Source organism: Bradyrhizobium sp. Mp19 (genome assembly GCF_029952935.1).
GTDB classification, from domain to species: Bacteria; Pseudomonadota; Alphaproteobacteria; order Rhizobiales; family Xanthobacteraceae; genus Bradyrhizobium; species Bradyrhizobium elkanii.
Window position 1 is genome coordinate 1 of record NZ_JASAUT010000024.1, and the last position, 53,823, is coordinate 53,823.

The 53,823-nt window shown below is 65.0% G+C and carries 62 protein-coding genes, 1 tRNA gene and 1 pseudogene (1 of these 64 only partly in view); 32 read left to right on the forward strand and 32 right to left on the reverse strand.

Annotation, left to right across the window (positions count from 1 at the left end; genetic code table 11):
• Positions 1-104: 104 nt before the first annotated feature.
• Together glmM and QJT82_RS24365 are read right to left on the reverse strand one after the other, a co-directional pair.
• Positions 105-1,451 (reverse strand): phosphoglucosamine mutase, encoded by a 1,347-nt coding sequence (gene glmM, locus QJT82_RS24360; RefSeq protein WP_016846677.1) that lies wholly within the window; start codon positions 1,449-1,451, stop codon positions 105-107.
• Positions 1,452-1,667: 216 nt separating this feature from the next.
• Positions 1,668-1,841 carry a hypothetical protein gene (locus QJT82_RS24365; protein WP_196238153.1) on the reverse strand — a complete coding sequence of 58 codons (174 nt, stop codon included), beginning with the start codon at positions 1,839-1,841 and terminating at the stop codon, positions 1,668-1,670.
• Positions 1,842-1,983: 142 nt separating this feature from the next.
• Between QJT82_RS24365 and QJT82_RS24370 the strand changes: the two genes are divergently transcribed.
• Positions 1,984-3,120 (forward strand): alpha-hydroxy acid oxidase, encoded by a 1,137-nt coding sequence (locus QJT82_RS24370; protein ID WP_028340554.1) that lies wholly within the window; start codon positions 1,984-1,986, stop codon positions 3,118-3,120.
• A gap of 259 nt (positions 3,121-3,379) precedes the next feature.
• Here the strand turns inward: QJT82_RS24370 and QJT82_RS24375 are convergent, their stop codons facing one another.
• The 6 genes from QJT82_RS24375 to QJT82_RS24400 form a co-directional block, all read right to left on the reverse strand.
• Entirely contained in the window at positions 3,380-3,988 is a 609-nt protein-coding gene (locus QJT82_RS24375) for a hypothetical protein (protein ID WP_028340555.1), read from the reverse strand.
• Between the two features lie 292 nt (positions 3,989-4,280).
• The gene (locus tag QJT82_RS24380) at positions 4,281-4,859 is read right to left on the reverse strand and encodes a hypothetical protein (RefSeq protein ID WP_196238155.1); all 579 of its coding nucleotides are present in this window, start codon (positions 4,857-4,859) and stop codon (positions 4,281-4,283) included.
• A 117-nt stretch (positions 4,860-4,976) separates the two neighbouring features.
• Positions 4,977-5,819: a shikimate dehydrogenase gene (locus QJT82_RS24385; protein WP_035631542.1), complete on the reverse strand. Its 843-nt coding sequence runs from the start codon at positions 5,817-5,819 to the stop codon at positions 4,977-4,979.
• Between the two features lie 31 nt (positions 5,820-5,850).
• Positions 5,851-6,300: a DUF1275 family protein gene (locus QJT82_RS24390; protein WP_264641724.1), complete on the reverse strand. Its 450-nt coding sequence runs from the start codon at positions 6,298-6,300 to the stop codon at positions 5,851-5,853.
• Positions 6,301-6,499: 199 nt separating this feature from the next.
• Positions 6,500-8,548, reverse strand: a complete 2,049-nt coding sequence (locus tag QJT82_RS24395; protein ID WP_028340559.1) for an elongation factor G — start codon at positions 8,546-8,548, stop codon at positions 6,500-6,502.
• Between the two features lie 159 nt (positions 8,549-8,707).
• Positions 8,708-9,622 carry a LysR substrate-binding domain-containing protein gene (locus tag QJT82_RS24400; protein WP_028340560.1) on the reverse strand — a complete coding sequence of 305 codons (915 nt, stop codon included), beginning with the start codon at positions 9,620-9,622 and terminating at the stop codon, positions 8,708-8,710.
• A gap of 124 nt (positions 9,623-9,746) precedes the next feature.
• On the opposite strand from QJT82_RS24400, the gene QJT82_RS24405 reads away from it, so the two are divergent.
• Complete coding sequence (locus QJT82_RS24405; RefSeq protein ID WP_051447854.1) at positions 9,747-10,679, forward strand: alpha/beta hydrolase; 933 nt, start codon at positions 9,747-9,749, stop codon at positions 10,677-10,679.
• On the opposite strand, the gene QJT82_RS24410 is transcribed toward QJT82_RS24405, so the two are convergent.
• From QJT82_RS24410 to QJT82_RS24425, 4 genes are all read right to left on the reverse strand, one after another.
• On the reverse strand, positions 10,676-11,158 hold the full coding sequence (locus tag QJT82_RS24410) for a DUF992 domain-containing protein (protein ID WP_028336066.1): 483 nt from the start codon (positions 11,156-11,158) through the stop codon (positions 10,676-10,678). The genes QJT82_RS24405 and QJT82_RS24410 overlap by 4 nt on opposite strands.
• Positions 11,159-11,415: 257 nt before the next feature.
• A complete protein-coding gene (locus QJT82_RS24415; protein ID WP_028340562.1) occupies positions 11,416-11,937 on the reverse strand; it encodes a DUF992 domain-containing protein in 522 nt (173 codons plus the stop codon).
• 245 nt (positions 11,938-12,182) lie between these two features.
• Positions 12,183-13,385 carry a pyridoxal phosphate-dependent aminotransferase gene (locus tag QJT82_RS24420; RefSeq protein ID WP_028340563.1) on the reverse strand — a complete coding sequence of 401 codons (1,203 nt, stop codon included), beginning with the start codon at positions 13,383-13,385 and terminating at the stop codon, positions 12,183-12,185.
• A gap of 321 nt (positions 13,386-13,706) precedes the next feature.
• A complete protein-coding gene (locus QJT82_RS24425) occupies positions 13,707-13,898 on the reverse strand; it encodes a hypothetical protein (protein WP_155258481.1) in 192 nt (63 codons plus the stop codon).
• Positions 13,899-14,011: 113 nt separating this feature from the next.
• Between QJT82_RS24425 and QJT82_RS24430 the strand changes: the two genes are divergently transcribed.
• The 3 genes from QJT82_RS24430 to QJT82_RS24440 all read left to right on the forward strand — a co-directional run bounded on the left by QJT82_RS24430 (position 14,012) and on the right by QJT82_RS24440 (position 15,239).
• The gene (locus QJT82_RS24430) at positions 14,012-14,665 is read left to right on the forward strand and encodes a glutathione S-transferase family protein (protein WP_028336064.1); all 654 of its coding nucleotides are present in this window, start codon (positions 14,012-14,014) and stop codon (positions 14,663-14,665) included.
• Between the two features lie 180 nt (positions 14,666-14,845).
• Entirely contained in the window at positions 14,846-15,022 is a 177-nt protein-coding gene (locus QJT82_RS24435; RefSeq protein WP_168859259.1) for a hypothetical protein, read from the forward strand.
• Between the two features lie 61 nt (positions 15,023-15,083).
• Positions 15,084-15,239: a hypothetical protein gene (locus QJT82_RS24440; RefSeq protein WP_162832398.1), complete on the forward strand. Its 156-nt coding sequence runs from the start codon at positions 15,084-15,086 to the stop codon at positions 15,237-15,239.
• A 23-nt stretch (positions 15,240-15,262) separates the two neighbouring features.
• Here the strand turns inward: QJT82_RS24440 and QJT82_RS24445 are convergent, their stop codons facing one another.
• Positions 15,263-15,616 (reverse strand): DMT family protein, encoded by a 354-nt coding sequence (locus QJT82_RS24445; protein WP_028336063.1) that lies wholly within the window; start codon positions 15,614-15,616, stop codon positions 15,263-15,265.
• Between the two features lie 212 nt (positions 15,617-15,828).
• On the opposite strand from QJT82_RS24445, the gene QJT82_RS24450 reads away from it, so the two are divergent.
• The 3 genes from QJT82_RS24450 (at position 15,829) to QJT82_RS24460 (ending at position 18,436) form a co-directional block, all read left to right on the forward strand.
• Positions 15,829-16,644, forward strand: coding sequence for a PAS-domain containing protein (locus tag QJT82_RS24450; RefSeq protein ID WP_028340564.1), 816 nt, complete (start codon positions 15,829-15,831; stop codon positions 16,642-16,644).
• A 101-nt stretch (positions 16,645-16,745) separates the two neighbouring features.
• On the forward strand, positions 16,746-17,207 hold the full coding sequence (locus tag QJT82_RS24455) for a GNAT family N-acetyltransferase (protein WP_026193354.1): 462 nt from the start codon (positions 16,746-16,748) through the stop codon (positions 17,205-17,207).
• 287 nt (positions 17,208-17,494) lie between these two features.
• Positions 17,495-18,436, forward strand: a complete 942-nt coding sequence (locus QJT82_RS24460) for an aldo/keto reductase (protein ID WP_028340565.1) — start codon at positions 17,495-17,497, stop codon at positions 18,434-18,436.
• Positions 18,437-18,602: 166 nt separating this feature from the next.
• Here the strand turns inward: QJT82_RS24460 and QJT82_RS24465 are convergent, their stop codons facing one another.
• Together QJT82_RS24465 and QJT82_RS24470 are read right to left on the reverse strand one after the other, a co-directional pair.
• On the reverse strand, positions 18,603-19,832 hold the full coding sequence (locus QJT82_RS24465) for a DUF1501 domain-containing protein (protein WP_028340566.1): 1,230 nt from the start codon (positions 19,830-19,832) through the stop codon (positions 18,603-18,605).
• Positions 19,829-21,412 carry a DUF1800 family protein gene (locus QJT82_RS24470; RefSeq protein WP_028340567.1) on the reverse strand — a complete coding sequence of 528 codons (1,584 nt, stop codon included), beginning with the start codon at positions 21,410-21,412 and terminating at the stop codon, positions 19,829-19,831. The genes QJT82_RS24465 and QJT82_RS24470 overlap by 4 nt, the downstream gene beginning before the upstream one ends.
• 139 nt (positions 21,413-21,551) lie before the next feature.
• On the opposite strand from QJT82_RS24470, the gene QJT82_RS24475 reads away from it, so the two are divergent.
• Both QJT82_RS24475 and QJT82_RS24480 read left to right on the forward strand, forming a co-directional pair.
• Positions 21,552-21,767, forward strand: coding sequence for a cysteine-rich CWC family protein (locus tag QJT82_RS24475; protein WP_080686734.1), 216 nt, complete (start codon positions 21,552-21,554; stop codon positions 21,765-21,767).
• Positions 21,764-22,438 (forward strand): HAD family phosphatase, encoded by a 675-nt coding sequence (locus tag QJT82_RS24480; protein WP_028340568.1) that lies wholly within the window; start codon positions 21,764-21,766, stop codon positions 22,436-22,438. The genes QJT82_RS24475 and QJT82_RS24480 overlap by 4 nt, the downstream gene beginning before the upstream one ends.
• A gap of 156 nt (positions 22,439-22,594) precedes the next feature.
• Here QJT82_RS24480 and QJT82_RS24485 read toward each other — a convergent pair whose 3' ends face one another.
• Positions 22,595-23,686 (reverse strand): transporter, encoded by a 1,092-nt coding sequence (locus QJT82_RS24485; protein ID WP_245288708.1) that lies wholly within the window; start codon positions 23,684-23,686, stop codon positions 22,595-22,597.
• Between the two features lie 431 nt (positions 23,687-24,117).
• Here QJT82_RS24485 and QJT82_RS24490 point away from each other — a divergent pair.
• Both QJT82_RS24490 and QJT82_RS24495 read left to right on the forward strand, forming a co-directional pair.
• Positions 24,118-24,339: pseudogene (locus QJT82_RS24490) on the forward strand (SUMF1/EgtB/PvdO family nonheme iron enzyme); the annotation flags it as partial.
• A 29-nt stretch (positions 24,340-24,368) separates the two neighbouring features.
• Positions 24,369-26,051 (forward strand): arylsulfatase, encoded by a 1,683-nt coding sequence (locus QJT82_RS24495; protein ID WP_080686736.1) that lies wholly within the window; start codon positions 24,369-24,371, stop codon positions 26,049-26,051.
• A gap of 205 nt (positions 26,052-26,256) precedes the next feature.
• Here QJT82_RS24495 and QJT82_RS24500 read toward each other — a convergent pair whose 3' ends face one another.
• Entirely contained in the window at positions 26,257-26,853 is a 597-nt protein-coding gene (locus QJT82_RS24500; protein ID WP_028340571.1) for a TetR/AcrR family transcriptional regulator, read from the reverse strand.
• A gap of 93 nt (positions 26,854-26,946) precedes the next feature.
• On the opposite strand from QJT82_RS24500, the gene QJT82_RS24505 reads away from it, so the two are divergent.
• Positions 26,947-27,738 carry a crotonase/enoyl-CoA hydratase family protein gene (locus QJT82_RS24505; protein WP_028340572.1) on the forward strand — a complete coding sequence of 264 codons (792 nt, stop codon included), beginning with the start codon at positions 26,947-26,949 and terminating at the stop codon, positions 27,736-27,738.
• A gap of 116 nt (positions 27,739-27,854) precedes the next feature.
• On the opposite strand, the gene QJT82_RS24510 is transcribed toward QJT82_RS24505, so the two are convergent.
• The gene (locus QJT82_RS24510; RefSeq protein WP_028340573.1) at positions 27,855-28,562 is read right to left on the reverse strand and encodes a glutathione binding-like protein; all 708 of its coding nucleotides are present in this window, start codon (positions 28,560-28,562) and stop codon (positions 27,855-27,857) included.
• Positions 28,563-28,788: 226 nt separating this feature from the next.
• Between QJT82_RS24510 and QJT82_RS24515 the strand changes: the two genes are divergently transcribed.
• Entirely contained in the window at positions 28,789-29,904 is a 1,116-nt protein-coding gene (locus QJT82_RS24515) for an MBL fold metallo-hydrolase (RefSeq protein WP_028340574.1), read from the forward strand.
• Entirely contained in the window at positions 29,901-30,527 is a 627-nt protein-coding gene (locus tag QJT82_RS24520; protein WP_028340575.1) for an SCO family protein, read from the forward strand. The genes QJT82_RS24515 and QJT82_RS24520 overlap by 4 nt, the downstream gene beginning before the upstream one ends.
• Positions 30,528-30,609: 82 nt before the next feature.
• On the opposite strand, the gene QJT82_RS24525 is transcribed toward QJT82_RS24520, so the two are convergent.
• On the reverse strand, positions 30,610-30,843 hold the full coding sequence (locus QJT82_RS24525) for a hypothetical protein (RefSeq protein ID WP_028340576.1): 234 nt from the start codon (positions 30,841-30,843) through the stop codon (positions 30,610-30,612).
• 109 nt (positions 30,844-30,952) lie between these two features.
• Here QJT82_RS24525 and QJT82_RS24530 point away from each other — a divergent pair, with 109 nt between their 5' ends.
• From QJT82_RS24530 to QJT82_RS24560, 7 genes are all read left to right on the forward strand, one after another.
• Positions 30,953-31,855 carry a LysR substrate-binding domain-containing protein gene (locus QJT82_RS24530; RefSeq protein ID WP_028340577.1) on the forward strand — a complete coding sequence of 301 codons (903 nt, stop codon included), beginning with the start codon at positions 30,953-30,955 and terminating at the stop codon, positions 31,853-31,855.
• A complete protein-coding gene (locus QJT82_RS24535; protein WP_028340578.1) occupies positions 31,848-33,068 on the forward strand; it encodes an NAD(P)-binding domain-containing protein in 1,221 nt (406 codons plus the stop codon). The genes QJT82_RS24530 and QJT82_RS24535 overlap by 8 nt, the downstream gene beginning before the upstream one ends.
• A 167-nt stretch (positions 33,069-33,235) precedes the next feature.
• Positions 33,236-34,276 carry an acyltransferase gene (locus tag QJT82_RS24540; RefSeq protein WP_028340579.1) on the forward strand — a complete coding sequence of 347 codons (1,041 nt, stop codon included), beginning with the start codon at positions 33,236-33,238 and terminating at the stop codon, positions 34,274-34,276.
• Between the two features lie 466 nt (positions 34,277-34,742).
• Complete coding sequence (locus QJT82_RS24545) at positions 34,743-34,979, forward strand: hypothetical protein (protein ID WP_035631522.1); 237 nt, start codon at positions 34,743-34,745, stop codon at positions 34,977-34,979.
• 11 nt (positions 34,980-34,990) lie between these two features.
• The gene (locus tag QJT82_RS24550; RefSeq protein ID WP_035631543.1) at positions 34,991-35,182 is read left to right on the forward strand and encodes a zf-TFIIB domain-containing protein; all 192 of its coding nucleotides are present in this window, start codon (positions 34,991-34,993) and stop codon (positions 35,180-35,182) included.
• Between the two features lie 113 nt (positions 35,183-35,295).
• Complete coding sequence (uvrB, locus tag QJT82_RS24555) at positions 35,296-38,208, forward strand: excinuclease ABC subunit UvrB (RefSeq protein WP_080686737.1); 2,913 nt, start codon at positions 35,296-35,298, stop codon at positions 38,206-38,208.
• Between the two features lie 3 nt (positions 38,209-38,211).
• Entirely contained in the window at positions 38,212-38,628 is a 417-nt protein-coding gene (locus QJT82_RS24560; RefSeq protein ID WP_028340583.1) for a pyridoxamine 5'-phosphate oxidase family protein, read from the forward strand.
• Positions 38,629-38,652: 24 nt separating this feature from the next.
• Here QJT82_RS24560 and QJT82_RS24565 read toward each other — a convergent pair whose 3' ends face one another.
• From QJT82_RS24565 to QJT82_RS24580, 4 genes are all read right to left on the reverse strand, one after another.
• The gene (locus QJT82_RS24565) at positions 38,653-39,153 is read right to left on the reverse strand and encodes an N-acetyltransferase (protein WP_028340584.1); all 501 of its coding nucleotides are present in this window, start codon (positions 39,151-39,153) and stop codon (positions 38,653-38,655) included.
• A gap of 489 nt (positions 39,154-39,642) precedes the next feature.
• Positions 39,643-39,834 (reverse strand): hypothetical protein, encoded by a 192-nt coding sequence (locus QJT82_RS24570; protein WP_172646835.1) that lies wholly within the window; start codon positions 39,832-39,834, stop codon positions 39,643-39,645.
• A gap of 97 nt (positions 39,835-39,931) precedes the next feature.
• A complete protein-coding gene (locus QJT82_RS24575; protein WP_028340585.1) occupies positions 39,932-40,171 on the reverse strand; it encodes a hypothetical protein in 240 nt (79 codons plus the stop codon).
• Between the two features lie 420 nt (positions 40,172-40,591).
• Positions 40,592-41,710 carry an alpha/beta fold hydrolase gene (locus QJT82_RS24580; RefSeq protein ID WP_028340586.1) on the reverse strand — a complete coding sequence of 373 codons (1,119 nt, stop codon included), beginning with the start codon at positions 41,708-41,710 and terminating at the stop codon, positions 40,592-40,594.
• A gap of 300 nt (positions 41,711-42,010) precedes the next feature.
• Between QJT82_RS24580 and QJT82_RS24585 the strand changes: the two genes are divergently transcribed.
• From QJT82_RS24585 to QJT82_RS24610, 6 genes are all read left to right on the forward strand, one after another.
• Positions 42,011-42,481, forward strand: a complete 471-nt coding sequence (locus QJT82_RS24585; RefSeq protein ID WP_028340587.1) for a nuclear transport factor 2 family protein — start codon at positions 42,011-42,013, stop codon at positions 42,479-42,481.
• Positions 42,482-42,541: 60 nt separating this feature from the next.
• Positions 42,542-42,802, forward strand: a complete 261-nt coding sequence (locus tag QJT82_RS24590) for a hypothetical protein (RefSeq protein ID WP_016841374.1) — start codon at positions 42,542-42,544, stop codon at positions 42,800-42,802.
• 296 nt (positions 42,803-43,098) lie between these two features.
• Entirely contained in the window at positions 43,099-43,533 is a 435-nt protein-coding gene (locus QJT82_RS24595) for a nuclear transport factor 2 family protein (RefSeq protein WP_026193357.1), read from the forward strand.
• Between the two features lie 226 nt (positions 43,534-43,759).
• The gene (locus QJT82_RS24600; protein ID WP_051447855.1) at positions 43,760-44,701 is read left to right on the forward strand and encodes a hypothetical protein; all 942 of its coding nucleotides are present in this window, start codon (positions 43,760-43,762) and stop codon (positions 44,699-44,701) included.
• Between the two features lie 155 nt (positions 44,702-44,856).
• Entirely contained in the window at positions 44,857-45,279 is a 423-nt protein-coding gene (locus tag QJT82_RS24605) for a hypothetical protein (protein ID WP_028340589.1), read from the forward strand.
• A gap of 246 nt (positions 45,280-45,525) precedes the next feature.
• Positions 45,526-45,666, forward strand: a complete 141-nt coding sequence (locus tag QJT82_RS24610) for a hypothetical protein (protein WP_167350365.1) — start codon at positions 45,526-45,528, stop codon at positions 45,664-45,666.
• A gap of 161 nt (positions 45,667-45,827) precedes the next feature.
• Here the strand turns inward: QJT82_RS24610 and QJT82_RS24615 are convergent, their stop codons facing one another.
• From QJT82_RS24615 to QJT82_RS24625, 3 genes are all read right to left on the reverse strand, one after another.
• On the reverse strand, positions 45,828-45,971 hold the full coding sequence (locus tag QJT82_RS24615) for a hypothetical protein (RefSeq protein WP_016841369.1): 144 nt from the start codon (positions 45,969-45,971) through the stop codon (positions 45,828-45,830).
• Between the two features lie 172 nt (positions 45,972-46,143).
• Positions 46,144-46,626, reverse strand: a complete 483-nt coding sequence (locus tag QJT82_RS24620; RefSeq protein ID WP_028340590.1) for a MaoC family dehydratase — start codon at positions 46,624-46,626, stop codon at positions 46,144-46,146.
• Between the two features lie 8 nt (positions 46,627-46,634).
• Positions 46,635-47,093 (reverse strand): MaoC family dehydratase, encoded by a 459-nt coding sequence (locus tag QJT82_RS24625; protein ID WP_028340591.1) that lies wholly within the window; start codon positions 47,091-47,093, stop codon positions 46,635-46,637.
• Between the two features lie 321 nt (positions 47,094-47,414).
• Here QJT82_RS24625 and QJT82_RS24630 point away from each other — a divergent pair, with 321 nt between their 5' ends.
• Entirely contained in the window at positions 47,415-47,711 is a 297-nt protein-coding gene (locus QJT82_RS24630) for a DUF4282 domain-containing protein (RefSeq protein ID WP_028340592.1), read from the forward strand.
• A 152-nt stretch (positions 47,712-47,863) separates the two neighbouring features.
• On the forward strand, positions 47,864-48,010 hold the full coding sequence (locus QJT82_RS24635; RefSeq protein ID WP_016841361.1) for a hypothetical protein: 147 nt from the start codon (positions 47,864-47,866) through the stop codon (positions 48,008-48,010).
• A 119-nt stretch (positions 48,011-48,129) separates the two neighbouring features.
• Here QJT82_RS24635 and QJT82_RS24640 read toward each other — a convergent pair whose 3' ends face one another.
• Complete coding sequence (locus tag QJT82_RS24640) at positions 48,130-48,810, reverse strand: ParA family protein (RefSeq protein WP_028336032.1); 681 nt, start codon at positions 48,808-48,810, stop codon at positions 48,130-48,132.
• Positions 48,811-48,844: 34 nt separating this feature from the next.
• Here QJT82_RS24640 and QJT82_RS24645 point away from each other — a divergent pair, with 34 nt between their 5' ends.
• Positions 48,845-48,979 carry a hypothetical protein gene (locus QJT82_RS24645; RefSeq protein ID WP_256521274.1) on the forward strand — a complete coding sequence of 45 codons (135 nt, stop codon included), beginning with the start codon at positions 48,845-48,847 and terminating at the stop codon, positions 48,977-48,979.
• Positions 48,980-48,992: 13 nt separating this feature from the next.
• Here the strand turns inward: QJT82_RS24645 and QJT82_RS24650 are convergent, their stop codons facing one another.
• The 5 genes from QJT82_RS24650 to QJT82_RS24670 all read right to left on the reverse strand — a co-directional run bounded on the left by QJT82_RS24650 (position 48,993) and on the right by QJT82_RS24670 (position 51,640).
• Entirely contained in the window at positions 48,993-49,310 is a 318-nt protein-coding gene (locus QJT82_RS24650; protein ID WP_016841357.1) for a hypothetical protein, read from the reverse strand.
• Between the two features lie 456 nt (positions 49,311-49,766).
• Positions 49,767-50,102 (reverse strand): hypothetical protein, encoded by a 336-nt coding sequence (locus QJT82_RS24655; protein ID WP_245288709.1) that lies wholly within the window; start codon positions 50,100-50,102, stop codon positions 49,767-49,769.
• Between the two features lie 165 nt (positions 50,103-50,267).
• Positions 50,268-50,344: transfer RNA gene (locus QJT82_RS24660), tRNA-His, on the reverse strand.
• A 190-nt stretch (positions 50,345-50,534) separates the two neighbouring features.
• Entirely contained in the window at positions 50,535-50,969 is a 435-nt protein-coding gene (locus QJT82_RS24665; RefSeq protein ID WP_028336028.1) for a phasin, read from the reverse strand.
• A gap of 272 nt (positions 50,970-51,241) precedes the next feature.
• The gene (locus QJT82_RS24670) at positions 51,242-51,640 is read right to left on the reverse strand and encodes a phasin family protein (protein ID WP_028340594.1); all 399 of its coding nucleotides are present in this window, start codon (positions 51,638-51,640) and stop codon (positions 51,242-51,244) included.
• 355 nt (positions 51,641-51,995) lie between these two features.
• Between QJT82_RS24670 and QJT82_RS24675 the strand changes: the two genes are divergently transcribed.
• Positions 51,996-53,823, forward strand: the beginning of a protein-coding gene (locus tag QJT82_RS24675; RefSeq protein ID WP_028340595.1) for a histidine kinase dimerization/phospho-acceptor domain-containing protein. It continues 2,081 nt past the right edge of the window; only the first 1,828 of its 3,909 coding nucleotides appear in the window; its start codon is at positions 51,996-51,998; the stop codon falls past the right edge of the window.

Genomic DNA, 53,823 nt, shown 5'->3' on the forward strand with positions numbered 1-53,823 from the left:
GAGAATCATTCGACTCACCGTTCCGCAAACGGAAACGCCTCAAATCACATAGATTCACAGCCTCTCAGGATGACGGATCACGAGCTGACGAGGCCGGACGGAGCTTAAGCCGCGGCGGCGTGGCCGAGTGCGCTGACGATGTTGTCGACGACCTCTTCCACCAGGATGCGATCGTCGCCTTCGCCCATGACGCGGATCACAGGTTCGGTGCCGGAGGGACGGATCAAGAGACGGCCATGGCCGTTGAGGCGCTTCTCGCCGTCGGTGATCGCGGATTTGACCTCGGCGTCGTCGAGCGGCTTGCCGCTGCGATAGCGCACGTTCTTCAGGATCTGCGGCAATGGATCGAAACGCCGGCAGATCTCCGACACCGGGCGGCGCAGCTTCTGCACCACGGCCAGCACCTGCAGCGCCGCGACGAAACCGTCGCCGGTCGTCGAATAGTCCGACATGATGATATGGCCCGACGGCTCGCCGCCGAGATTGTAGCCGCCGCTCAGCATCTGCTCGAGCACATAGCGATCGCCGACCGGCGTGCGGACCATCTGCAGCCCGAGGCCCTGCAGGAAGCGCTCCAGCCCGAGATTGGACATCACGGTCGTGACGATACCGGGCTTGGCGAGGCGCCCCTCCTCCTTCCAGCTCTGCGCGATCACCGCGAGCAGCTGGTCGCCGTCGACGATGTGGCCGCGCTCGTCGACCAGGATGACGCGATCGGCATCGCCGTCGAGCGCGATGCCGATGTCGGCGCGCATCTCGCGCACCTTCCGCGAGAGCGCTTCCGGCGAGGTGGATCCGCATTCCTTGTTGATGTTGAAGCCGTCGGGTTCGACCCCGATCGGCACCACGTCGGCGCCGAGCTCCCACAGCGCTTCCGGCACCACCTTGTAGGCGGCGCCGTTGGCGCAGTCGACCACGACGCGCAGGCCGTCGAGCGAGAGATCGCGCGGCAGCGTGCGCTTGGCGAATTCGATGTAGCGGTCATGGACGCCGTCGATGCGGCGGGCGCGGCCGAGGCTCGCGCTCTGCGCCAGGCGGCGGTCGAGCGATTCGTCGAGCAGCTGCTCGATCTGCTTCTCGACATCGTCGGACAGCTTGAAGCCCTGCGGGCCGAACAGCTTGATGCCGTTGTCCTCGAAAAGATTATGCGACGCCGAGATCATGACGCCGAGGTCGGCGCGCATCGACTTGGTGAGCATCGCGATCGCCGGGGTCGGCATCGGGCCGACCAGCAGCACGTCCATACCGACCGAGGTGAAACCCGCGACCATGGCGTATTCGATCATGTAGCCGGACAGCCGCGTGTCCTTGCCGATCACGACGCGATGGCGATGGTCGCCACGCTGAAACACCAATCCCGCGGCCTGCCCCACCTTGAGCGCGAGCTCCGGCGTGATCAGTCCATTGGCGCGGCCCCGAATTCCATCGGTCCCGAAATATTTGCGGCTCATGTAACCCCCAACACGGACCTCTCGAACCACCCGGCGAGAGAGTCCCGAACGCCTACCAGTCTAGCGTGCATCGGCCTTATAGACTGCCAGGCACTAAAATGACTTCAAAAAATATGATGAATCATTACCGGGGCCAAACCCCGCGCTTCGACTTTAACGCACTGAAAGATATAACATTATCGCTCTTTCGGCAACCTCGGGAACGAACCCTGTCCCCTACCCTTTGCCGCTGCGCTTGACGTGCTGGTCGCCCTTGGTGGGGGCCGGCTGGGTGACATTGACGGGGTCGGAACCGGGAAACGTCTCCTCCAGCCCCTCCTCCAGGGCCTCGTCGAGCCGGCGCTTCTCGGCGTTCTCGTCTGCTTTCGGCTTGGAGCCTGATTGGGTCATCGCGCTCTCCCATCCGTCTTCGATTTGGCAGGCCACCCATCCATGCTAGATGACGACAAGATCGAACACCCGCAAGACTTGCTGCTCAAAACAAGGCTCGCGACATCGAACTTGCGACACAGAAGAAGGGCCGGGAACGTCCATGAAGCACATTACCTGCATCGAAGATCTGCGCCAGCTGCACAAGCGCCGGGTGCCGAAGGCGTTTTTCGATTATGCGGACCGCGGCTCCTACACCGAGGACACGCTGCGCGCGAATTCGGAAGATCTGCAGCAGATCAAGTTCCGCCAGCGCATCCTGGTCGATGTGTCCAAGCGCACCCTGGCGACCACGATCCTCGGCGAGCCGGCCGCGATGCCGCTGATCCTGGCGCCGGTCGGCCTGCTCGGCATGCAGCATGGCGACGGCGAGATCTACGCCTGCCGCGCCGCGCAGGCGGCCGGCATTCCCTTCACCCAGAGCACGATGTCGATCTGCTCGATCGAGGACATCGCGGCCGCCGTCGACAAGCCGTTCTGGTTCCAGCTCTACGTCATGAAGGACCGCGGCTTCATCAAGTCGCTGATCGAGCGCGCGATCGCCGCGAAATGCTCGGCGCTGGTGTTGACCGTCGACCTGCAGGTGATCGGCCAGCGCCACCAGGACATCAAGAACGGCATGACGGTGCCGCCGGAATGGTCGCTGTCGAAGCTGATCGACTTCGCGACCAAGCCCGCCTGGGTGTCAGGCGTGCTGCAAGGCAAGCGCCGCACCTTCGGCAACATTGCCGGCCACGTCAAAGGCACCGAAGATCTGACGAAACTGTCGGAATGGACCGCCTCGCAGTTCGACACCTCGCTGAGCTGGAAGGACATCGACTGGATCCGCAGCATCTGGCCGGGCAAGCTGATCCTCAAAGGGATTCTCGATGTCGAGGACGCCGAGCTTGCCGCCAAGACCGGCGCGCAGGCGATCGTGGTCTCCAACCATGGCGGCCGCCAGCTCGACGGCGCGCCGTCCTCGATCGAGGTGCTGCCGGAGATCGTCGATGAGGTCGGCTCGAAGCTCGAGATCATGTTCGACGGCGGCATCCGCACCGGCATGGACGTCATGCGGGCGCTGGCGCTCGGCGCGAAGTCCTGCATGATCGGCCGCGCCTATGCCTACGGCCTCGGCGCCGGCGGCCAGGAAGGCGTCGCCAAGGCGATCGATATCCTCGGCAAGGAGCTCACCACCACGATGGGGCTGTGCGGCGTCAACACCATCGCCGAGATCGACGATCACGTGCTGGCGGTTTAGCCGCCGGCGCTATTATCGTAGCCCGGATGAAGCGAAGCTAATCCGGGTCTTCCTCGCGGATAGATTGGGCCCGGATTGCGCTGCGCTCCATCCGGGCTACGCAATCTTCGTCGTCCCGGGCAAGCGAAGCGCGACCCGGGACCCATAACCACCGATGGCCGTCGTTTCCCAGCGCTGCGGCGACAGCGCGCTTCAGCAACTCAACCCTGTGGTTATGGGTCCCTGCTTTCGCAGGGACGACAGCAGAGCCTGTTCAGCCTCACATCGGCGGTGCGATCCCGTCGCGTCCGACATTGACGCGGTTGGCTTCCAGTGTGCCGTCGTCCTTCTTCACCGCGCCGAAGATGATGATCTTGGCGCCTGGCTTCAGCTCCGACTTGTCGCCGGCGACGAAGGTGACGACCGGGGTGCCCGGCGGCACCACGACTTTCTTCTCGCCGTCCTTGTACTTCACCGTGATGTTCTGGCCGTCGGTGCCCTTCACGGTCTCGGCGACGGTGGCATTGGTCATGGTCGAGTTGGCGCGCAGGTCCCAGGGGCGGAAGCCTTCGGCGGCGCCGCGCTGGTTCTCCGGGAAGATGTGAACCGCGATCGCCTTCTGCGTCCCGTCGGGCTCGGGCATCGCGGTGACGCCGATATAGGAACCTGGCTTGATCTCCGACAGATCGGTCTTGGCGACGCCGAACACCGCGACGTTGTCGGTGGTCCGCACCTTCATGTCGGCGCCGTCGCGCGATTTGATCGACAGCATGGCGCCGTCGACGGCCTCGATGGTGCCGCGAATGCGCACCGCCGGCGGCTGCTGTGCAGATGCAGCCGAGGCAAAGGCAACAAGAAGCAACGCGGCGAACAGCGGCGATTTCGGCATGGTGTCCCTCATGGGTTGGGCTGGCGGATTAGGGAACACCGGGGAATTGGTGGTATTCCGTGCAAGCCACAACTTCTCGCGGAAGCGACGGCTCACACGACAACTACGCGCCGGATGAGGGTGCCGTTACTGCGATAACGGACAGGTGATGCGCTCGCGTGTTCTGATGTGGCCCGTTCAGATCGTCATTCCGGGATGGTCCGAAGGACCAGACCCGGAATCTCGAGATCCCCAATGCGCAATTGCGCATTGGGGTTCGACGCTTCGCATCGCCCCGGGATGACATTGTGCGTCACATCGGCGGCGTGAGGCCGTCGCGGCCGACGCTGACGCGATCGGTTTCAAGCGAGCCGTCCGGCAGTTTCTTCATGAAAGCGATCACCTTGGCGCCGGCCTTCAGGTCCGCTCTGTCGCCGGGAACATAGGTCACGACCGGGGTATCGGGGGCGACCTCCACCTTCTTCTCGCCGTCCTTGTATTTGACCAGCAATGTGTGGCCGTCATTGCTGACGACGGATTGCGCGACCGTCGCATTGGTCATGCTGCTGTTCGGCTTCAGGTCGTAGGGTCGCGACCCTTCGCCGGTGCCGCGCATGTTCTCCGGGAAGACATGCACCTCGACCGCCTTCGGTGTGCCGTCGGGTCCGGGCACGGTGGTCGTGCCGATGAAGGAACCGACCTTGATGTCGGACAGCGCGACCTTGGTGAGACCGAGCACCACCATGTTGCCTGCCATGTGCAGCTTGACGTCCTCGCCGCTGCGCGACTTCACCGCGAGCGTATCGCCGTCGACGCTCTCGACGGTTCCACGCACCCGCGTCGGCGTCGGCGGCTGCTGAGCGAGCGCGTAGAGCGTGGACACCGTCACCATCGCGAGCGCAATGAACGGCCGAATGAGATGGGAACGGCTGGCAGGCATAACTGATCTCCGGGAGGGAACGCGGGGGGACTAACACCAGACCCCGTTCCGGAGATGCTATTCCAGGCCTCAAGTCTTTGTGAGATCGGCCTCAACAAGCGCACGCAGTTCCGGCGTGACCTGCGGACGCCGCCCGAACCACAATTCGAAACCGCGCACCGCCTGATGCAGCAGCATGCCTAGTCCATCAGCGGTCTTCAGACCACGCGCCTCTGCCGCCGCAAGCAGCGGCGTCACCAGCGGTACATAGACGAGGTCGGAGACAACCGCGCCCTGCGGCAGCAGACCGACATCGACCTCGAGCGCGGGCTGACCATGCATGCCGAGCGAGGTGGTATTCACCAGCAGGCCGGCGCGCGGCAGCAGCCCATCAACCTTGTCCCAGGTCGCGGGATGAACCCGCGCGCCGAATTGCCCGGCCAGCGCGCGGGCTCGATCGATGCTGCGGTTGACCAGATGCACCCGCGCGATGCCGCGCTCGATCAGGCCGAACACCACCGCACGTGCCGCGCCACCGGCGCCGAGCACCAGCGCGTCCGCGGTCTTGTCCCAGCCGGGCGCGCAGGCGTCGAGATTGTTGATGAAGCCTTCGACATCGGTGTTGGTCGAGCGCAACTCACCATCGGCGAACCATAGCGTGTTGGCGGCGCCGACGGCACGGGCGCGCTCGTCCGGCGCCGACAGCGCCAGCGCGCGCTCCTTGTGCGGAATGGTGACGTTGGCGCCGACAAAGCCGCGCAGCGACAGGCGAAACAGGAAATCCTTGAAATCCTCCGGCGGCACCGCCTCGATCACATAGCCGCCCTCGATGCCGAGCGTGCGCAGCCAGTAATGATGGATCAACGGCGAGCGGGAATGCGCGGCGGGCCAGCCGATCAGGCACGCGGCGCGGGTTTTGCTTGAGGACGTCATGATTGTGACATCGGCCAAGGCGGGCGCGCTGTCAATGCGTCCGGTTCGCGGATGCGGCAACCAGCGCGCTGAGGGCGAACGCGGCGGCTGCGGCGAACCAGATCGCGGCGAGGTTGATCCAGCCATAGGCCATCGCGCCGGCGAGCGCGCCCGCGACCAGCGCCGCCCACAGCAGCAGGTTCGGCAGCCAGGCCCAGCCCGCGCCGCCGGTGAGCGCTGCGGCGATCAGCTGACCGGTCTTCACCAGCGCCCCGGTGACATAGGTCAGACCGAGCCCGGCGCCGCCTTCGAGCTGGAATACGGCGTTCTCGAGCCCCATCGCCAGCACGATAGCGGCGACCGCGGCGTTCGACAGGCCATGGGCATAGGCCACCGCCGCCGCCGTGAGCAGCCACGCCTCGACGAGCAGGAGCAGGGGCTGGCGATGCGCCAGCGCGCTGAGTGCGCAGGCCAGCGCCAGGTTACGGCGGGATTCAAGCATGACGGTGGGAATCGCTCCAAGTGTTCAGAACGACAATGTTCATGAAAGCAGTCGGCTTGGGAAGGAAGGGAGCGAAGCAGTCTCCCCGTCATTACGGGGCAATGCGACAGCATCGAATCCCAATGCGCGATTGCGCATTGGGGAATCTCGAGATTCCGGATTCGCTCGCGGGCGCGAGCGCTCCGGAATGACAATTGGATCAGGCCGCGTCGCGATGCGCGGCGATGATCTGGTCGGCGGCACGGCCCGTCACTTCGGCCATGCGGTCGAACTGGCGGGTGAAGGTGCCGGCGCCGGCGGTGGCGGAGCGCAGCTCGACGATCAAGTCGCCGATCTCGGATTCCGGCATCGTGGCGCGGACGCAATCCCAGCCGCTCCAGCCCTCGCGGGTGTCGAAGCCGAGGATCTGGCCGCGGCGCGCCGACAGGATCGCGTTGATCTTGGCGGTCGCTTCGTTCGGACAGACGATCTCGACCATATGGATCGGCTCCAGCAGCACCGGCTGGCACTGCGGCAACCCCTCGCTGACTCCGATCCGCGCCGCGGTGCGGAACGCGAGATCGGACGAGTCGACGCTGTGATAGGAGCCGTCGGTCAGCGTGACGTCGACGTCGATCACGGGAAAGCCGAGCGGGCCACGCGCCAGCGCGTCGACGACGCCCTCTTCCACCGCGCCGATATAGTTGCGCGGCACCGCGCCGCCGACCACCTTCTCGTGGAATTCGAAGCCGGAACCACGCGGCTTCGGCTTGATGTCGAGCACGACATCACCGAACTGGCCGTGGCCGCCGGACTGCTTCTTGTGCCGGCCGCGCTGAGTGATCGGCTTGCGGATGGTTTCCTGGTAGCCGATCGCCGGCGGATGCGATTTGACGTTGACGCCGTAACGGTCCTTCAGCCGCTCCTGCGCCACGCGCAGATGCATCTCGCCCTGCCCCCACAGCACGGTGTCGTGGGTGCGCGGGTTCTGGATCATCGTCAGCGAGGGATCTTCCTCGTTCAGCCGCAGCAGCGCCTGGCCGAGCTTGACGTCGTCCTTGCGGTCGGTCGCGGCAATCGAGATCGACAGCACGGCCGCGGCCGGCTCGACCTTGACCAGCGAGGCCGGCGCCGTCTTGCCGCTCGAGACCGTATCGCCGGTCTTGATCGCATCGAGCTTGCCGAGCGCGACAGTGTCGCCGGCCTCGGCCTGCGGCCGCTTGCTGTCATGCGCGCCCGAGACCGCGAGGATGCCGGAGACCCGCCCGCTCTCGCCGCTTGAGGATTGCAGCGTCACGCCGTCGTCGAGCCGGCCCGCAAGCACGCGCGCAAGCGACAGCTTGCCGCCGTGCTGCAAGTGCACGGTCTTGAACACGTAGGCCAGCGCATCCTTTTGGTCCTTGATGCCGAGCCGGCCGGCGGTCTCGGCAACGCCGGGCGCCTCATGGCGCAGCGCCTTCATCAGGCGCAGCACGCCGTTCTCGCGGCTCGCGGCGCCGAGCAGCACCGGACAGATCAGCCCTTCGCGCAGTTCGCGGGCGAGATCGTCGAACACGGCATCGCGCGGTGGCTGGATATCCTCCAGCAATTGCTCCATCAGCGCGTCGTCATGATCGGCGAGCTTCTCCAGCATCGAGAAGCGCGCTTCCTTCTCGCGATCGAGATTGCCGCCCTCGAGCGCCATCACCTCAGAGGGCTTGTGCTCGCGATAGACGAAAGCGCGCTCCAGTGCGAGATCGACGAAGCCTTCGATCAGATCGCCGTTCCAGATCGGGATCTGGCGCAGCACCAGCGGCACGCGCGAGGCCGGTTGCAGCGTCGCAAGCGTCTCGCGGACGCGCTTGTTGGCGCGGTCGATCTTGTTCAGGAATAGAAAACGGGGAATTCCGAGCTCCTCGAGCTCGCGCAGGATGATCTGCAGCTGCGGCAGTTTCTTCTCGTCGGCTTCGCAGACCACGACCGCGGCATCGACCGCCGGCAACGCTGCACGCATGTCGTGCGCGAATTCGACCGAGCCAGGACAATCGATAAAGGTGTAGCTGTCCCCCATAAAGGTGGTGGTGGCGGCGGTCAGGCCTACGCCCATCTTGTGCTGACGCGCCTCGGGGCTGGCATCGCCGACGGAGGTTCCGGCATCGACGCTGCCGGCATTCTTAATGGCGCCAGTGCGCGCCAGGATCGCTTCCAGAAGTGTGGTTTTACCGCTTTGGAAAGGGCCCACCAATGCGATGCACCGTGGACCTCGGGGACTTCTGACGTCTTGTCCCATTGCCGCCTCCTCGTTTTGGAGCTCGGCCCATGATTGGGTCGGCGACCGTTTATGCTCTGCCTGCGTTTGACATTTGGCAAGCGGGAAAACGTCGCTGCGGTGCGGCGTCGCGTAAGTTTGCAATCCCGAGCCATCGTCCGGACAATTGCGGCCGCTGCGTCAGTTCCTTCGCGCAAGTCCCGGAGCAATCTCGCGCAAGCGTGTCGCAAGGTCGAGCAGACGCTGCACGGCGGGCGAGACATCTTCATCGCGCCACGCAATCGTGAGCGGAGCCGTCATCGCCGGCGCGGCCAAGCGGACATACGCCACGCCGCGACCGGCCTGTGCGCGTGCAGCGGCCTCCGGGACGAGCGATACACCGACGCCGGCGGCGATCAGGCCAATCGCGGTTTGCAGATGCAGCACCTCCTGCGCGAGCCGCGGCGTGAAGCCGGCGGCCTGGCACGCGGCGACGATCAGGCCGGTGACCGACGGCTCCGGTCGCGCCGGATACAGCACGAAGGCATCGTCGGACAATTCGGCAAGCGCAATGTCGTCCCTCTCGGCAAGCGGATGCGCGCGCGGCAACGCCGCGACATAGGGCTCCTCCAGGATCAGGCGCTGGGCAAGACCCGCCTCCGGCAATAGCGCCGGGCGTGCGAAGCCGACATCGATCCGGCGTCGCCGCAGCGCTTCGGCAATCTCGGCCGCCAGCATCTCGTCGAGCACGAGCTCGACGTCGGGACAGGCGTCGCGATAGCTGCCGATGAGATCGGGCAGACCGGCGAACATCGCGGAGCCGACGAATCCGATCGCGAGCTTGCCGGCCTGGCCGCGCCCGACGCGCCGCGTGTCCGCGACCGCGGCCTCGAAATTTGCGAGCAGCGCGCGGGCGCGCGCAAGCAACAGCTCGCCCGCCTCGGTGAGCCTGACAGGACGGCTATTCCGCTGCAGCAACGTCACGCCGAGTTCGTCCTCGAGCTGACGGATCTGCTGGCTCAGCGGCGGTTGCGCGATGTGCAGCCGCTCGGCCGCGCGGGTGAAATTCAATTCCTCACCGAGCGCCACGAAATATCTGAGGTGTCGCAATTCCATGCCGGCGGTATAGCACGGCGGCGGGTGCCGTCAGTCATACGCAATAGCTCTGCAACCGTATCGAACGAGTATTGGACCGGATGCGCGAACGCGGACAGCCTGCGGCAAACCACAGGGGGTCCCCATGACGGCGCTGGAAAAAGCCTTCGCGGATGCAGCCGCGGCAGGCATCACACAACAGAAGATCGATATCGGCGGCCTGCGGGTCAATATCGCGCGCTTCGGCAAAGGGCCGCCGCTGCTCCTGCTTCACGGCTGGCCGGAGTTCTGGCTGGTGTGGCGCCCGCTGATGCTGCGCCTCGGCGACAGTTTTGAACTGATCGCGCCCGACTTGCGCGGCTGCGGCGACACCGGCAAGCCGACACCGGGGCCCGATGCGTCCGCCACCGCGGAGCGCCACGCGCTGGATATGTTTGCCGTCATGGACGCGCTCGGTCATGACCGCTTCGGCGTGATCGGCGGCGATCTCGGCGCCTATGTCATGCAGGCGATGTCGCATCGACAGCCGCAACGGCTGACCGGCACGCTCTATCTCTGCACGCCCTATCCGGGCCTCGGCCAGCGCTACGGCCAGCCCGGCCACCTGATCGAGGTCTGGTATCAATACTTCCAGCAGCTGCCATGGGCCGCGCAACTGGTCGGAAGCTCGCGCGAGTCATGCCGGCTCTACTTCCGACATTTCCTCGACCACTGGTCGCGCGACGATCCCGCCGTGTTCGGCGATCTGCTGGAAGCCTATGTCGACAACTTCATGAAGCCGGGCAACATCCAGGGCGGCTTCGACTGGTATCTCTCGTCCGCGCCCAATCGCCGGCTCTGGCTGGAAGGCATGCTGCCGGCGCAGCCGCGCATCGACGTGCCCTCGCGCTTTCTCTGGGGCCGTCGCGATCCGTTGATCGCGCCCGAATGGTCGGACAGGTTGGGAGACTATTGGAGCGAACCTTCGATCAGGTTCGTCGAGACCGGGCATTACGTTCACGCCGAGGCGCCCGCGATCGTTGCCGAAGAAGCGAGCGACTTCTTCGGCAAGCTGATCAACCGCAGGGGCGCGCGTTAGCGGCCCGGACGCAGCTCCAGGCTCTCGAGGCCGGCGGCGATGTTGATGCCGACCTGGCCCTGCACGCTGAGCGGCTGCAGGGCGATCGTGTTGTCGGAGCCGCCGACCAGCACGTTGCCGCCGACGCCGACACCGAGCGTCGCGCTGCCCTGCGCGCCGGCATAGTTGCCGGAGAGCGCACCCGGCCCGAGCCGCTCCACCGGTGCATAGACGCCCCAGGCCAGCGCCGATTCCTGGGTGATGCCGAGATCGATGCCGACCTTCTGGATGGTCGCGATGTAGCGATCCTCAGGCAGACCATTGGCGCGCAGCACGCAACCGAGATGGGTCACGGAACCGACGATGAAGCCGACGCTCGCGCCACCGCGGCATTCCAAGACGCCGACCTGCACGCGCTGGATCGGCTGTTGGGCGCTGGCGCCGACGATTGCGGTCAGCGTGGCAATGGCAGCACCGGCGAGGAGAGTGAAGCGACGCATGGCGGAGTCTCCGGCTGAGAGGCATGACGCGAGCAGAGAACAGAACGGCGCCGTGTCTGCGGCGCCGTCCGCATCCTATGCCACAACACCGTATGTCCAGCCAGAATTTGCGGTGCCCGGCCACCGATTGTCAGGAGATGTTGCGGCGCTGCTATGTTCCTCCCGGCCTGCCGATGTGGTCGAGCAACGGACAGCAAACAACAGACAACAAAAAAGAGGCCCGCTTTCGCGGGCCTCTTGATCAAACACCAACCAACTTAGTGGTGGTGATGATGACGGTGGTGACGGTGATGCCGGCGCGGACCGTTGTAGCGGACCGGCTCGAGATCGATGCCGGCGATGCCGGCCGCAACGTTGAGGCCGGTCTGGCCCTGCACGCTGACCGGCTGCAGCGCATAGGCGTTGTTCGGGCCGCCGAACAGGAAGTTACCGCCGGCACCGAGGCCGACCGAGGCGTTGACGCCGACGCCGCCGTAGCTGCCGGCCAGCGCACCGCGCGGGAGCTGCGTGGTTGGCGCGCTCACGGCCCAGGCGAGCTGGGTCGTCGCGGTGACGCCGAGGTCGACGCCGATCCGCTTCACGGTCGCAACATAGGGCTCGGGCCGACGGCCGCCGCTCTGGAACACGCATTCGAGGCGCGCGACAGAGCCGACAACGAAGCCGACATTCTCGCCGCCCTGGCATTGCAGGACCCCGGCTTGAACCTGAGGCGCCGCGTTGGCGGTGGCGAACGGCGCCAGCAACGCAAGCGCTGCAAGGGTGAGGGTCGAAAGTCGCATTGAACTGTCTCCGCAAGGTGAACTGAATTTGCGCGGCGGACAGGAAGGAAGGCTCGTGTCCAAAACAAGGCAGTGCGCAAAGACGCCGTAAAAACTTCCCGCGTGTGGCATCGATGTTCGCACACACGCGCGTGAGGTGAGCAGGATGTGATTTGACTCGTCGAATTTACCGGCGCGCGATTTCAGCACACAAACAAAAACGCTCCCGCACCAGGTGCGGGAGCGTTTTTTAAGTTCGGATCGAACTACCGCAGATTACCGCAGAAGCGCTGGATGCGCTTGCAGGCATCCTCGAGATCGGAGGTCTTGGTGGCGTAGGAAATGCGGAACGCGGGTCCGAGCCCGAATGCCGATCCCTGCACCACGGCGACGCCTTCGCTCTCGAGCAATTCGGTGACGAACGCCTCGTCGTTGTCGATCAGCTTGCCCGACGGCGCCTTCTTGCCGATCGTGCCGGCGCAGGACGGATAGACATAGAACGCGCCTTCCGGCCGCGGACACTCGATGCCGCTCGCCTGGTTGAGCATCGACACCACGAGGTCGCGACGCTCCTTGAACACCTTGTTGTTCGCGGCGATGAAGTCCTGCGGACCGTTGAGCGCCTCGACCGACGCCCACTGCGCGATCGACGACGGGTTCGAGGTCGACTGCGACTGGATCGTCGCCATCGCCTTGATCAGCTGCGCCGGGCCGCCGGCATAGCCGATGCGCCAGCCGGTCATGCAGTAGGCCTTCGACACGCCGTTCACGGTCAGCGTGCGATCATACAGGCTCGGCTCGACCTGCGCCGCCGTGGTGAAGACGAAGTCGTCATAGACGAGGTGCTCGTACATGTCGTCGGTCATCACCCAGACATGTGGATGCTTGACCAGCACGTCGGTGATCGCCTTGAGCTCGCTCTTCGTATAGGCCGAGCCGGTCGGGTTCGAGGGCGAGCACAGGATCACCCATTTGGTCTTCGGCGTGATCGCCTTCTCGAGATCTTCCGGACGCAGCTTGAAGCCGGTCGAGGCCGGGCAAACCACCGGCACCGACTCGCCGCCGGCGAGCGCCACCATCTCGGGATAGCTGACCCAGTACGGCGCCGGGATGATCACCTCGTCGCCCGGATTGATGGTCGCCATCAGCGCGTTGTAGAGCACCTGCTTGCCGCCGGTGCCGACGATGACCTGGTTCGGCTTGTAGGTCAGGCCGTTCTCGCGCGCGAACTTGTTGATGATGGCTTCCTTCAGTTCCGGAATGCCGCCGACGTCGGTGTACTTGGTCTTGCCGGCCTCGATCGCGTGGATCGCTGCGAGCTTGATGTTGGCGGGCGTATCGAAGTCAGGCTCGCCGGCGCCGAGGCCGATGACGTTGCGGCCCGCGGCTTTCAGCGCGCGTGCTTTGTCCGTGACCGCGATCGTCGCGGACGGCTTCACACGGTCGAGCGCAGCGGACAGGAAGGCCATTATCATCTCCTGGCAAACGTCGTGAGCCGTTGGGCCACGACTTGATTTGAATGGGATCGCGGCACCCTAGGCCTGTCGCCGCTGCACCGCAAGAAGCTTGGCGGTAAAGCACGAAAACTTTCGCGCATGGCTCGCGGTGCGCGCAATTTTCCGCAAGTTCCGGCGCCGGATGACTCATATCCGGCAAGGCCGGTGACCATAGCTCCGGCCTTGCCGGCAGGGCCTTCGGCGGCATGCGCCGGCGCGGATTGCTCCGAGGACAATGCCGCGCGGCACCTGCCTGACAGCGCTAGCGGCGGGCCGTCAACGCAGACCGGCGCGTCATGCCGCCAAGGATGCCGCGTTAAGGTTTGAGGGTTGCAGCGCGCCGGCCATGGTCGCGACCTTGGTATCAACCTTGTCATCGACCGGCACCGTGCAGAGCGTCGCGCAGGCGTGATCCGAGTTGTTCTGCCGTGTTGATGGAATCGTTCTGCACGCGTGCAGTGCGGTAGACGTTTCGACTTTTTCCACACTGCAGGGCTTGCGACGCACCCCCGTCGGCATCATTGTTTAGCGGCGTTGCGGTGTGACAGGCCGCGCAATTCGAGCGTACCGTCTCCCTGACCCGAGTGAACACCGACGCAATGTACAAGCTCTATTCGATGCAGCGCTCCGGCAACAGCTACAAGGTCCGGCTGGCGCTTGCCGTGCTGAACACGCCGTACGAGGCGATCGAGATCGACATCCTGCGCGGCGAGAGCCGCACCCCGGAATTCCTGGCCAAGAATCCGAGCGGCCAGGTGCCGTTGCTCGAGGTCGCCGAAGGCCGCCACCTCGCCGAGTCCAATGCCATCCTCTGGTACGTCGCGATCGGCACACCGCTGGCGCCGGAGTCGCGGATCGAGCGCGCCGAGGCGCTGCAGTGGATGTTCTTCGAGCAGCACGCGCTGGAGCCGAACATCGGCGCCGCCTATTTCTGGCTGTCGCTGGTCAAGGGCGGACGCGACCTGCAGACGCACGCGCTGGAGGACTGGATGGAGCGCGGCTACGCGGCGCTGCAGGTGATGGAGAATCACCTCAAGGAACACACCTATTTCGCCGCCGGACAGCTCACTGTCGCCGACATCGCCCTCTACGGCTACACCCACGTCGCCGACCGCTGCGACTTCGACCTGGCGACCTTTCCGTCGATCCGCGCCTGGCTCAAGCGGGTCGAGCAGACCCCCGGATTTGTCTCGATGGACTGGCAGCCTGGTACCGAGGCCGAGCCTGAGCCCCGGCTCGCGGCCGGCGTCTGAACGGCCGGGTGTGAATCCGGGGAATAACGGGGAAACTGCCTAAATAGCGGGCAAAACCTGCGCCACCGCCGCATTTTAGCCATTTTTGGACGGCGCCGCCGCCGCAATGTTGCCGGTGACAACCGGCAGATTCGCGCGGATGTCGCGAGTGATTCGCTCGCGGCCTGAGGGATTTAGACCATGAAACGATGGTCCGGCACGGCAGGCTTCGATGGCCGCCCTGCCCCGGTGGCATCATCCCGGCTGACGAACGCGATCGCCGCGTCGCTCGCGCTTGGCGCGCTGACGCTGTGCCTGGTCGTCGCCGTGACCGTGCTGTCGAGCAACATCACCATGGCAACGGCGATCCCGGCGTAATCAAGCAATTTCCGGTTGGCACCTGATCCGCGGCAAGGCGCGGGAGAGACAGCGGCGCGACATGATGAAGACCCCCGTCGGACTTGTGACCGTGACGCTGTCGGCGGCGATCCTGCTAGCGGCATCGCTCCTGATCGTGACCGGCACGCAAGGCGAAGACCACGCGCGCCCCGCGCATGTCACGACGCCGGCCGCCAAGCCGGCCCCGCACCACTAGCGCCGTCTCGAACGCAAAATGCGCTAGCCCCATTTGTGGAAGATGAGAAACGCGCCGGCGGCGATGAAGGCAAATCCGAGCGCGTGATTCCAGCCCAGCGGCTCCTTCAGGTACAACACCGAGAAGGCGGCGAACACGACCAGCGTGATCACCTCCTGCATGGTCTTGAGCTGCGCCGCCGAGTAGACCGCGCTGCCCCAGCGATTGGCCGGCACCGCCAGCCAGTATTCGAAGAAGGCGATGCCCCAGCTCACCAGGATGACGATGGGGAGCGAATGATCCTTGAACTTGAGATGGCCGTACCAGGCGAAGGTCATGAAGACGTTCGAGGCGAACAGCATCAGGATCGGCAGCAGCGAAGGCGAAATGGCGGGCATCGATTGTCCTCTTGCAAGCAAAGCACGCGGTAACCCGCAGGCACGGAACCGGGTTCCGCGCCGATCTGCATATCATTTGATTTGAAAGCAGCGAAAGCTGGTTCGGCCCTCGCAACGCCCGCTTAACGGTCGTCACGGAAATGCCGGCGCCGTTGCGGCCCTGTCGTCAAACTGCGGCTTTATCGTTCGTTTGACAGACAGCGAGAACGCGCATGCGGTTCGACTGGCGTGCCATTTCAGGTCCGGCCCTGACGGCGATCACGGCATCCGCCGCCTTCCTGATCGATCGCCTCGTTGTCGCCGTCCCCAATCCCGCGCCGCTGTTCGTCTGCATCGTGGCGCTTGCGAGCTCGATCAGCGGCATCACCTCCGGGCTGATCTCCGCCGCGATCGCGGTGGCCGCCTCGGCGCTGTTCTTCCTCGATCATCGCGCGCTGCCCGGTTACGACACCGCCGACGTCGTGCGGATGCTGATGCTGGCGGCGACCGCGGCCGGCACCGCCGTGATCACCGGAATGCTGCGGCAGAAATGGATCGACGCCTTTGCCGCCGACCAGCAGCATCACGCGACCTCGGAGCGGCTCGCCGCCGCGCTCGACCAGGTCGACATCGGCATCGTGCTGCTCGACGCCGACACCCGCGCCGAATTCATCAACCGCGCCTTCCGCGACTATTTCGCGCTGTCCGATGCGCAGGCCGACAGCAGGCCGCCCTTCGTCGCGCTGATGTATCACGGCCGCGATACCGGCGCCTATGAACTGCCGGAGGACGAGCTGAGCGCATTCATCGCCGAGCGCATCGCGATGATGCGTGCCGGCGACTCCACGCCGATCAATCTCAGCCTCGCCGACGGCCAGGTGCTGCGCTTCAGCTGCACCGCACTGCCCGACGGCGGCCGCATGCTGAGCTACACGCCGGTCACCGACCTCGTACGGCACACCGACGATCCCGCCAAAGCCGACGAATACCGGGCGCAGCGCGCCGGCCGCGAACGCCATCTGGCGCGACTGCTGCGCGCCGCCGAGTGAGGCGCGACCTCGTCCGCAATTGATCCTGCGAGATAGCGACGGTAGAATCTCGCGGGCGGTGCGGACGCATCGCCCGCAAGCAGGATCATCCAGGAATCTCCATGGCCGACGACGTCACCATCCGCTTCGTCACGCGCGACGACTACGCCCAGTGGCTTCCTCTGTGGGACGGCTACAATGCCTTCTATGAGCGATCCGGGCCGACCGCGCTCGCGCCCGAGATCACCGCGATGACGTGGGAGCGTTTCTTCGATGCCTATGAGCCGGTGCATGCACTGGTCGCCGACGCCGGCGGCAGATTGCTCGGGCTGACGCATTATCTGTTTCACCGCTCGACCACGGCGATCGCGCCGACCTGCTATTTGCAGGATCTGTTCACCAGCGAAGCCGCGCGCGGCAAGGGCGTTGGCCGCGCGTTGATCAACGGTGTCTACACGCAGGCCAGGCTCGTGGGTTCGCCGCGCGTCTACTGGCAGACGCATGAGACCAACCACACCGCGATGCAGCTTTATGACAAGGTCGCGGACAAGCCCGGCTTCGTCATCTATCGCAAGATTGTCTGAGCCCGCATCCGCGCCTGTGGATTGAACAGAGGTGTCACCGGCACGTTACAAAGCCCGGCTAGGCTTGCGCTCGCGCAGATCAGGCCCCCCGTCTCAGATCTTCGCCGAGCGGTCCCCGTCAGTCGCCGCGTCTGACCGGGACCGCTTTTTTTGCGACATCTCATTTTGCGACATCGCCATTTTTGCGACTTTGCCATGCGCGATCGGCGGTAGGACGGCACCTTGCCGGGCCCTGGCGTGCTTGTCACAATGCGCGGCACCCCTCGCCTATCCCACAGGATTGTCTCATGGAAATTCGTAATCTCGGCGGCTCCGGGCTGCGCGTGTCCGCGGTCGGCCTCGGCTGCAACAATTTCGGCCAGCGCACCGACCTCGAAACCTCGCGCAAGGTGATCCACAAGGCGATCGATCTCGGCATCACCCTGTTCGACACAGCCGACATCTATGCCGGCATGGGCGGCTCGGAGACCGTGCTCGGCACCGTGCTGGGCAACCGCCGCAAGGACATCGTGCTCGCCACCAAATTCTCCAAGCCGATGGCGACCGACGGCACCAAACAGGGCGCCTCGCGGCGCTACATCATGTCGGCGGTCGAAGCGAGCCTCACCCGCCTGAAGACCGACTATATCGATCTCTACCAGCAGCACGACTACGATCCGCTCACACCAATCGACGAGACGCTGCGCGCGCTCGACGATCTCGTCCGCCAGGGCAAGGTGCGCTACATTGGCAACTCCAACTTCCCGGCCTGGCGGATCGCCGAAGCCGAGTACGTCGCGCGCCAGATGAACGTGAACCGCTTCGTGTCCTGCCAGGACGAATACAGCCTCCTGGTGCGCGACATCGAAAAGGACCTGCTGCCGGCGGCGCAGCAATACAATCTCGGCCTGCTGCCCTTCTTCCCGCTCGCCAGCGGCCTGTTGACCGGCAAGTACCAGCGCGGCGCCGCTGCACCCGCCGATACCCGCTTCGCCAAGGCGCCGGCCCTGAAGGATCGCTACGTCACGCCGCGCAACGAGGACATCGTCGAGAAGCTGCAGGCGTTTGCCAGGGAGCGCGGCCACACCATGCTCGAGCTCGCCTTCTCCTGGCTCGCCGCCCGCCCGCAAGTCGCAAGCGTCATCGCCGGCGCGACGCGACCCGAGCAGATCGAGCAGAACGTCAAGGCGATCAGCTGGAAGCTGAGCGTGGAGGAGATGACGGAGATTGATGGGATCACGAAGGGGTAGACACTGCGGTCGTGTAACCACAGCGTCGTCCCGGCGCAGGCCGGGACCCATTACCACTAATGCGCGTGGTTATGGCGTGCTGTGGCTCCACCGTTTTCCAGCAATCGAGTTCGGTGGTAATGGGTCCCGGCCTTCGCCGGGACGACGTTGTGGTTGGAGCTAGCGCTTATGCTACCAGCCCCTTCATCGGCTTTACCGGGGCGCTGTCCGGAAATACGGCATCAGCCAGCACGCGTTCGCCAAGGCCGAACTGGTCGTGCAGCACGCCCTTGATCACGGCGCGCAGGTCGGTGGTCGGGGCGAGGTCGCGGGCCTGGTAGAGATTGGCGGGCTTGAGGCCCGGCCAGTCGGTGATCATGCGGCCGCCATTCACGGCGCCGCCGGCGAGCAGCGCGATGGTGCCGGTGCCGTGGTCGGTGCCCTCGGTGCCGTTGATGCGCGCGGTGCGGCCGAACTCGGTCGCGACCACGATCACGGTGTCGCGCCAGCGCGCGCCGAGCCCGCTCTGGAATTCCGCCAGCGAGCCGTCGAGGCCGCCGAGCAGCTGCGCGAGGCGGCCGACCGGCCCGCCTTCATTGGCATGGGTATCCCAGCCGTCGAAGGCGAGCGCGCCGATCCGCGGGCCGTCATCGGCCGCCATCAATTTCGCGGCGCCGCGCGCCACGAGGCGCATCGCCGCCACGCCGCCCGCCCCGGGCTTCGGCTTCATTTCGTCGCCCTGCGCCTGCTTCTCGAGCTGTAAGCCTTGCGTCAGCGCGCTTGCCAGCGCCGGATCGCGATGCTGATAGAGATCGAGCAGCCGCATCGCGGTGTCGTCAGCGGCTTGCGGCAGAGCGGTCGGGGCCCAGCCGACGGTCGGCGCCGCGCCGCGCAGCACCAGCGGCGTGGTCGGGCCGACCGCGAGCGCGCTCGTCACCCGCTCGCCTTTCGGCAGCGCCTCCAGCGCGCGGTTCAGCCAGCCGGACTGCACGCGGCCCGGACCGGGGAAGCCGCTCTCCAGCACGTCCTGGCCATCGAAATGCGAGCGATCGCGATAGGAGGTCGCCACTGCATGAACGACTGCGGCCTGCTTGGCGCGATACATCCGCGAAAATTCCGGCATCGCCGGATGCAGGCCGAAGAACGGATCGAGCATCACCGCCGCGTTCGGGCCATCGGGGCGCAGCGCGATCGCGCCATGCAGGCCGGCATAATCAGGGTCGCCAACCGGGGCGACCGTGGCGAGGCCGTCGAGCGCGCCGCGCAGGATGATGGTGACGAAGCGCGGATCTCGGCCATCGGCCGCGCGCGCGAATTTCGGCAAATACGCCCAGGCCGCAAACGAGGCGCCGCCGAGCAGCAGCGCGCGCCGCGACGTCGCCTGCAGCATCAGGCTCTCGGAGCATTCCATCGTCATCTCCTCTGGAACTCGGGCGACATCAACAGCAGCGCCAGCGCCTGCTGCCGCGATTCCGCACGCTCGATGGTGCGCCGCGTCTCGGGCGAGGCTGCATCGGCGGCAATGAGCTCGAGCAGGTCGCGCGGGTCGAAGCGGTCGGCGAGCTGGGAGGCGACTTGCGCCGAAATGTCGAGCCTGAGCTTGACGCCTTCAGGTGCCGCCCAGGCCGCGGCGGTGTCCGGAAATCCGTTCGGCCCGGCCGGCGACCACAAGGGCTGGCCGAGCACGTTGAGGCCATTGAGATAGCGGCCCGGATCTTCGGGATTGCGCGCCAGCAGGCGGCCGGATGCGACCAGGAATTCGTAAGGCGAACGCATCTTCGTCAGCGGCGCCTGCCAGGCCTCGTTAGACTGCACTAGCGTGGTGGCCAGCGCCCCGAGATCGCCGTCTGTTTTCGTGAACGTATCCTTTAGCCTCGCCACCAGCGCCGGCGGCGGATCGTCGGCGACGAAGTGGCGCGCGAATTTGGTCGCGATGAATTTTGCGGTCGAGGGATGCCGCGCGATATCAGACAGCACCGCCTCGCCCTGCGCGACGCCGGCCTGCGCGTAGGTCTTGCCGAGCACCTGCTGCGGTCCGGGCTGGTGCGCATTGGCATTGAACACGAAGCTGCCGGGCGTGCCGAGTTGGCCACGGCGGCCGGCAAAGGTCCAGCCGGTGATGACGCGCGCCAGTGCCGTCACGTCGTCCTGGGTGTAGCCGCCGCCGACGCCGAGCGTATGCAGCTCCATGATCTCGCGCGCGAGGTTCTCGTTCAGGCCACGATTGCGGTTGATACCGGCGCGCGACTCCGGGCCGAGCGATTGCTGGTTGTCGAGAAAGAACAGCATCGCGGGATGCTGCTCGACGGCCTTCAGCATGTCGCCGAAGCGGCCGAGCACATGCGGACGGATCGCCTCGCGCTCGAACGCGCCGGCCCACATCCGCGCCAGCGCGCCCTTGTTGGCGGAGATGCAGAAGTGGTTGGACCAGAACACCACGAGCCGCTCGACGAAGCCGCAATCGGCGACCACGCCGCGTTGCAGCCGCGCCAGCGCCTCGGCGCGGAACGTCTTCTGGATGATGTTGAGCGGCTGCGCCGGCGGCTTGGGCGGACCGGCCAGCGGCTGTATCGTCGGAGGCTGCATCGGAGCCGACGGCGTCATCGCCGCATTGGCGTTGTCAGGCGCCTGCGCCTGCATCGCCGAATCCTTCCCGGCGATCTCCTTGGCGGCGGAGGGCAGCGACAGGTTGCGCCGCGGCTGTGGCTTGGCGTCCGGTCCTTGCGGCGGCGTTTCGCTCGCGCCTTGCTGCGCGGCCTTCGCGGCGTTGCGCGCCTGCTGGATCTCGAACTGATAGTCGAACACCTGCTTGCCGAGTTCGGGTGTCGAGAGCAGGCCCGGCACTTCGAGCAGCGCGCCGTTCGGACGCGCCAGTTCCGCCAGCACGAAACCGCGAGGATCGGAGGCCGCGTTGATGAAGTCGCCGGACGCCCCGCCGCGGGCGCCGAATCCAAACCGGTTGAGGGCGACCAGCGCGGCTTGCGAATCACGGGCCATCAGAATTTCCTTGACGAATTCCCGGGCGATTTCCTTGACGATTTCCTTGGCCGCCTATCCCGGCTATATCTGTCGCACGGCATCATAGCGCGGTCCGGGATGAACCCGAGATTAATTCGCGCATTAAATCGCGGTTAGAATGGACCTCTCGTCAAACGATCGTTCCCAACCAGGATCTCCGCGCCGGCTTGCCTGCACGGCATGCGGCAGCGAATTTTCCTGTTCGCTCACGGGCGCATGCTGGTGCTCCGATGAGCGTTTTCGCCTGCCGATGCCGAGCGACGGCGGCGACTGCCTGTGCCCCGCATGCTTGCGCAAGCTCGCGGAACAGCAAGCAGCGGTGAGCGCCACGTGAACGCACGCTGGACCGTCGACGCCGTCCTGCTCGACATGGACGGCACACTGCTCGACACCGAGAAGGTCTATTTCGACAGCCTGGTCGCGGCGCTGAATGCATGCGGCTACACCGACGACGTCGTCGCGCTGTGCCACTCCATGGTCGGGCTTCCCGGCCCGGCCTGCGAAGCGATGCTGCGCGATCATTACGGCGCGGCGTTTCCGCTCGCCGAGGTCAACCGCGCCTTCATCATCAACCGCGATCGGATGTTCGAAGCCCCCTTGCCGCTGAAGCGCGGCGCGCTGGCGCTGCTTGACGGGCTCGCCGCCGCCGATTGCCCGATGGCGATCGTGACTTCGTCGTCCCGCCGCACCGCCGAGCGCCATCTCGGGCTCGCTGGCATCCGCGACCGCTTCGACACGTTGCTGACGCTTGACGATGTCGCGCAGGGCAAGCCGGATCCGGAGCTCTATCTCAGGGCAGCCGCGCGGCTCGGCGTGACGCCGGCGTCCTGCATCGCCGTGGAAGATTCCAACCACGGCGTCGCCGCCGCCCACGCCGCCGGCGCGATCACGCTGATGGTGCCGGATATGGCGCCGCCGACCGAAGCGATTCGTGCGAAATGCGCAGCCGTACTGCCGGACCTCAACGCGGTGCTGGCGTTGTTGCGCGAACGCGGCGCGCTCTGATCGTCATTGCGAGCGTCAGCGAAGCAATCCATCGTCCCGCATATGCCCGGACATGTTGTCGGCACGCTCGCGGAGTGTCCATTGGCTGATTGAGTTGCTACCGCCGCGCCAGATTGATCCTTCAGCACGGCGCCGGTGGCAGCATCATGCGCGCTGCTATTTCGTGATTCTGGGCCGCGTGGATGTCGGCGGCGTTGGCGCCGCGGGCTGAAGATTGAACGTCAGCCAGACGTTCCAGCCTGCTGGCCGATTTTCATTGGCGAATTCGCCGTAGCCCTTCAGGTTCAGATATCCCTGCATGTCTCCGACCGGGAAAATGTAGCCGACCTGCGGGCCGACGCCCGCCACGCGCGACCGGAAGCAGCCGACACGATCGCCCGAGCCGCCATCGCAGCCGAGTTGCTGATAGAGGTAACCGACGAGACCGACCTGCCACTGCTTGGTCAGGAATTGCGACGCACCCCAGTCGAGGTGCATGTCGACGCCGCTTTGATATTGCGTGGAGGGGTTGACAAAGTTGTAGGTGAATCCCAGCACCGTCGAAAATTCATGCCCGGTCTTTGGATCGAAATAGGTGTAGCCGCCGCCCGCGTCGATTGCCCAGTGCCCAAGCCCCAGATTCGCAAGGCGGCCCGACTGGTAGGCGCCGGCCGGGAGGTCGGCGGTAACGTACGTCATGTAATTGTTGACACCTGCATTCCAGCGTAGCGCGAACTGCGGGATCAGGTCGCCGAATGCAATGAGCGAGCTGTCGATGCTGTCAAACCGGGAGAAGGGGAACGTGGCGCCGCCCGGTCCCGCCAATGTCCCAACGAGCGATCCCGCCAGCGACGTGGAGTTGGAGCCGTAGGTCGCCAGCAGGCTGGCAGAGGCCTGACCGCCCAGCACGGGTGTTGCAAAAGTATAAGTCCCGGCTACAAGGCCAAGATTCACATTCGCATTGACGTTCGCGTTCACGGTGGCCGTCAGATTCGCGGGAAAGCGACCAAGCGTGATTTCGCGCGACCGCGCCACGTCGCCGCCGGCGGAAACAGAGGTGTGATAATAAACCGAGGTCACCGACCAGCCCGGCGCCTGCTGAGGAACAGCCGCGAGGCTGCCAAAAAATCCGGGTAACCAAAAGCTGATGCCATTTTCGTCGGCGCGAGCCGCTTGGGTGGACAGCACCAGCAGAGCGGCAAGCGCCCCAACTCTCAAATGCCACTGCGAAAAAAATCTGCGTCCCAAACCCGGTCCAAGGTACCCCATCGCCGATCCCCCGACTCTCGCGATCCCACCGTCGCTCCGGCGGGGTAGAAGCCCGGAAAGAATAAGCCGACGCCGCCGTTGGTCCATGCGAAATCGGCATATTTGCGTTCAGCCGGCCCTTTATTGAAAGGCTGTGTTCATGACGCCACAGCCTTGGCACTTTTTGCATAGTCGTCAGGGGCTCTCGACAAGGAAGAGGCGACCTGGCTCGATTGATCTAGATCAACATGAGAACGATGCGGTGCTGGAAGCATCTTGTCTTGTCTCGTTCGCAGATGCTGCGCCGTCGGTCTCGCACTTCAGATACTCGATCGTCTTTTGACTGACCAAAGCGTTAAATCCTCCCGAAGCAACCGGCGAGCTGGAAAGCTGCCGAGAGGTTCTTGCTCCGGCGACGCTCGTAACTTTGAAACTCGTTCACTGCGAGTAGCTCATGCTGCATGCCGCAAGATCATCGCGGCGGGTCCGAGGGCGGAAGCTACGACTCTCGTCAGCCGAACCTCAGGATTCCACGCAAGGTGCCTAAGGCGGCTCGCATCTTTGCGCCCCTAGCCATTGCCGCCGCTATCGTCCGGCCACGCGTCATGCCGATCGACACCTCAGCAAGCCATGTCGGCTTCAGGTGCATCACCAGGAAGAGGATCACGTCATGAGTAACGACACGATTCCAGAAAAGCCTGAGATGGGTACAGAGCCGATCAGTGCAGGATTGAAACGCCGCGATCTCTTGTTGAGCGGCAGTTCGCTCGTCGCCGTTTCGGCACTCTCTGCTGTCGGTGCGACAAGCTCCGCGCAGGCGCAGCAACCAACGCCGACCCCGGTGCCCGCGCCGGCCGGACAGCGGCCCAATATCGTCGTCATCATGGGGGACGATATCGGCATCTGGAATATCGGTGCTTACCATCGTGGCATGATGGCCGGCCGGACGCCGAACCTCGACAAGATCGCCGCAGAAGGCATGCTGTTTACTGATTATTACGCCGAAGCGAGTTGCACCGCAGGCCGCGCCAACTTCATCACCGGCGAGCTGCCGATCCGCACCGGCATGACAACGGTCGGTCAGGCCGGCGCCCCCACAGGCTTGCCGGCGGAGGCCGTGACCATTGCCACCGCGCTCAAAGGCATGGGCTATGCCACCGGCCAATTCGGCAAGAACCACCTTGGCGACAAGAACGAGTTTCTGCCGACAGTGCACGGCTTCGACGAGTTCTTCGGCTATTTGTATCATCTCGACGCGATGGAAGACCCGGCCCACCCCGCTTATCCGCAGGAGCTGCTAAACACAGTCGGTCCGCGCAACATGATCCATTCGTGGGCAACCAATGTGGACGATGCCACCGTGGATCCGCGCTGGGGCAAGGTCGGCAAGCAAAGAATTGAGGACGCCGGAACGCTCTATCCCAAGCGGATGGAAACTGTGGACGATGAAATTCGAGACTTTGCGTTGAGTTTCATTGAAAAGGCCAAAGCCGACAACAAGCCGTTCTTCTTGTGGCTCAATCCAACTCGCATGCACATCGTCACGCACTTGTCGCCCAAGTATCAGGCGATGCGCAACTCCAAGAACGGTTGGTCGATTCATGAAGCCGGCATGGCACAGCTTGACGACGATGTCGGCGTCGTCATGCAAAAGCTTAAGGACATGCGCGTGGATGACAACACCATCGTCATCTTCACCACCGATAACGGCACCGAGGTCTTCACTTGGCCGGATGGCGGACAGACGCCTTTCGCGCAGAGCAAAGGTACTGTCATGGAAGGCGGCTTCCGCGCGCCCGCGATGATCCGCTGGCCGGGCAAAGTGCCGGCCGGCAAGGTCGAGAACGGCATCATCTCCGGGCTGGACTGGTTCCCGACCTTGCTGGCTGCTGCCGGCAACCCGAACATTGTCGAGGAACTGAAGAAGGGGAAGCACATCGGGGACCGTACCTACAAGTGCCATCTGGACGGTTATAATCAGATGGACATGATTACCGGCAAGGGGCCGTCGAACCGGCACGAAATCTGGTACTTCGGTGAGAGCGAGCTCGGGGCTGTGCGCATCGACGACTACAAGTATCGTTTCATCGACCAGCCGGGGGGCTGGCTGGGCGAAAAAAGCAAGGTTGACGTGCCCTACCTGACCAACCTTCGCCTGGATCCGTTCGAGCGAACGGGCTGGCCTGATAGCGGGACCAAATACGGCGCGCAACAATACTTCGACTGGTTCAAATATGAGTTCTGGCGCTTCGTGTTCGTTCAGCAGGAGGTCGAGAAGCTGGCCATGACCGCGGTCGAGTTTCCGCCGATGCAGAAGGGCGCGAGCTTCAACCTCGATTCCGTGAAGGCGAAAATCGAGGCCGCCAGGACGGCAATGGCAAAGTGAGATTCATAATCGCGTTGGGCGGCGTCCATGCCGCCCAACGCCGTCTCCTCCGGCCTTTCGATATTGCAGATCGGTTCACCGAAGTCCGCTTCCGGGAGTGGAGCGGGCCAATAGCGAACGGGTCTGGCCCAAGGCCGGGGTACTTCAGTCCGGATCAATGTCGCCTTTTCAGAGCGTAACGGACGGGCCTCTATGTGTACACGCTCTAACCCCGTTTGCGCGCCGACTTCGCCAGCGCCGTCTCGATCAACGTGCGCGCGGCTTCGCCGGCGGTCTCCATATAGCTCGCGTCACGGTGCAGCAGCACCACGGCGAATGATCCGTCCAGCAACAGCAGGATCTGCCGCGCCAGCTTGAGCGGATCGGCGATCCCCTGCTCCGCGAAGGCTGTGCGCAGCCAGTCCTCGAACTTCTTCTTGTGCGCGGCGCCGATCCGGATCGCGGGATGCCCGGGCATGTTGGCGAGCTCGGCGGAGGTGCGCAGGAAGCCGCAGCCTTTCCACTTCGGATGCCGCGCCGAGCGCGCAAGGTTCTTGAAGATCGCCTCGACCTTCACCGCCAGGCCGCCCTCGGCCTCCGCGAACCATTTGCGGAACAGCGCGAGATTGGGCTGATCGCGCGCAGCGAGATAGGCGGCGACGAGGTCGTCCTTGCTCTTGAAGTGATAATACAGCGTGCGCTTGGTGAGGCCGGCCTTGGCCGCAACCTCGTCGACGCTGACGCGGCGGATGCCTTCATTGTAGAACAGCGCGCTCGCCGCCTGGACGATGCGCTCGCGGGTGGGCTCGGAGGGTCTGGGCATGGCGCGTATGTATACTAACCAGTGAATATACACAAATTCCGGCTGGCTCTACATTCGGCGCTGACACGAAACAGCCATGCCGGAGAGCGCACCATGCCCGAACCCATCCTGCTCGAGATCACCGACGGGATCGCCCTGATCACGCTGAACCGTCCCGAGCAGCTCAACGCACTGAACTACGCGCTGATCGATCAGCTGATGGCGGCACTCGACCGCATCGAGGGCGACGCTGACGTGCGCGCGGTGATCCTGACCGGCGCCGGCGAGCGCGCCTTCTCGGCCGGCGCCGACATCAAGGAATTCTCTGACAGCGTCAAACGGGGAGCCGCCGTTGCGGTGCGCGACTTCGTCCGACGGGGACAAGCCATGACCGCGCGGCTCGAGGCGTTCAAGAAGCCCGTGATCGCCGCGGTCAACGGGCTCGCCTTCGGCGGCGGCTGCGAGATCACTGAAGCAGTACATCTTGCGATCGCCAGCGACCGCGCGCTATTTGCAAAACCCGAGATCAAGCTCGGCATGCCCCCGACCTTCGGCGGCACGCAGCGGCTGCCGCGGCTGGCCGGACGCAAGCGCGCCCTGGAGCTGCTCCTCGCAGGCGATCCGTTCCCGCCCGAGCATGCGCGCGAGATCGGGCTGGTCAGTCAGATCGTGCCGCACGATCAATTGCTGACGGCCGCGCGCGAGCTCGCCGGCCGCATCACCAGGCATTCGCCCGGCGCCGTCGCCGGCACCATCACCGCTGTGACGCGCGGGCTCAACATGCCGATTGCCGAGGGCCTTTTGGTCGAGAGCGAGCAGTTCGCCGCGCTGGTGCCGAGCCGCGATCTCGCCGAGGGGCTTGCGGCGTGGAAGGAACGGCGGCCGGCGAAATATGTCGGGGCTTGAAAACCCGCTAGTGCGACATCCGTCATTGCGAGCGAAGCGAAGCAATCCATCGATCCGCATACGCGGAAAGATGGATTGCTTCGTCGCTTCGCTCCTCGCAATGACGGTGGATAGCCCTACCGCACCACCGCCGCGGTCTGTCCGAACAAGAGCTTGCGCTCTTCCTCGGTGCGGATCGCGGGCTGGCCGAAATTCGGATTGACCTCCTTCGCCTTGGCATAGGCGCGCTCGGTCGCCGGGCGCCTGCCGATCGTCTCCAGCCAGCGCTTCAGATGCGGGAAATCGTCGATCTCCTGGCCCTGGTTTTTGTAGGGCACGACCCAGGGGTAGCTCGCCATGTCGGCGATCGAGTAGTCGCCGGCGATGAATTCGCGGTCGGCCAGCCGCTTGTTGAGCACGCCGTAGAGCCGGTTGGTCTCGTTGACGTAGCGGTCGATCGCGTAAGGCAGCTTCTCGACGGCGTAGTTGCGGAAGTGATGGTTCTGCCCGGCCATCGGCCCAAGCCCGCCCATCTGCCAGAACGTCCACTGGATCACGTCATAGCGGCCATGAATATCGGCCGGCAGGAATTGTCCGGTCTTCTCGGCGAGATAAAGCAGGATCGCGCCGGACTCGAACAGCTGTAGCGGCTTGCCGCCGCCCTTCGGCGCGTGATCGAGAATTGCGGGGATGCGGTTGTTCGGCGCGATCTGCAGGAAGTCCGGCTTGAACTGATCGCCTTTGCCGATGTTCACCGGGAAAATCCTGTACTCCAATCCGGTCTCCTCAAGAAACATCGTTATCTTGTGACCGTTCGGCGTGGACCAGTAGTGGAGATCGATCATGGGCGTGATCCTGCATTGCCAGGGACTGCCGATGTCGTGCATCGGCGAGAAAGATGCGAATGCATGAAGTTGGGCGCATAACCGCACCCAAGTCAATGGTGGGCGCATTGCACCGCGCGCGAATGTGATCTGCGGCCAGCGCAACTGCCAGATTGAGCCGCATCCCGATTGCTCCTAAGCTCAACGTGTTTGGTATTGAAAAATTTTCAGAACACGGGGGATTATGATGACGCGGGATTTGGCACGACGTGATTTCCTGAAAGGCTCGGCGGCGATCGCCGGCGCTGCGGCCGCGGGCGCCTTCTCCTGCGTCGAGATCGCCAGCGCAGCGCCGATCGAGGTGCCGACCGTCGACAAGCTCTCGATCCGCGTGCTGGTCGATTCCAGCTTCGATTTGTTCTTCAAGCCGAAGCAAGCCGGCGGCGTCACCATCGCGTCGCCGCCGCGCTCCGCCGACTACCAGAAGTCGCTGCACAATGAATGGGGCCTGTCGCTGTGGCTGGAGTCGGAGGTCAAGGGCACGCAGCGCACGCTGATGCTCGACTACGGCTACACGCCGGAGGTGCTGCTCAACAACATGGCGCTGGTCGGCGTCGATCCGTCGAAGCTCGACGCGCTGATCGTGAGCCACGGGCATTACGATCATTTTGGCGGCCTCAACGGCTTCCTCGACAAATTCCGCGATAAGCTGCCGGCCGACGTGAAGCTCTATGCCGGCGGCGAGGACAATTTCTGCCACCGCGTCAGCGCAACGCCGACCAAGGGCCAGTTCAACGATTTCGGCACGCTCGACCGCCGCCAGCTCGCGGCGCAGCGCGTCACCACCGTGCTGTGCGAGACCCCGACCGTGATCGCGGGCCATGCCTTCACCACCGGCAAGATCACCCGCCGCAGCATCGAGCGTGTGCTGCCGCAGACCTGGGTCGAGTTCGGCATCAAGGACGGGCTCGGCTGCAACGCCAGCCACTATCTGCCGGCCGAGATGGAGGGCAAGATCGTGCCCGACGAGCACATCCACGAGCACGCCACCTGCTTCAACGTGCGGGACTTCGGCCTCGTCGTGATCTCGTCCTGCGGCCATGTCGGCATCGTCAATTCGGTGAAGCAGGCGCAGGAGGTCTCGGGCATCCAGAAGGTGCACGCGATCGTCGGCGGCTTCCATCTCGGGCCCGCGCCGAAGGACTACCTCACCGAGGTCGTCGCCGAGATCAAGAAGCTCGACCCCGACGTGCTGATCCCGATGCATTGCTCCGGGCTCAACTTCGTGCACGAGGCGACCGCGCAGATGGGCGACAAGGTGCTGGTCACGACGACGGGCAGCCGCCTCTCCTTCGGCATATGATCGCGCCGATCCTGCGCGGATTCGCGTGCGCCGGCGCCGGCCTCTGGTTGACGCTGGCACCCGTGCTGGCGGGCGATGCGCCGCCGCAATCGGCGCGCTCGGCCGCCGAGATCATGGATATCCTGATGTGGAACAGGGAGCCGGTCGGCGGGCCGTTCGCGCTGACCGATCAGGCCGGCCATCAACGCACCGACAAGGAGTTCCGAGGCAGGCTGATGCTGATCTATTTCGGCTTCACCACCTGCCCCGACGTCTGCCCAACCGATCTGCAGGCGATCGGGCTTGTGCTCGACAAGCTAGGCCGTGACGGGGATCAGGTGCAGCCGATCTTCATCACGGTCGATCCCGAGCGCGACACCGCAGCACATCTGGCAGAATACGTGCCGATGTTCCATCCGCGGCTGATCGGGCTGACCGGCAAGCTTGATGCGATCCGCAAGGTCGCCGATGCCTACAAGGTCTATTTCGCGCGGGTGCCGCTGAAGGATGCCGGCGACTACACCGTCGATCACACCGCCTACATCTATCTGATGGACCGCGAGGGCAATTATCTCGGCTTCTTCCCGCCGGGGACGTCAGCCGACCGGATGGTCGAGATCATCCGGCCGAGACTCGAACAGTGACGGTAGAGATTGGCAATTCTAACCGCTCGATCGGTCCACCTTTCCCCTTGTGGGAGAGGTGCGATGATCACCGCGCTCAGGTTCACTGTATCCGCCCATGCGCGCGCAAAAAGCTCGCGCCGCTTTCCGTCACCGTCACCCGCATGCCTTCGACCGAGGGTCGGCGCGCGACATAGCCGCGGTCGACGGCGTCCTCCCAGATCGTCAGCCGCGGGCATGAGCTGCGCCAGACCTCGAGCACCTCGGCATAGTGCCGCGGCTCGCGCGCGACCCACTCGACAAGATCGAGCACGAGGGCATCGGTGGTCTCTGTCATGTGATCCTCGCCGTCAGCAGGGATTCATTGTCTCCGGTATTTCTGCGCCGCTTGGCCTCTTCCGGCAAACTGAGTTATCTTGCCCATGCATCAGTTTTCCTGAGGGTTCATGCGGCGGCTGCTCTTTCTCAACGGCATCAAGGCGTTCGAAGCGGCGGCGCGGACCGGCAGCTTCGCGGCGGCGGGCAGCGAGCTCAACGTCTCGGCCGCCGCGATCAGCCGGATGGTGCACCTTTTGGAGGAGCGGCTCGGCGTCGCGCTGTTCGAGCGCAAGGCCAACCGCCTCGTCACCACGCCGGCCGGCCGCGCCTACCAAGGCGGGCTGACGCCGATCTTCGACGCGCTGGCGAGCCTCACCGCGCAGGTCACGGCGTCCGCGAGCGCGCGGGTGCTGACCGTCGGCGTCGGACCGACCTTTGCGCTGAAATGGATGATCCCGCACCTTGCCGAGTTCCGCAAAGCGGAGCCCGACATCGAGGTGCGGATCACGACCGGCGGCATGGCGGTGCCGTTCGCCGACGACTGGAGCTGCGGCATCCAGCTCGGCGACGGCCCGTGGCCGGGCCTCGTCGCCGAGCCGCTGTTCGCCGCCGATTTGATGCCGGTGTGCACGGCGCGGCTCGCCAATACCCTGAAGCGCCCCGCCGACCTCAAGGGCCCGAGCCTGATCCGCGTCGCCCATTCGCCCGACGACTGGCCGTCCTGGCTGAAGGCGGCGGGCGTGCCGCGCCTGACCGCGCGCGGGCCGGAATTCCAGTTCTACGGCCAGGCGCTGCAGGCAGCGAGCGACGGGCTCGGCATCGCGATGGGCATCCGGCCCTATATCGACGACGATCTCGCCGCCGGCCGGCTGGTGGCGCCGTTTGCGCTCAGCGTGCCCAAGGGCATGCGCTGGTATCTGGTCTATCGCGGCTTCCACGCCGAGCAGCGCGATTTCGCCGCGTTCCGGCGCTGGATCATCCGCGCCGCGGCGGAGCCCGCCGACCGCCGCAAGGGAACCCGCAGTGCCTGACGAGACCGTCGATACGCTGGTGATCGGCGGCAGCCAGGCTGGGCTCACCATGAGCCACCGGCTGAAGCAGCGCGGCATCGCACATCTGGTGCTGGAGCGAGGTCGCATCGCCGAGCGCTGGCGCAGCGAACGCTGGGACGGATTGATGTTCCAGTTTCCGAACTGGTCGGTGCGGCTGCCGGAATTTGCGTTTCCGCACAGCGATCCGGACGGCTTCTCGGACACCGCTGCCATCATCGCCTTCATCGAGGACTACGCCGCGTTCGTCGCGCCGCCGATCCGCTGCGGCGTCGCGGTCACCAAACTGCGCCGCGATGCCGGCGGCTTCCTCGCCGAATTTGCCGGCGGCAGCATCGCCGCCCGCAACGTCATCGTCGCCACCGGCCCCTATCAACGGCCGCTGCGGCCCGACCTGCTGCGCGATCACCCCGGCCTGTTTCAGGTCGATGCCGCCGGCTACAGGAATCCCGCGCAACTGCCTGACGGCGCCGTGCTGGTGGTCGGTGCCGGCGCGTCGGGCGCGCAGATCGCCGAAGAGCTGATGCACGCCGGCCGCGATGTCTTCCTCTCGGTCGGGCGTCACAACCGCCTGCCGCGCCGCTATCGCGGCCGCGACCTGATCTGGTGGCTGGCCGAGATGGGCATCGACCGGACGCCGGTCGAGCAGCGCGGTCCGTCGCGGCTGCTGCCGGTGATCTCCGGCGCCCATGGCGGCCACACCGTCGATTTCCGCCGCTTCGCCGCCGGCGGCGTGACCCTGCTCGGCCGCGTGACGGCGGCGCGCAACAGCGTGCTCGAGATCGCGCCCGATCTCGCCGCCAACATCGCCAATGGCGACGCCTATTACGCGACGTTCCTCGGGATCGTCGACGACTTCGTCGCCGCGCGCGGCCTCGATCATCCCGATGATCCGTTGGCGAGCCTCCGTTTACCCGATCCGTCGTGCCTCACCGCGCCGCTCAATGCGATCGACCTGCGAGCCGCGCGGATCAGGAGCGTGATCTGGGCCACCGGCTACGGTCTCGATCTGAACTGGATCGACATACCGGTGCTGGATGCCGACGGCGCGCCGCGACACCGCCATGGCGTCTCCGACGTGCCCGGCCTCTATTTCCTCGGCCTGCAATGGCTGTCGAAGATGAAATCCTCGTTCCTGTCAGGCGTCGGCGACGATGCCGCGGTGCTCGCCGACCACATCGCCGGCCGCGGCTAGCGGGAGGCGGAAGACCGGGCAATATCGAGCAGCCCGAGGCTGCCACGGCCGGTAACCTTAGACGAAAGGTCGTTGCTCGCTTCAGTTGTCAAAGAAACCTGACGACTGTAAGGGTTGCAAACTACCTCAACGGGTGGCCGCATATTGAAATTGATATCAGGTTGAGCATGGGTCCAATTGCTGGTCCGCGCCCGGAGGAGGATTCTGCCGGGCCACGCTCCGAATCGCTCGATGCGCTAAGGGGCCTCGCGATCTCGGCGGTCATTGCCCGCCACTACTTCGAATTCAAGTACGGCATGCTGGGCGTCGACCTGTTCTTCGTCGTCAGCGGCTTTTTGATCGGCGGCATCCTGCTCGATAGCCGCGAACAGCCCGGTTACTTCTCGTCGTTCTATAGCCGGCGCGCGTTCCGGATCCTGCCGCTGTACTGGCTGCTGCTGTTGATCGCGACGCCCGATCACTGGGGCTATTACCTGTTCTTCCTGCAGGCCGTGCCGTGGTTGCAGTTCGGTTATCCCATGACCGAGCCGACATTCGTCAGCTGGACACTCGCGATCGAGGAGCAGTTTTACCTGATCCTGCCGCTCCTGATCTGGTCGCTGCCGCGGGAATGGCTGGTCCGCGTCCTCTGGTGCGGCGTGCTGATCGCCCCGGTCTGTCGCTGGCTGTTCCACGCGCACCTGCCCGACCTCTCCTGGGAGTTCTTGCTGCCCTGCCGGCTCGACGAGCTGTTCGGCGGGGTTCTGCTGGCGAGCTTTGTGCGCGGCTACTGCCGCTCCACTCTCGTGTGGGTAATGCTCGCCTGCGTGCCGATGCTTTGCGATCTGGCCTATGCAGCCGCGTTCGGTCCATTCTCCTTCCTCGGGACATCCGCGTTCGCCTGCGGCGTCATCGTTTGGGCCGGGACCAAGGTGCAGAAGACGGTGTTGCTCAAGCCGTTCGTCTGGCCTGGGCGCCGCTGCTATGCGCTCTACCTCTTCCACCTGATCGTGCTGAACGTCTTCCTGTCCCTCGACTTTGGGGCTTGGTCGGGTCTCATCGCGCTTCCGATCGTCTGCGTCCTTGCAGAGATCAGCTGGCGCGCGATCGAATCCCCGCTCATCGACTACGCGAAACGCCGGTTTGCGCGGGTTCGGCCGGTCGCGCGGCCGGCCTGCTGTCGGTGCGACACAAAAAAGCCCGCGAACGCCGAAGCGTCGCGGGCTTAGCAGGATGGCCGCGCCGCCGGGCATGGCGACGCCGCAGGCACAAACGCTAAAGATTGCCGGCTGGCGGCATTCCCTCGATCATGTGGCGCAACATGGCAGTCGCCTGTTGGGCGTCGAACAGATTGGTCCCGCTCGGTTCATGCTTCGCAGGATGAGCGGTGTGCTCGTTGTACGTCGCTGCACCTCTCCCGCTTGCTTGCGGGGGAGGTCGTATCGCATCGAAGATGCGATACGGGTGGGGGCTCTCTCCACACTGTGACTCGTGGAGAGAGCCCCCACCCCAACCCTCCCCTCGCAAGCGGGAGAGGGAGCGCATCGCCGTCGCAGCCGCTATTCGACCATCTCCACGCGCTCAAGCCTCCCGGTTCCTTTGCTGCGCGGAAATAAACCGGGCGAGTTGTGAACTGCTTCACATTTAGCGCAGCGCGCTCGTGCTTCCTATGAGAAGGGCATTTCGAGGTCGCACATGATTTACAGCGGTTTTGAGATCAAGTCGTTCGAAGTGGGGAAGGGGCAATGGCACGCCAGGGTTCAACGGGTCGATCAAAGGCCGGTCGTCATCGATGGCATGCTGTTTCCGATGCTCGACATCGGCTTTGCGTGGTCCGATCCGGATGCGGCGATCGCCGACGCGAAACGGGCTATCGACCGGTTCCCGCAACGCTATGGCATGACAATGCCGGCGGCCGAAGCATCGGCGTGACCGGTAACGTCGTGGTCGCCGCCGTCCCGCAATGCGAGCCGGATCCGGTCTGGCCAGCGCAGGTCCGCACCAGCTGCCCGGAATGCGCCGCTCCGCTCTCGCTGCTGCGCGTGATCCCCGGCCGCGCCGCCGAATACTGGACCATGCGCTGCGACGGCTGCGGCGGGATCCATCTCGACATCGTCGACCTGCCGCGGGCGTAAAGTCCGCGACCGCGCCGCCTGCTGACACCCTGCTGTCAGCAGCCTTGCCGAGACGCAAGTCCGGCCGCCGTTTGCCCTTTTCTCGCTGCCGGACTCGTCCCATATTCGGGGGCATGGCGAAGACACCGAACACCCCGAAAAAGCCCGGCAAAACCCCCAAATCCAAAGCACACCGGCCCGAGGTCCTCCCGATCGGGCCCGCGCTTGCCGAATTGCTCAATCCGGCGATCAACCGCGGCGATGCCGGCATGGGTTCGGGTACCGGCCTGCAGCCGCCGCCGGACAATTCCTGGGACCGCCGCGCCGGCGGCGAGGCCGCCGCGCATCGCGCGCGGGCGTCGACGCGCGAGACCAACGAGGACGTCGCGAAGCGCGATACTTCGGGCCTCGGCGAGGCCCCGCAGGCCAATTACGGCACCTCGGCCACCGTCCCGACCCTCGATCCGGAACTGGCGCGACAGCTCGGCCTGCCCACCGCCGAGGACGACGAGGAGGCCCTGGCGCGGCCGCCGCGCAGCAAGATGGAGGCGCTCGGCGTCAAGGCAACCGCCGACGCACTGGAGAACCTGATCCGCGACGGCCGCCCGGAATTCCGCAAGGACGACGGCTCGATGCGGGTGTGGACCCCGCACCGGCCGCCGCGCCCGGAGAAATCCGAAGGCGGCGTGCGCTTCGAGATCAAGTCCGACTACCAGCCGAAGGGCGACCAGCCGACCGCGATCGCCGAGCTGGTCGAGGGCATCGACCGCAACGACCGCACCCAGGTGCTGCTCGGCGTCACCGGCTCGGGCAAGACCTACACCATGGCCAAGGTGATCGAGGCGACGCAGCGCCCGGCGCTGATCCTGGCGCCGAACAAGACGCTGGCCGCTCAGCTCTATGGCGAGTTCAAGAACTTCTTCCCCGACAACGCGGTCGAGTATTTCGTCAGCTATTACGACTACTACCAGCCGGAAGCCTACGTCCCGCGCACCGACACCTATATTGAGAAGGATTCCTCGATCAACGAGCAGATCGACCGCATGCGCCACTCGGCGACGCGCGCGCTGCTCGAGCGCGACGACGTCATCATCGTCGCTTCCGTGTCCTGCATCTATGGTATCGGCTCGGTCGAGACCTACACCGCGATGACCTTCGCGCTGAAGAAGGGCGAGCGCATCGACCAGCGGCAATTGATCGCCGACCTGGTCGCGCTGCAATACAAGCGCACCCAGGCCGAATTCACCCGCGGCACCTTCCGCGTCCGCGGCGACGTCATCGACATCTTCCCGGCGCACTATGAGGACCGCGCCTGGCGCGTGAACCTGTTCGGCGACACCATCGAGACCATCGAGGAGTTCGATCCGCTCACCGGCCACAAGCAGGACGAGCTCGAATTCATCAAGATGTACGCCAACTCGCACTATGTGACGCCGCGCCCGACGCTGGTGCAGGCGATCAAGTCGATCAAATCCGAGCTGAAGCAGCGCCTCGACCAGCTCAACGACCAGGGCCGCCTCCTGGAGGCGCAACGGCTCGAGCAGCGCACCACCTTCGACCTCGAGATGATGGAGGCGACCGGAAGCTGCGCCGGCATCGAGAACTATTCGCGCTATCTCACCGGGCGCCGCCCCGGCGAGCCGCCGCCGACGCTGTTCGAATATGTGCCGGACAACGCGCTGATCTTCGCCGACGAGAGCCACGTCACCGTGCCGCAGATCGGCGCCATGTTCCGCGGCGACTTCCGCCGCAAGGCAACGCTCGCCGAATACGGCTTCCGTCTGCCCTCCTGCATGGACAACCGGCCGCTCCGCTTCGAGGAGTGGGACATGATGCGGCCGCAGACGGTCGCGGTGTCGGCGACGCCGAGCGGCTGGGAGCTGAACGAAAGCGGCGGCGTGTTCGTCGAGCAGGTGATCCGTCCGACCGGGCTGATCGACCCGCCGGTCGACATCCGCCCTGCCCGCTACCAGGTCGACGATCTCGTCGGCGAGGTGCGCGCCACCGCGGCGGCCGGCTATCGCTCGCTGATCACGGTGCTCACCAAGCGCATGGCGGAGGACCTCACCGAATATCTGCACGAGCAGGGCATCCGCGTCCGCTACATGCACTCGGATATCGACACGATCGAGCGCATCGAGATCATCCGGGATCTCCGCCTCGGCGCGTTCGACGCGCTGGTCGGCATCAACCTGTTGCGCGAGGGCCTCGACATTCCCGAATGCGCGCTGGTCGCGATCCTGGACGCCGACAAGGAAGGCTTTCTGCGCAGCGAGACTTCGCTGATCCAGACCATCGGCCGCGCCGCGCGCAACGTCGACGGCAAGGTGATCCTCTATGCCGACAGCATGACCGGCTCGATGGAGCGCGCGATGGCCGAGACCACGCGGCGCCGCGAGAAGCAGGTCGAGTACAACGAGGCCAACGGCATCACGCCGGAGAGCGTGAAGAAGTCGATCGGCGACATCCTCAACTCCGTCTACGAGCGCGACCACGTGCTGGTCGAGATCGGCGACGGCGGCATGGCCGATGACGTGATCTCGATCGGGCATAATTTCGAGGCCGTCCTGAGCGACCTCGAAACGCGGATGCGCGAGGCCGCGGCCGACCTGAACTTCGAGGAAGCCGCGCGGCTGCGCGACGAGGTCAAGCGGCTGCGCGCCACCGAAATGGCCGTGGTCGACGATCCCACCGCCAAGCAGCGCAGCGTGCAGAAGCAGGCCGGCGCCTATGCCGGCACCCGAAAATACGGCGATGCCGCCAACTTGCCGGTCAGCGCGCTGAAGAACAAGTCGGCGCAGACCTCGCTCAAGGCGAGCCGCGGCGGCAAGTCCGGCTCACGGGTGCACAAGCCCGATCTCGACGAGATGCACGGCCCGGAATCGCTGCCCTTCCGCCCGAGCGGCGCGCTGCCGGCAAAACCGTTCGGCACCACGAGCCGCATCATCCAGCCGACCGACTCGCGGCAGTCCGGGCCGGAATTCGGCCCGTCGCCGAGGAGCAGCGGCGGCACGCCGGGCAAACGGGGCGGGTGGAAGAAGAGGTAGATCATGACGCGCGCCGAGCTTCTCGCCTTCCTGCGGATGCATCGGCTCGCTGTGGTCAGCACGGTTCACGACGGCGCGCCCCAGGCGGCGGTCGTCGGGATCGCGGTCGGCGACAATCTCGAGATCATCTTCGACACGCTGACCACCTCGCGCAAATACCAGAACCTCCGCGGCGATCCGCGCGCGGCGCTGGTGATCGGTTGGGACGCCGAGCAGACCGCACAGATCGAGGGAGTCGCGGACTTACCGAGCGGCGCGGAGCTCACCGCCTGCAAGCAGGTGTATTTCGCAGCGTGGCCCGACGGGCTGGAGCGCGAGACCTGGCCGAACATCGGCTATGTGCGGATACGGCCGAACTGGGCGCGGTTCAGCGATTTTGGCGCGGTGCCGGCGCGGATTGAGGAAATGACGCTGCCATAGACAGCTTCATCAGCCTCGCCTCGATCACGCCACGTCGAACGCCGGATGGTAGCTCACATCCCCCTTGCGCGCCTTGCCCTTCAACACCAACCGCTGAAAGTATCGGCTCGGCTTGCCGCCATAGATCAGCCGGCGATCATCGAGGAAGCCGAAGCGGTGGTAGTACGCGGGATCGCCGAGCACGACGCAGCCATCGGCCCCTTGCTCCGCAAGCCGGATGAGCCCCTCGCATATCAGAGCTTTGCCGATTCCGCGCCCTTGCAGGTCGGGTGCGACCGAGACCGGGCCAAGGCCATGCCAGCGTCCCGCTACGCCATCGATCCGGACCGGCGAGAACGCGACGTGCCCGGCGATGCTGCCGTCCTCGGAGACAGCCACCAGCGAGAGCGTCAGCGCGCCGGCTGCGCGCAGCGCCTCGACGATGCGGGCTTCGGTGCCGCTGCTGTGCGGCGCTGTCGCGAAGGCGGCCGCTGTGATGCGGCTGATCGCGGCGGCGTCTTCGGGGCGTTCGTCCCTAATCTGCATGCCCGCAGATAAAGGCTACCCAAGAGGATGCGCAAGTGGCGGCATCTCGCCGCGCGGGTGCTCGGGGCCCGTGCCACATATTCGGTGTCGTCCCTGCGAAAGCAGGGACCCATAACCACAGACGATCATCGTGAAAGACGGTGGAGCGATGAGCCCCGTTCACGATATCCGCCGCGGGGTATGGGTCCCTGCTTTCGCAGGGACAACGTCCGGAAGGCGCCGCGGCCTCTCGGTTCATGCACGGACGTCTCTGGAATACTGGATCACCCGCATGCGCGCACGCGCGGGTGATGACTCGGCGCTGTTTGACATCTTGAATCGAGAACCATCCTCACCGTCGTCCTGGCGAAAGCCAGGACCTATTACCACCGGCTTTGGTTGTCGGAAGGATCGTGGCCCCAGTGTCGCGCAACAATTCGCATTTGGGGTAATGGGTCCTGGCTTTCGCCAGGACGACGTCAAGGGATGTGGCTCCGCTTCGCCCCGACCCTAACCCGATCGCTTGTTGCTGGTGTTCTGGGTCAGATTGCCATGCGCGGCCTGCTCGCGGATGTTGTGCTTCTCGTCGTCGCGATGGCCCTTGGTGGTGTCGATGGGAACGCTGGGGGTGCTGCCGGGGCCCTTGTGGCTCTTGTTGTCGTCCGGAACGGGCTGGATGGTCTTTGTCTTTGGTTTCGTCATCATCGTCTCCGTTACGCATGGAGACAACGCCGCCGGTGCGGACGGCGTTCCCGGAGCGAGACTTCACATGTCCGGAGATGTGGCTTCACAGCCGATCCTACAGCTTCTCCTGCTGCGACGGCTGCGCCTGTTGCTGCTGGCGCTGCCGTGCCTGCTCCTTGGCGTGATGGCGGCCGTAGAGGCAACCGGCGGCGGCGCCGAGCATGCCGTGATGGCCGGCATAATGCCCGGCGACGCCGCCGACGATCGCGCCCTTGATGCAACCCTTGGCGTCGGCAGGCGACGCCGCGGCGAGCGCGCTGACGGCAATGACGGACGCGAGAACAATCGATTTCATGATGCGGCTCCAATGCAATGCTGCCGCATCAACGGCGCAGCGGCACCGCCGGTTCCGGGAAGAAGAAGCGGTTCACCATCGACCGCCCCGCCGGCAAGGCGGCACCGTCGGATCAGCTGTTATCGAACGCACCGCGACAGCGAGCCGGCGCGATTTCACCGGCCGGCCCCGGAGGAGCTCAGGGCCTCGTGGCCGGCGTCGACGCCGGCTCACCGTCGCGCGGTGCGCGCTCGCATGATCTATTTGGAGACAACCAGGGCGGCGACGGCAAGCGGCATGGTGTTTCTCATAAGGAACTCCTGATCGCGGATGCGTCGCCCACGCCGAACCAACCGGGCGCGCGGGCGGAGGTTTCATTAACTCGCGGACAGACGCCGCCGCGCCCGCTTCACGTCCGCAGGACGCGATCAGTGCCGCCGATCAGTTCAATGTCTTGCCGCCGCCGGTGACGCCGTCGAGGAACACGCCGGTTTCGCGGTTGAGAAACTCGACATCCGCCGGGAAGAAACCGCCGGCCGAGGCGTGGCCGGTCACGGTGCCCGGGCTGATCGTCTTGATGGTCACGCCTGCGATGTTCTGGCCCATCTGGTTCGGCTCGAATTCGGGATTCAGCAGGTCCTTGGTGCCGGTGAGGATCAGCGTCTTCGCCTTGATCGAAGCCAGCGCCTTCGCGGTGTCGCCGCCGAACCCGGCCGTGGTGCCGACATCGTGCCGGTCATAGGCCCAGCTCTGGTAGATCCAGTCGTTGGCGTCGAACAGCTTCCACAGCGCGGTCTCCTGTTCGGCCATCCAGGGCAGCACGTCGGGGCCGGACTTGAACTGCGCCGCATACATGTCGGGCGTGCGTGCCGCGAGCAGCGCAACGATATCGCGGAACAGCTTGAGGCCGTTCTCCGGCGGCGCCTCGTAATTGCCGTCCTTCCACGCCGGATCGTTCATGATCGCCTTGCGGGAGGCCTCCATCACCGCGACCGACCAGGCCGGCGTCTTCGCGAGCGGCACCATCGCAACCAGCGCGTCCATGAAGTCCGGATGGCTGACGCCCCATTGCAGCGCCTGCATGCCGCCCATCGAGGGGCCGACCACGGCGACGACATGGTCGATGCCGAGCTTCTCCTTCATCAGCCGGTACTGCGATTCCACCATGTCGCGGATCGCGAATTTCGGGAACTGCATCCGCGGCTGCACCTTCGAATTGCTCGGCGACGTGGTCAGCCCGTTGCCGATCGCATCCGTGCAGACGATGAAATACTTGTCGGGGTCGAGCGCCTTGCCGGGGCCGATCATGAAATCGAGCCGGTGATGATTGCCCGAGATCGCGGTCACCATCAGGATGGCGTTCGACTTCTTCGCGTTCAGCGTGCCGTGGGTGACGTAGGAGATCGAGAAATCCTTGATCGCCTCGCCGCTCTCGAGCTTCAGGTCGCCTTCATTGTAGAGCTGGTGGGCAGGCTGCTGGGGCGTGTGTGCGAAGGCGGGCGGAATCGCCGGGCATGCCAGCAGCGACAGGATCGCGGCGAAGTGGGTGATGCGCTTCATTGGTCTCTCCCATCGGGGCGGCTCTGTTCGGCCGCCTTCCGCTGCGAAGCATACGGGCCGGCGGTGCCGCGGCAAGGCGCGGGCGCGAAGATTTAAGCGGCGCAGGCGCGGAATAAACCGCCGCCCGCACGGCGGCGGCCGCCCGTCGTCGCATTGCGCGAACCGGCGCCGCATGCATTTTGTGCCACAATGCACGCGCTGGTTGCCGAACCTAATCGCGTCTCGCGCGTCAAACATGTTGTTGATTGTGGAATGCTCCGGTTCACAATGCCGGGCCAGAGCGAGTCGGCGGAGTCGATCATGGGCGAGGATTTGAACCGGCAGCGCGTCTTGAACTTCCTCGACGTCTACTATGCCGGCGGCATCGAGGGCGCCCTCGATCGTTGCAGCGACGACGTTGCGTTTCTCGCCAACGCCCCGATCGACATTCTTCCGCATATGGGCCAGCACCGCGGCAAGGCGGCGCTGCGTCAGATGTGGACCACGATCCACGAGCGCTATTCCGACATGCGCTACGAGGCGCCGATCGTGGTGACCCAGGGCGACCGGGTCGCCGCGCAGCTGCGCGTGTTCCTCCGCAAGCGCAACAATGCCCGCGTGGTGCAGTTCGACGTCGCGGTGTTCTACACGCTGCGCGACGGTAAGATCACCGAGATCCGCGAGATCATCGACACCTTCGACCTCGTCCAGCAGGTGCTGGAGCGCGACGTCGCGGCGGCGCTGACCGGTCATGACCACATCGTGCCCGCAAATTCGCAGCGCCGGCGTTGAACCTCGACGGCCCGGCGCCGACCTATGACTGGGCTTGTTGCGGTCGGGGCTGAAATCACCATGAAAGTCGCATTGCTCGCTGTGCTTGGCTTGGCGCTGGGCGCCCTTGGCGGCGCCGCCTTCGGCATCGGAGCCGGGCTTAGCTGGATCGGATTGGCCAGAACCTCGGGTATCGATAGCGGAACGCTGGTGTTTTTCACCTTCATGCCGCTCGGCGCTGCGATCGGCGGCATCGGCGGCGCGCTGCTGTTCGCGGTGGTGGCGATCCGCGACGCCGAGATCGTGATCGAGCGGCAACCGGTGCGGCGGCGCGACCGCTGAAATGCGGTCACCGGAGCGTTTTCGAGCGAAGCGGCTGCCGGTTCGCGTCAAGAGAACGCGTCAGAACCAGAATCTGGAACCCCATTCCGATCCTGTCGGAACGGGATTCCAGAGGGCGGCGGTCATATTCCGGTAAAATTCCGCGCAATTGTGCATTGCAAAAAAGTCATTTGCGTTTTTGCCGTTCCGCACTATTTCAGGCCGCAATAGCGATGTGCAGCAACCTGGCAAGGCGTCGGCGCTGACCCCCTGCCATCCGTTTGCGTTTGAAAATCCAGTTTCAGGACAAGGCCAAAATGACAGAGCATAGTCTCTGGCGTTTTTCGCGCGCATTGCATCGCGCGATCAACGAACGCCAGCTTGCAGATATCGAGCCGCTGCTCGACGACGAGGTCGAATGGTCCATCTACGGGCCGATCGACCTGTTTTCCTTTTTCGGCGCGCGCCGCGGCAAAGCGGCGGTGCTCGAGGTGATCAGGCAGATCGGCGAGAACCTCAGGGTTCACCGCTTCGACCGGGAACAGATCATGCTCGGCGTGGATTCCGCAGCCTCGATGCTGCGCTATTCGCTGACGGCACTCGACTCCAACAAACCGATCTCGCTCCGGATCGCGCATTTCGCGCAGTTCAGGGCCGGCAAGCTCACGAGCTTCCGCGTGCTGGTCGACAGTTTCGACCTGGTCGAGCAGACCGTCGGCTACCCGATCCATCTGCCGCGCATCGCGGTCTGACGGCTTTTCGGTTTCACGCCTTCGTCATGTCCGGGGCCCTTGCCCCGGCAGCGGCGGCCTGTTTTGCCAGCCCCGAACGGCCGCGCTCGGGACGCGCCGCGCGAACGCGCTGCGCGTTTGTCCCGGACATGACGATCACGCGTTGATCACTTGCTTTCAGAGCGCCGATGCCACAATTTTGCGCCACGGCAATGCATGCTGCGGCTCTGGAATTTGCGGGCTGGGAATGACTTTCACATTACGATTTGGCTGGGCAAGGCTGCCGGTGCTGGCGGCCGGCTTCGGCCTGGCGATGGCGCTGTCGGCCGCCGCGCAAATCCCGCCGTGGCAGATCGCTCCCGCCGCCCCGGATACCGCAGCTGATAACGCCGAGGCTGCGGCCGACGAGGAGCCGCCGGCGGCCAATGCCAATGACGCCGACATCCTGAAGGACATCGACGAGAGCAAGCTCGACTGGAGCCAGCTCGACACCGATTCCACCAGCCTGCCGACGCTGGCGCCGAAGCGTGCGGCGAGGCCGGCCAGCGTCGCCGGCAACGATCCATCCTGGTCAACCAACAACAACGCCAACGGCTCGTCGGCGGTGTCGGTCAAGCAGTCGATCTCGCCATTCCTCGACACCCGCATCGGCGCCGACATGACGGTCGCGAGGCAAGGCACGATGACGACGTCGGAGCAATTGTCGGAGCGGCTCGCCAATGGCGGCAGCCTGCCGCAGTCCGGCGGCTCGGCCTGGGCCGCGATCTCGACCGGCGGCGTGGCCTCGATCTGGGACAAGACCTCGGTCGAGGCGCGGGTCGATCCCTCCGCCGACCAGAGCAAGGTCGGCACCTCCCTGAGCAAGTCGGTGCCGCTGTCGGAGCAATATTCGCTGACGCTGCAGAACGGCTACAACCTCATCCAGCAGGGCGTGGTCCCGGTGCCCGGCATCATCAGCCACCCCTCGCGCAGCTACGACACCGATCAGTCGGCGAGCCTGTCCGTTAGCGACACCGGCACCAGCATTACGGCAGGCCAGACCCTGTCGACCTCCGACGACAGATGGCTGCGCCGGATCGGCGCCGAGCAGAAGCTGTTCGACGGGGTCACCGTCTCCGGCTCGGTCGGCGAGACCTCCCAGGGCGCGACCAACAAGAGCATCAGCGCCGGCTACAAGCGCTCATGGTGAACGGTCTGTTAGCTCTATCGCGCTAAATGATCAGGCATTGCCGCAACTTGGCCCAGATGCGGTCAAATTCGGCGGCACTGATAGGTCCGTAACTTCATCAATTCGTCGTGCGGGGGACAAGCCGCGCTTCGCTATTGCGAACTAGGGGAAAGCCGATGAACGCCACCAACCGTACCGAGGAAGCCGAAGCCGAAACGACGTCCGAGGTCGACACCAACCTTGCTGCGGTCTCGGAAGTCGAAGCCGGCATCCGCGACTTCGTGCGCAACGATATCGCCTATCTGCGCCGGCCGGTGGCGAGCCCGGAGACCGCGCCGACCGACACCAACACCGATGCCACCGTCAGCAACGTCAACTCGCTGATCCAGCGCGTCGCCGGCACCTCGCTCGCCGAGATCGAGAAGCTGATCGGCGAGCTCGAGAGCCTGCGTGACCTGCTGCATGCCGAGGGCCAGCGCGTCCAGCGCGAGATCTCCGGCTATGCCCAGCTCAGCCAGGCCGCGATGAAGTCGACGCGCATGATCGCCGACAATGTCTCGCAGTGGAAGCGCGCTGCCGACGGCCTGCGCAACAGCTGATCCGGATCCGCCTTTTTTAGGATTGGCAGCCGCCGCCTCCTGGACAGGGGGCGGCGGCTTCGCTTTGCGGCGGCTTCGCTTTGCGGCCGCGATTCAGCGCAGAACGATTCGTTATTCAGCGCGGTGTAAACTCCGCGACGTCAATTTTTGCAGATGCCGATTTGAACTTCGGATGCCGAGCCCGCCTCCAATCCGGAATTCGCGTCCGGACCGCGCCTTGCCGGGCATCCGTTTGGAGACGAAGTCATGCAGAGCGTCCGGCCGGATAACGCCGCCGATCCGATTCCGCTGCGCCAGCCGCAGCAGGGCATCGGCACGATCATGATCCGCTTCATCGGCATATTGGCAGCCGCGACGGTCGTGATGGTGCTGATCTGGAATCGTTAAGGCATGATCCGGAAAAGTGTGAAGCGGTTTTCCGATAAGATCATGCCTAAACAGAAGCTTGATCAGGAGAAGTGTGACGCAGCCTGCCGACAGGTCACATTGAAAAGCGCAATTGCGCGCAACCTGCGCTCTCTCGAGCGCCGGCAGTTACAGACGGTCAATCAGCGATCGATGCTTGCGGTGGTCTCGAAGGAATAATTGCCGTCGGCAAAGCCCTTCACGACCATTCCGGTGGCCAGCATCACCACAACCGTTACCGTCGCGAAGATAATGCCGACGAGTTTCAGCGCGCTGCGATCTGCCATGGTATCCCCAGTCATTCTTGCCAGATGTCCGTGCCCTCAAACCATAAGGCAGGGACAAAGGTTCAGAATGCGTTAGCAAAAAATGAGTTCCACGCAACGCACAACTGCGTCGGCGGCAGAAGTCACCCGCTAACCATGGCGTCCGGGCAACATCAGAGGCGTGCGGGCAACATCAGGAACCGGGATTCCGCCGCGGCACGAAAGCGGTAGCGAGGAACGAGAACACCACCTCATTGCGCTGATTGACGCCGATGTTGCGGGCCTGAAGGATGCCCCATTCGGGCCGCTTCTCGGACGTGCGCTTGGTCTCGACCTGGTTGGTGAAGCTGATGGTATCGCCTGCCAGCACCGGGCGGATCCAGCGCAGCTCGCGGAAGCCCGGTGAGGGCCCCCAGACCGCGACCTCCTCGCCGCGCGCGGCGGCTTCCGCGGCGAGCCGCTTGCCGTCGGCGACGAGCAGCTTCATGCAGACGCTGGCGATATGCCAGCCCGATGCGGCGAGCCCGCCGAACAGCGACTTGCGTCCCTCCTCCTCGTCGAGATGGAAGCGCTGCGGATCGAACTGCGCGGCAAAACGCTTGATGTCCTCAGGCGTGAAGGTGAAGGAGCCGAACTCGCGCCGTGCGCCGATCTCGATATCTTCAAAAAAGCGCATGACCTCTCCTATGCGCTCGCAGCGTCGCGGCGGCTGATCATGATCGGCGCCTCCATCTCGCACAGCATCTCGCCGCGCGCGTTGCGGATCGTGCTCTTGAAGGTGACGATGCCGGTCTCGGGACGGCTCTTCGAGACGCGCGCTTCGACGACATCGACATCCAGCGTCAAATCGTCGCCCGGACGCAGCGGCGCCACCCAGCGCATCTCGTTGACCCCGGGCGCGCCGAGCGAGGCGGTGCGGCCGATGAAGCCGTCGAACAGCATCCGCATCATCAGCGAGCCGAGATGCCAGCCCGAGCCCGACAGGCCGCGGAGCATGGATTTCTTCGCCGCCTCCTCGTCGAGATGCATCGGCTGCGGGTCGAATTCGGCGGCAAAGGCGAGGATTTCCTCGCGTGAAACATGGCGCGGGCCGAACGTGCCGAAGCGGCCGGGCTTGAAGTCTTCGAAGGTCAGCGTGGTCATTGGGTGAGGATATGCCGGAGGGAAGCCCGATTGTGGCCGTTATTTGCAGCAATCACAACCGGCCCACTCGCATAGCTCGCCCCTGGATCGCCGGCGCCCGGTCCGGGGCTCGCCTTTGGCGAGACCGATTGGGCTTCTGCGGTATCGATCCCTCTGGTCGCGGAGGCGCTTTGGCGTCGTCCCAAACCATTGGCCCGGCGAATAGCCTCGTCCCGATGAAGGCCTGCGGCGCAGGCTTCCGCGACGAAGTGATCGCGCCGGCGGTGACGCAGTAGGATGAACGAGACGCGAATCATATTTCGGCTGGCCGGGAGAACCATGATGTTCGATTTCCAGGATCTGTTTCAGTGGGACCGCTTCATCACGCCCACGATCATCAAGACGTTCTACTGGCTGGTGATCGCGGTCATCGTGCTGTTCGGGATCTCCGGCATCCTCTGGAGCCTCACCGCCATGGCGATCAGCCCGTTCGTCGGATTCATCCAGTTGCTCGCGTCGATCGCCAGCGTCTTCGTCGGCATTGTGTTCTCGCGGATCGCCGCCGAGTTCATCCTGATCGTATTCCGGATCAACGAGCATCTCGGCGCGATCCGCGACCGGGACGGAGCAATGCACTGAGGCGAACGGCACCCGGCCGAACGCAGCCCGCCGCCCATGCCGTGGTTAATCCGAAGTAGTGCCCGCGCGCAAATGCCCGCGAAATTCCGACCGGGATCTTAAATCCGCTCGCGTATCAGCCTCTGCATTGCCAAGACCAGCGCGGGGGCGTCGTGAATTCGAGGAATGGCTTTGTTGCCGTGAGGCCGGGTGCCGAGCCGGGCTTTACGACCGAGGATATTTTATGGGCTGTCGGCATCTGGTCGGTGATCCTGACCCTGGTGCCGGTGATCGCGTTCTATCTGCTGATGGTGGCTTGAGGCCAACCATCGCGTCATTGCGAGTGCCAGCCAGGCAATCTGCGATTGCCTGGTCGCTTCAGCACACAAAAAACGCGCGGGTGCCGCGCGTTCTTCCATTTCGAACGTAAGCGGCGTTGTTACGCCGCTTGCTTGTGCATCGTACCGGACGCCGACGCCGTGCCGCGGATCGCCTTGATCGAGCGTTCGATCGCGGCCCACAGCCGATTGATCTCGGCGGCGGCGCGGCCTTCCGCATAATATTCGCGGGCGCCTTCGCCTTGGCCGAGCGCCATCAGAAGATCGGCGCGGTTGGTGATCTGGCCGCTCCACACCGGCGCGCGGAATTTCGCCAGCGCCTCGCGCGCGATCGCGACGATGCGGCTTTCGGCGCCGTCACGCTGCGCGGGCGCGCCGTTGATCACGACGGCATAAGGCTTGCGCATCGAGCGGCAGGTCTGGATGGTTTCCTGCACGGCGTTGACGTCGAACACGCCGGGCCGCGCCGGAATGATCACCATCGTGGCGTTCTTGATGGAGTCGTCGACCACGGCCGAGAGGTTCGGCGGCGTGTCGATGAACACCCACTCGATGCCGTCACGCTTGGCCTGGGCGATGATCCCGCTGACCGAGTTCACCGCCGTCTTGATCGCCGGCTCGTTGGTGCCGCGCAGCTTGTGCCAGAGCGTCAGCGAGCCCTGCGGATCGGCATCGATCAGCAGACAGGGCTTCGTCGCCTTGTGCACTTGCGCGGCGAGGTGAGCAGCCAGGGTACTTTTTCCCGAGCCCCCCTTACGCGAAGCGAAAACAATCACGTTCATACGTTGGCCTCCAGATTGACCCCAGGAGGCGAAAATGAATCAGCACGCTGATTCGCGAAAGAAAAAATTTCTTGCAATCCGCAAAGTGGCCAAGATTACCGGTGCGTTTTGCTTTTTGAGTCACACCGAACTTATGACGCAACCGCAAATGGAAGCGCTAAGCGTTTGATTTGACTCAGGGCCTAGCGTTTTCCGGCAGCTTTCGCGCGCTCGCGCTCGATCCATTTGCGCTCGATCCAGCCGAGCAATTGCGCTGTCGGTTTCTGCAGGAACGGGACGTCCTGCGCGAACAAAAGGAGTCCGAGCGGCAGCATCCAGAGTCCGAGCACCGGCAGAAAGCTGAAGATGCCGCCGATGATCAGGAGGATCGCGAGCGGAATCCGCACATAGCGCGACGACGGCTTGCGCAGCCACGCGACGAAGCGCGCCGGCTTTTCCGGCAGCTTGGCTTCGAACCAGGCGAAGTGCCGATCGATCTCTTGCTTGTAGTATTCGCTCACGCGTCCCACTCCATCCGTTCCACGAGCGGAACAGATTTGGCAAACCACACAAGTCCCACAGATGATGCTGCGTGACAGCGTCACAAGGCGTCAGTCTGTCGCGCATCGCAGCCTTGAAATCGCGGCCTGACGATCTAGCGCGTATTTTCGCGCGAAGCGATTGGATTGACTGCGACGGCGCTGTGCTCCCTCTCCCCGTTCTTACGGGGAGAGGGTTGGGGTGAGGGGCTGCCTCCGCGTATCCGGCGATAGCTGCGTGTGTGGAGACTCCCCCTCACCCGGAACGCATCTCACGATGCGTCATAGCCGAAGCTCCGCTTAGGCGTTCTTGAGAACGGCCGCCAAGGGCGGCCTACGCCTCTCCCCGCACGCGGGGCGAGGTGAAGGCGGACACCGGTTCGCGTGACGATAACGCGCCCGATCAGAGACTCTGGCGCACGCGCGATGGGAGCCTGTTCAGTGGGCCGACTTCTTCGCCTTGTGCGATTTGGAGACCTTCCGCTTCGCAGCGACCGGCCGCCGCTCGACGCGTTCGCTCGCCCTACGCGGCTCCGGATCTGCGCGAAAGAACACGCGGCAGGCCGGCGACAGCTGCGCCTTGTTCCTGATCATGCAGGCCGTGATGCGATCGACGTCGGGAATCTCGGGGCTGCAAAGCCGGAACGCATCCGGCGTACAGGCCTGCTGCTGATCGGGCGTGTAGGCCTCACTCCGGCCCGGCACCAGCAGCGCCGCAAGAGCGGCGGCTGATATCAACGCAAACGAAAAACTCCTTGAACCGGCGGTCCCCATGCATCCCCCCAAAGGTGTCACCAAGGCGTCGTTAAGGCGTCGTTTCGGGGAGTGTGGGTGACGGGACAGAGAAGTGCAAGCGGACGCGATGACACGCCGGGCGACAAGGGCGAGCGACCTTGCGATGGTCTGATCTTGCGATGTCGCGCTGAGTGATCTTGCGGATGGTACAGTTGGGTGGGCTCGAACCACCGACCTCCTGTTCCACAGACAGGCGCTCTAACCAACTGAGCTACAACTGCATCCTGACGCGCGGCCCGCTCGAGCGGGGCGGCGATTTCGGGCGGAAACTAGGTGCAACGCCGCGCTTTGGCAAGGCCGTAACGCGCCGATTTCCGCTGTTATATCCGGCCGCTTGACGGGCCCTTGGTCAGCAGAAAGGCCCGGACCGCTGCGGCCCGGGCCTTTCGCTGGTCTCCCAAACGGCAGCGATCAGGCGGCCGGCTTGTAGAACTTCGAGGCGCTGGCCTTGATCGGCTCGGCGGTCTCGCTGGCGACCTTCTGGCCGAGCTCGGCCAGTTCCTTGGCCTGCGCGGTGTAGGTCTCGAACTGCTTGCGGGCGTGCGAGGTCCACAGCTCGACCGCTTCGGTCGGCGACTTCACACTGAACAGCTCCTGGGCGAAGTCGAGCGAGGAGGTGGTGTTGGCCTTGAAGAACTCGATCAGCTTGGCCGAATACTCGCTGGCGCCCTTGCTCACCGAGGTGAACACGGCCTCGACCGTCGAGTTGTGGGTCTCGGCAGCGTCCTTGAACTTGGCATAGCTGTCGCGGGCCTGCAGAACGCCCTTCTCGGCGAACGCACGCATCTGCTCGGGAACTTCAAACGGAATGATCGAGGCGGAAAACGGATCGGACGGGTTGGTCATACGTGTAATCCTTCGCAACGGGTGAGTAGATGTGACCATTGCGGACGTCCCGGAGCCCATCAGGCCGGGAGCGCTGAAATGGATCACGCTGCCTTGATTCACGGGAGTGCCCTTCGTCGGGCGCGCCTAATAAACACCCATATCATGTCAATTTTGTGCAACGCAATGTAAGATCGCGTGCGACGCCATATTTTTTATGTGGCGGAATATAAGGTTACCGCGGCCGACCGAGGCTGAACGCGCCAGGGTCGGCCGCGGCCAATGCGCCTCGATCAGTTCTTCGGCTTGACCGCATCCATCGCGGCGCGGCTGACGGCCTGGCCCATTTCGCTGGCCTGCTCGGCGAGCGAGCGCATCTGGCCCTGCACATATTCGCTGTGCAGCCGCATGACGTCGCTGAGGTCCTTGGCCTTGAGCAGCGCCTCGGCGTAGTCCAGCGACGACTGCACGTTCTTTTCGGCATAGGACAGCGCCTTGGTGGACAGGTCCTTGGCGCCGGCGCGCATCGTGGCGTTGCGCTCCTCGATCTTGCCGGCGGTGTCCTTGGCGTTGGTCACGAATTGCTCGAACGCCTTGCGCGCCTGATCGAAGCTCGCCTCCGCCATCGACCGCATATCCTTGGGAATCTCGAACTTGGGGATCTCGAAATGGTCACGCCCGTTGTCGCTCATGGTCGCTCTCCCTCGCTTGCTGATCGGCCCGCCGCTTGGCCCTGCGGGCCCAGGGCAAGATAGACGGCAGAATATATCGTGGCACTGCAATCGCAGGTGTGACGCGGCGCCACCTGGTTCCGCATCGCGCGGCTCGCAGCAACCTCTCTTTGCCGGACAACGCCGAACGGCGGTGGATCGTTCAGCCAAGTTAACGTTATCCCGGCTTTGGCGGGGGCAGTTTCGCTTGCGGACATGGACCTGCCGCCCCCCAGTTGCGATACTAACCTTCTGTTAAGGCTGTCGTCCTGCGGCTGCCGGGCCTTCGGCTGAGCTTAAGGAAGAAAGCCAAACCCATGCGGTCAAATCTTGCGCGATGAGTGACGCGGAATTCCAGATCCAGGCGCTCGGCGATGTCAGGCTGGCGAATCATGCGACGGGCGCCCTGCCGGCATGGCTGTGGGCGGCCGACGGCGCACGGATTCTCTGGGCCAATCCGATCGGCGCGCAGGTATTCGGTGCCGCCAACGGCGCCGAACTGGCAAAGCGCAGCTTCGGCCCGGCCGAGCCGCACCGCCGCCAGATCGCGCGGCTCGGCCACGGCCTGAACGCCAATGGCGCGGTCCGGCTGGAGCGGCTGCGCGGCTTCGGCGCGGCGCCCGGCATGCTCGCGACCTGCGGCTGCGCGAGGATCGACCTGCCGGACGGCAGCCACGGCATCCTGATGACCGCGCTCAACGCGACCAGCCGCGGTATGCCGCTCGCGGAACGCCTGCTGCGGCTGGTGCAGGGTTTGCCGCGTCCGGCCGCCGCCTTCACCAGCGACGGACTACTGGTCGCAACCAATGAGGCGGCGCGTGCGCTGCCCGGCCTGCACGATCTTACCGAAGCCGGTCTCGATGCCGCGCGCGGCGAGGCGCTGGCGCAGGGCCGCGCGGCCGCAAGCGTTGCGATCGGCCGCGTGGTGCTGCAGCGGATCGGCCACGGCGCCGATCGCGCGCTGGTCGCGTTGATCAAGCCGGCGCCGCATCTCGCCGCAAGGCCGGCGGCGCCGATCGTGCCTGCACCGGTCGCGCCGGAGACGCCGGCGCCCGAAGCACAGGCTCCCGCAGCGCCAGCGCAGCAAGAGGCCATGGCCGTAGAGCCGCCGCCAGCACCTGCAGTTGTCGAACAAGCCGTTGCGCATGACGAAGCGCCCGCGACGGCCAGCGCAGCGCCGATCGCCTTCACACTGTTCGACGCGCTGGATCCGCAGTTGGAAGAGCGCGTCACAATCGAGCCGATCGTCAGCGCGGCCAAATCCGAACCTGAGAATGCTGCTCCATCTGCCGCGCCAGCAGAGGCGGCGCACATAGAGGCGCCCGTCGAGACCGCAGCTCTCGACACCACGCAAGACGAAACACCCGCCGCCGAGGAACCTCTGTCGGAAGCACTGATCGAAGTGCCGGACGGCACGCAGATCGAAGAGCCTGCGCCTCTTGCCCCGCCACTTGCGTCGGCAGAACTCACGCATTCAGACTCGACGCCCGTCGAGACTGCACCTCTCGACACCACGCCCGACGAAAGCCCCGCCGTCGAGGAGCCCTTGTCGGAAGCGCTGATCGACGTGCCCACCGAAGCGCGGGTCGAACAGCCTGCGCCGCAGCCCGCGCCTGATCTCGAAGCGACGGCAAACGCGCCGGAAACATCAGCGCCGCCGGCCGATCCCGTCCCCTCGCCTTATACGATCGCGGATGCGCCCGCGCCGCCGCCCGCCGCCGAACCGGAGTCCGCGACATTGGCGCCGGTGCCACCGCCATCCTGGCTCGACGAGCCGCTGCCGGTGCGGCGGCATCCGCTGCGCTTCATGTGGCAGATGGACCACGAGGCCCGCTTCTCGCTCGGCTCTGATGAATTCACCCGCCTGATCGGCCTGCACACCGCGGCGGGCTTCGGCCGGCTGTGGAGCGATATCGCCGAGAGTTTTGGCCTCGATCCCGAAGGCCGCGTGATGCAGGCGTTCGCCAGCCACGACACCTGGAGCGGCGTCACGCTGCACTGGCCGGTCGACGGCGGCGGCCGGCTGCCGGTCGAACTGTCCGGGCTGCCGGTGTTCGATCGTGCCAGGAATTTCGCCGGTTATCGCGGCTTTGGTGTGTGTCGCGACCTCGACGGGCTTGCGCGACTCGCCGCATTGCGCCGCTATGAGTTCTTCAGCGGCACGG

Bases quoted from the DNA above. Each gene is read 5' to 3' on its own strand.
- QJT82_RS24575 (WP_028340585.1), bottom strand. From the start codon at position 40,171: ATGAAATCGATTGTTCTCGCGTCCGTCATTGCCGTCAGCGCGCTCGCC.
- QJT82_RS24620 (WP_028340590.1), bottom strand. From the start codon at position 46,626: ATGCGCTTTTTTGAAGATATCGAGATCGGCGCACGGCGCGAGTTCGGC.
- QJT82_RS24370 (WP_028340554.1), top strand. From the start codon at position 1,984: ATGAAGCACATTACCTGCATCGAAGATCTGCGCCAGCTGCACAAGCGC.
- QJT82_RS24450 (WP_028340564.1), top strand. From the start codon at position 15,829: ATGCGGTTCGACTGGCGTGCCATTTCAGGTCCGGCCCTGACGGCGATC.
- QJT82_RS24505 (WP_028340572.1), top strand. From the start codon at position 26,947: ATGCCCGAACCCATCCTGCTCGAGATCACCGACGGGATCGCCCTGATC.
- QJT82_RS24455 (WP_026193354.1), top strand. From the start codon at position 16,746: ATGGCCGACGACGTCACCATCCGCTTCGTCACGCGCGACGACTACGCC.
- QJT82_RS24655 (WP_245288709.1), bottom strand. From the start codon at position 50,102: ATGGGGACCGCCGGTTCAAGGAGTTTTTCGTTTGCGTTGATATCAGCC.
- QJT82_RS24515 (WP_028340574.1), top strand. From the start codon at position 28,789: ATGACGCGGGATTTGGCACGACGTGATTTCCTGAAAGGCTCGGCGGCG.
- QJT82_RS24615 (WP_016841369.1), bottom strand. From the start codon at position 45,971: ATGGCAGATCGCAGCGCGCTGAAACTCGTCGGCATTATCTTCGCGACG.
- QJT82_RS24415 (WP_028340562.1), bottom strand. From the start codon at position 11,937: ATGCGACTTTCGACCCTCACCCTTGCAGCGCTTGCGTTGCTGGCGCCG.
- QJT82_RS24610 (WP_167350365.1), top strand. From the start codon at position 45,526: ATGCAGAGCGTCCGGCCGGATAACGCCGCCGATCCGATTCCGCTGCGC.
- QJT82_RS24595 (WP_026193357.1), top strand. From the start codon at position 43,099: ATGACAGAGCATAGTCTCTGGCGTTTTTCGCGCGCATTGCATCGCGCG.
- QJT82_RS24585 (WP_028340587.1), top strand. From the start codon at position 42,011: ATGGGCGAGGATTTGAACCGGCAGCGCGTCTTGAACTTCCTCGACGTC.
- QJT82_RS24500 (WP_028340571.1), bottom strand. From the start codon at position 26,853: ATGCCCAGACCCTCCGAGCCCACCCGCGAGCGCATCGTCCAGGCGGCG.
- QJT82_RS24580 (WP_028340586.1), bottom strand. From the start codon at position 41,710: ATGAAGCGCATCACCCACTTCGCCGCGATCCTGTCGCTGCTGGCATGC.
- QJT82_RS24405 (WP_051447854.1), top strand. From the start codon at position 9,747: ATGACGGCGCTGGAAAAAGCCTTCGCGGATGCAGCCGCGGCAGGCATC.
- QJT82_RS24445 (WP_028336063.1), bottom strand. From the start codon at position 15,616: ATGCCCGCCATTTCGCCTTCGCTGCTGCCGATCCTGATGCTGTTCGCC.
- QJT82_RS24375 (WP_028340555.1), bottom strand. From the start codon at position 3,988: ATGCCGAAATCGCCGCTGTTCGCCGCGTTGCTTCTTGTTGCCTTTGCC.
- glmM (WP_016846677.1), bottom strand. From the start codon at position 1,451: ATGAGCCGCAAATATTTCGGGACCGATGGAATTCGGGGCCGCGCCAAT.
- QJT82_RS24380 (WP_196238155.1), bottom strand. From the start codon at position 4,859: ATGGTGACGGTGTCCACGCTCTACGCGCTCGCTCAGCAGCCGCCGACG.
- QJT82_RS24670 (WP_028340594.1), bottom strand. From the start codon at position 51,640: ATGAGCGACAACGGGCGTGACCATTTCGAGATCCCCAAGTTCGAGATT.
- QJT82_RS24440 (WP_162832398.1), top strand. From the start codon at position 15,084: ATGATGAAGACCCCCGTCGGACTTGTGACCGTGACGCTGTCGGCGGCG.
- QJT82_RS24570 (WP_172646835.1), bottom strand. From the start codon at position 39,834: ATGACGAAACCAAAGACAAAGACCATCCAGCCCGTTCCGGACGACAAC.
- QJT82_RS24605 (WP_028340589.1), top strand. From the start codon at position 44,857: ATGAACGCCACCAACCGTACCGAGGAAGCCGAAGCCGAAACGACGTCC.
- QJT82_RS24530 (WP_028340577.1), top strand. From the start codon at position 30,953: ATGCGGCGGCTGCTCTTTCTCAACGGCATCAAGGCGTTCGAAGCGGCG.
- QJT82_RS24485 (WP_245288708.1), bottom strand. From the start codon at position 23,686: ATGGGGTACCTTGGACCGGGTTTGGGACGCAGATTTTTTTCGCAGTGG.
- QJT82_RS24645 (WP_256521274.1), top strand. From the start codon at position 48,845: ATGAATCAGCACGCTGATTCGCGAAAGAAAAAATTTCTTGCAATCCGC.
- QJT82_RS24640 (WP_028336032.1), bottom strand. From the start codon at position 48,810: ATGAACGTGATTGTTTTCGCTTCGCGTAAGGGGGGCTCGGGAAAAAGT.
- QJT82_RS24495 (WP_080686736.1), top strand. From the start codon at position 24,369: ATGGGTACAGAGCCGATCAGTGCAGGATTGAAACGCCGCGATCTCTTG.
- QJT82_RS24525 (WP_028340576.1), bottom strand. From the start codon at position 30,843: ATGACAGAGACCACCGATGCCCTCGTGCTCGATCTTGTCGAGTGGGTC.
- QJT82_RS24460 (WP_028340565.1), top strand. From the start codon at position 17,495: ATGGAAATTCGTAATCTCGGCGGCTCCGGGCTGCGCGTGTCCGCGGTC.
- QJT82_RS24400 (WP_028340560.1), bottom strand. From the start codon at position 9,622: ATGGAATTGCGACACCTCAGATATTTCGTGGCGCTCGGTGAGGAATTG.
- QJT82_RS24630 (WP_028340592.1), top strand. From the start codon at position 47,415: ATGTTCGATTTCCAGGATCTGTTTCAGTGGGACCGCTTCATCACGCCC.
- QJT82_RS24390 (WP_264641724.1), bottom strand. From the start codon at position 6,300: ATGCTTGAATCCCGCCGTAACCTGGCGCTGGCCTGCGCACTCAGCGCG.
- QJT82_RS24545 (WP_035631522.1), top strand. From the start codon at position 34,743: ATGATTTACAGCGGTTTTGAGATCAAGTCGTTCGAAGTGGGGAAGGGG.
- QJT82_RS24420 (WP_028340563.1), bottom strand. From the start codon at position 13,385: ATGGCCTTCCTGTCCGCTGCGCTCGACCGTGTGAAGCCGTCCGCGACG.
- QJT82_RS24665 (WP_028336028.1), bottom strand. From the start codon at position 50,969: ATGACCAACCCGTCCGATCCGTTTTCCGCCTCGATCATTCCGTTTGAA.
- QJT82_RS24395 (WP_028340559.1), bottom strand. From the start codon at position 8,548: ATGGGACAAGACGTCAGAAGTCCCCGAGGTCCACGGTGCATCGCATTG.
- QJT82_RS24540 (WP_028340579.1), top strand. From the start codon at position 33,236: ATGGGTCCAATTGCTGGTCCGCGCCCGGAGGAGGATTCTGCCGGGCCA.
- QJT82_RS24430 (WP_028336064.1), top strand. From the start codon at position 14,012: ATGTACAAGCTCTATTCGATGCAGCGCTCCGGCAACAGCTACAAGGTC.
- QJT82_RS24560 (WP_028340583.1), top strand. From the start codon at position 38,212: ATGACGCGCGCCGAGCTTCTCGCCTTCCTGCGGATGCATCGGCTCGCT.
- uvrB (WP_080686737.1), top strand. From the start codon at position 35,296: ATGGCGAAGACACCGAACACCCCGAAAAAGCCCGGCAAAACCCCCAAA.
- QJT82_RS24520 (WP_028340575.1), top strand. From the start codon at position 29,901: ATGATCGCGCCGATCCTGCGCGGATTCGCGTGCGCCGGCGCCGGCCTC.
- QJT82_RS24510 (WP_028340573.1), bottom strand. From the start codon at position 28,562: ATGATCGATCTCCACTACTGGTCCACGCCGAACGGTCACAAGATAACG.
- QJT82_RS24385 (WP_035631542.1), bottom strand. From the start codon at position 5,819: ATGACGTCCTCAAGCAAAACCCGCGCCGCGTGCCTGATCGGCTGGCCC.
- QJT82_RS24435 (WP_168859259.1), top strand. From the start codon at position 14,846: ATGAAACGATGGTCCGGCACGGCAGGCTTCGATGGCCGCCCTGCCCCG.
- QJT82_RS24465 (WP_028340566.1), bottom strand. From the start codon at position 19,832: ATGACGATGGAATGCTCCGAGAGCCTGATGCTGCAGGCGACGTCGCGG.
- QJT82_RS24590 (WP_016841374.1), top strand. From the start codon at position 42,542: ATGAAAGTCGCATTGCTCGCTGTGCTTGGCTTGGCGCTGGGCGCCCTT.
- QJT82_RS24625 (WP_028340591.1), bottom strand. From the start codon at position 47,093: ATGACCACGCTGACCTTCGAAGACTTCAAGCCCGGCCGCTTCGGCACG.
- QJT82_RS24565 (WP_028340584.1), bottom strand. From the start codon at position 39,153: ATGCAGATTAGGGACGAACGCCCCGAAGACGCCGCCGCGATCAGCCGC.
- QJT82_RS24475 (WP_080686734.1), top strand. From the start codon at position 21,552: ATGGACCTCTCGTCAAACGATCGTTCCCAACCAGGATCTCCGCGCCGG.
- QJT82_RS24470 (WP_028340567.1), bottom strand. From the start codon at position 21,412: ATGGCCCGTGATTCGCAAGCCGCGCTGGTCGCCCTCAACCGGTTTGGA.
- QJT82_RS24365 (WP_196238153.1), bottom strand. From the start codon at position 1,841: ATGACCCAATCAGGCTCCAAGCCGAAAGCAGACGAGAACGCCGAGAAG.
- QJT82_RS24410 (WP_028336066.1), bottom strand. From the start codon at position 11,158: ATGCGTCGCTTCACTCTCCTCGCCGGTGCTGCCATTGCCACGCTGACC.
- QJT82_RS24600 (WP_051447855.1), top strand. From the start codon at position 43,760: ATGACTTTCACATTACGATTTGGCTGGGCAAGGCTGCCGGTGCTGGCG.